At 41.9% G+C, this 44,058-nt stretch carries 46 protein-coding genes (1 of these 46 cut by a window edge); 44 read left to right on the top strand and 2 right to left on the bottom strand.

Annotation, left to right across the window (positions count from 1 at the left end; genetic code table 11):
* The 6 genes from BLR11_RS05835 to BLR11_RS05810 all read left to right on the top strand — a co-directional run.
* The coding region (locus tag BLR11_RS05835; RefSeq protein ID WP_143006408.1) for an IS66 family transposase at nt 1-578 on the top strand (578 nt) is incomplete at its 5' end.
* A 90-nt stretch (nt 579-668) separates the two neighbouring features.
* Nucleotides 669-2,804, top strand: coding sequence for a ComEC/Rec2 family competence protein (locus BLR11_RS05830; protein ID WP_091649321.1), 2,136 nt, complete (start codon nt 669-671; stop codon nt 2,802-2,804).
* Complete coding sequence (holA, locus tag BLR11_RS05825) at nt 2,801-3,832, top strand: DNA polymerase III subunit delta (RefSeq protein WP_091649319.1); 1,032 nt, start codon at nt 2,801-2,803, stop codon at nt 3,830-3,832. The genes BLR11_RS05830 and holA overlap by 4 nt, the downstream gene beginning before the upstream one ends.
* On the top strand, nt 3,832-5,310 hold the full coding sequence (locus BLR11_RS05820) for a VanW family protein (protein WP_245675097.1): 1,479 nt from the start codon (nt 3,832-3,834) through the stop codon (nt 5,308-5,310). Before holA ends, BLR11_RS05820 begins: the two co-directional genes overlap by 1 nt.
* 35 nt (nt 5,311-5,345) lie before the next feature.
* Nucleotides 5,346-9,068 (top strand): PolC-type DNA polymerase III, encoded by a 3,723-nt coding sequence (locus tag BLR11_RS05815; RefSeq protein WP_091649317.1) that lies wholly within the window; start codon nt 5,346-5,348, stop codon nt 9,066-9,068.
* Between the two features lie 94 nt (nt 9,069-9,162).
* Nucleotides 9,163-9,492, top strand: a complete 330-nt coding sequence (locus BLR11_RS05810; RefSeq protein ID WP_091649313.1) for a YerC/YecD family TrpR-related protein — start codon at nt 9,163-9,165, stop codon at nt 9,490-9,492.
* Between the two features lie 113 nt (nt 9,493-9,605).
* Here the strand turns inward: BLR11_RS05810 and BLR11_RS05805 are convergent, their stop codons facing one another.
* The gene (locus BLR11_RS05805) at nt 9,606-10,508 is read right to left on the bottom strand and encodes a fumarylacetoacetate hydrolase family protein (RefSeq protein ID WP_091649307.1); all 903 of its coding nucleotides are present in this window, start codon (nt 10,506-10,508) and stop codon (nt 9,606-9,608) included.
* Nucleotides 10,509-10,642: 134 nt separating this feature from the next.
* Here BLR11_RS05805 and BLR11_RS05800 point away from each other — a divergent pair, with 134 nt between their 5' ends.
* From BLR11_RS05800 to BLR11_RS05645, 32 genes are all read left to right on the top strand, one after another.
* Nucleotides 10,643-11,632: a 2-hydroxyacid dehydrogenase gene (locus tag BLR11_RS05800; protein ID WP_091649304.1), complete on the top strand. Its 990-nt coding sequence runs from the start codon at nt 10,643-10,645 to the stop codon at nt 11,630-11,632.
* A 72-nt stretch (nt 11,633-11,704) separates the two neighbouring features.
* Nucleotides 11,705-13,408 (top strand): glutamine--tRNA ligase/YqeY domain fusion protein, encoded by a 1,704-nt coding sequence (locus BLR11_RS05795; protein ID WP_091649301.1) that lies wholly within the window; start codon nt 11,705-11,707, stop codon nt 13,406-13,408.
* 179 nt (nt 13,409-13,587) lie between these two features.
* On the top strand, nt 13,588-13,851 hold the full coding sequence (locus BLR11_RS05790; RefSeq protein WP_091649330.1) for a DUF4321 domain-containing protein: 264 nt from the start codon (nt 13,588-13,590) through the stop codon (nt 13,849-13,851).
* Nucleotides 13,852-13,865: 14 nt separating this feature from the next.
* Nucleotides 13,866-14,423: a Maf family protein gene (locus BLR11_RS05785; protein ID WP_091649298.1), complete on the top strand. Its 558-nt coding sequence runs from the start codon at nt 13,866-13,868 to the stop codon at nt 14,421-14,423.
* 20 nt (nt 14,424-14,443) lie between these two features.
* Nucleotides 14,444-15,112 (top strand): RadC family protein, encoded by a 669-nt coding sequence (gene radC / locus BLR11_RS05780; RefSeq protein WP_245675096.1) that lies wholly within the window; start codon nt 14,444-14,446, stop codon nt 15,110-15,112.
* 149 nt (nt 15,113-15,261) lie between these two features.
* Nucleotides 15,262-15,930: an RsiV family protein gene (locus BLR11_RS05775; protein ID WP_091649292.1), complete on the top strand. Its 669-nt coding sequence runs from the start codon at nt 15,262-15,264 to the stop codon at nt 15,928-15,930.
* A 144-nt stretch (nt 15,931-16,074) separates the two neighbouring features.
* The gene (locus BLR11_RS05770) at nt 16,075-16,860 is read left to right on the top strand and encodes an electron transfer flavoprotein subunit beta/FixA family protein (RefSeq protein WP_091649286.1); all 786 of its coding nucleotides are present in this window, start codon (nt 16,075-16,077) and stop codon (nt 16,858-16,860) included.
* Nucleotides 16,861-16,873: 13 nt separating this feature from the next.
* Nucleotides 16,874-17,872, top strand: coding sequence for an electron transfer flavoprotein subunit alpha/FixB family protein (locus BLR11_RS05765; RefSeq protein ID WP_091649283.1), 999 nt, complete (start codon nt 16,874-16,876; stop codon nt 17,870-17,872).
* Between the two features lie 210 nt (nt 17,873-18,082).
* Nucleotides 18,083-19,237 (top strand): GspE/PulE family protein, encoded by a 1,155-nt coding sequence (locus BLR11_RS05760; RefSeq protein WP_091649281.1) that lies wholly within the window; start codon nt 18,083-18,085, stop codon nt 19,235-19,237.
* A 9-nt stretch (nt 19,238-19,246) separates the two neighbouring features.
* Nucleotides 19,247-20,209, top strand: a complete 963-nt coding sequence (locus BLR11_RS05755) for a type IV pilus twitching motility protein PilT (protein ID WP_091649279.1) — start codon at nt 19,247-19,249, stop codon at nt 20,207-20,209.
* Complete coding sequence (locus BLR11_RS05750; protein WP_091649276.1) at nt 20,206-21,405, top strand: type II secretion system F family protein; 1,200 nt, start codon at nt 20,206-20,208, stop codon at nt 21,403-21,405. The genes BLR11_RS05755 and BLR11_RS05750 overlap by 4 nt, the downstream gene beginning before the upstream one ends.
* Before the next feature lie 25 nt (nt 21,406-21,430).
* Entirely contained in the window at nt 21,431-21,829 is a 399-nt protein-coding gene (locus BLR11_RS05745; protein ID WP_091649273.1) for a competence type IV pilus major pilin ComGC, read from the top strand.
* 16 nt (nt 21,830-21,845) lie between these two features.
* Nucleotides 21,846-22,460, top strand: coding sequence for a prepilin peptidase (locus tag BLR11_RS05740; RefSeq protein WP_091649270.1), 615 nt, complete (start codon nt 21,846-21,848; stop codon nt 22,458-22,460).
* Nucleotides 22,442-22,897 carry a pilus assembly FimT family protein gene (locus tag BLR11_RS05735; protein ID WP_091649267.1) on the top strand — a complete coding sequence of 152 codons (456 nt, stop codon included), beginning with the start codon at nt 22,442-22,444 and terminating at the stop codon, nt 22,895-22,897. Before BLR11_RS05740 ends, BLR11_RS05735 begins: the two co-directional genes overlap by 19 nt.
* Nucleotides 22,890-23,246, top strand: a complete 357-nt coding sequence (locus tag BLR11_RS05730; protein ID WP_091649264.1) for a hypothetical protein — start codon at nt 22,890-22,892, stop codon at nt 23,244-23,246. The genes BLR11_RS05735 and BLR11_RS05730 overlap by 8 nt, the downstream gene beginning before the upstream one ends.
* A complete protein-coding gene (locus tag BLR11_RS05725) occupies nt 23,194-23,751 on the top strand; it encodes a pilus assembly FimT family protein (RefSeq protein WP_143006406.1) in 558 nt (185 codons plus the stop codon). Before BLR11_RS05730 ends, BLR11_RS05725 begins: the two co-directional genes overlap by 53 nt.
* Nucleotides 23,741-24,178: a hypothetical protein gene (locus BLR11_RS05720; RefSeq protein WP_091649258.1), complete on the top strand. Its 438-nt coding sequence runs from the start codon at nt 23,741-23,743 to the stop codon at nt 24,176-24,178. The genes BLR11_RS05725 and BLR11_RS05720 overlap by 11 nt, the downstream gene beginning before the upstream one ends.
* Before the next feature lie 111 nt (nt 24,179-24,289).
* Entirely contained in the window at nt 24,290-24,970 is a 681-nt protein-coding gene (locus tag BLR11_RS05715; protein WP_143006405.1) for a hypothetical protein, read from the top strand.
* Nucleotides 24,971-24,981: 11 nt separating this feature from the next.
* A complete protein-coding gene (locus tag BLR11_RS05710) occupies nt 24,982-25,527 on the top strand; it encodes a hypothetical protein (RefSeq protein WP_091649253.1) in 546 nt (181 codons plus the stop codon).
* Nucleotides 25,528-25,654: 127 nt separating this feature from the next.
* Nucleotides 25,655-25,963, top strand: coding sequence for a hypothetical protein (locus BLR11_RS05705; protein WP_143006404.1), 309 nt, complete (start codon nt 25,655-25,657; stop codon nt 25,961-25,963).
* A 185-nt stretch (nt 25,964-26,148) separates the two neighbouring features.
* The gene (locus BLR11_RS05700) at nt 26,149-26,697 is read left to right on the top strand and encodes a shikimate kinase (RefSeq protein WP_091649248.1); all 549 of its coding nucleotides are present in this window, start codon (nt 26,149-26,151) and stop codon (nt 26,695-26,697) included.
* A 4-nt stretch (nt 26,698-26,701) separates the two neighbouring features.
* Entirely contained in the window at nt 26,702-27,664 is a 963-nt protein-coding gene (gene pfkA / locus BLR11_RS05695; protein WP_091649245.1) for a 6-phosphofructokinase, read from the top strand.
* Between the two features lie 129 nt (nt 27,665-27,793).
* Nucleotides 27,794-28,459 carry an amino acid ABC transporter permease gene (locus BLR11_RS05690; protein WP_091649242.1) on the top strand — a complete coding sequence of 222 codons (666 nt, stop codon included), beginning with the start codon at nt 27,794-27,796 and terminating at the stop codon, nt 28,457-28,459.
* Nucleotides 28,446-29,165: an amino acid ABC transporter ATP-binding protein gene (locus BLR11_RS05685; protein ID WP_091649238.1), complete on the top strand. Its 720-nt coding sequence runs from the start codon at nt 28,446-28,448 to the stop codon at nt 29,163-29,165. Before BLR11_RS05690 ends, BLR11_RS05685 begins: the two co-directional genes overlap by 14 nt.
* 237 nt (nt 29,166-29,402) lie before the next feature.
* Nucleotides 29,403-29,897 carry a 5-(carboxyamino)imidazole ribonucleotide mutase gene (gene purE, locus BLR11_RS05680; protein WP_091649235.1) on the top strand — a complete coding sequence of 165 codons (495 nt, stop codon included), beginning with the start codon at nt 29,403-29,405 and terminating at the stop codon, nt 29,895-29,897.
* 15 nt (nt 29,898-29,912) lie between these two features.
* Complete coding sequence (gene purF, locus BLR11_RS05675) at nt 29,913-31,340, top strand: amidophosphoribosyltransferase (protein ID WP_091649232.1); 1,428 nt, start codon at nt 29,913-29,915, stop codon at nt 31,338-31,340.
* Nucleotides 31,318-32,394, top strand: coding sequence for a phosphoribosylformylglycinamidine cyclo-ligase (purM, locus tag BLR11_RS05670; protein ID WP_091649228.1), 1,077 nt, complete (start codon nt 31,318-31,320; stop codon nt 32,392-32,394). The genes purF and purM overlap by 23 nt, the downstream gene beginning before the upstream one ends.
* Nucleotides 32,387-32,992 (top strand): phosphoribosylglycinamide formyltransferase, encoded by a 606-nt coding sequence (gene purN / locus BLR11_RS05665; RefSeq protein ID WP_091649225.1) that lies wholly within the window; start codon nt 32,387-32,389, stop codon nt 32,990-32,992. The genes purM and purN overlap by 8 nt, the downstream gene beginning before the upstream one ends.
* 19 nt (nt 32,993-33,011) lie before the next feature.
* Entirely contained in the window at nt 33,012-33,614 is a 603-nt protein-coding gene (locus BLR11_RS05660; protein WP_091649223.1) for an IMP cyclohydrolase, read from the top strand.
* A 1-nt stretch (nt 33,615) separates the two neighbouring features.
* Nucleotides 33,616-34,890, top strand: coding sequence for a phosphoribosylamine--glycine ligase (purD, locus tag BLR11_RS05655; RefSeq protein ID WP_091649220.1), 1,275 nt, complete (start codon nt 33,616-33,618; stop codon nt 34,888-34,890).
* A gap of 68 nt (nt 34,891-34,958) precedes the next feature.
* On the top strand, nt 34,959-36,356 hold the full coding sequence (gene fumC, locus BLR11_RS05650) for a class II fumarate hydratase (protein ID WP_091649218.1): 1,398 nt from the start codon (nt 34,959-34,961) through the stop codon (nt 36,354-36,356).
* 45 nt (nt 36,357-36,401) lie between these two features.
* Nucleotides 36,402-37,277: a 5'-nucleotidase, lipoprotein e(P4) family gene (locus BLR11_RS05645; protein ID WP_091649215.1), complete on the top strand. Its 876-nt coding sequence runs from the start codon at nt 36,402-36,404 to the stop codon at nt 37,275-37,277.
* Nucleotides 37,278-37,325: 48 nt separating this feature from the next.
* Here BLR11_RS05645 and BLR11_RS05640 read toward each other — a convergent pair whose 3' ends face one another.
* A complete protein-coding gene (locus tag BLR11_RS05640) occupies nt 37,326-38,837 on the bottom strand; it encodes a dihydrolipoyl dehydrogenase family protein (protein ID WP_091649213.1) in 1,512 nt (503 codons plus the stop codon).
* Between the two features lie 283 nt (nt 38,838-39,120).
* On the opposite strand from BLR11_RS05640, the gene rpsO reads away from it, so the two are divergent.
* The 6 genes from rpsO to BLR11_RS05610 all read left to right on the top strand — a co-directional run.
* Nucleotides 39,121-39,387: a 30S ribosomal protein S15 gene (gene rpsO / locus BLR11_RS05635; protein ID WP_091649210.1), complete on the top strand. Its 267-nt coding sequence runs from the start codon at nt 39,121-39,123 to the stop codon at nt 39,385-39,387.
* Between the two features lie 171 nt (nt 39,388-39,558).
* Nucleotides 39,559-41,736, top strand: a complete 2,178-nt coding sequence (locus BLR11_RS05630) for a polyribonucleotide nucleotidyltransferase (protein WP_091649208.1) — start codon at nt 39,559-39,561, stop codon at nt 41,734-41,736.
* Nucleotides 41,737-41,746: 10 nt separating this feature from the next.
* The gene (dut, locus tag BLR11_RS05625) at nt 41,747-42,196 is read left to right on the top strand and encodes a dUTP diphosphatase (protein WP_091649206.1); all 450 of its coding nucleotides are present in this window, start codon (nt 41,747-41,749) and stop codon (nt 42,194-42,196) included.
* A gap of 12 nt (nt 42,197-42,208) precedes the next feature.
* Complete coding sequence (locus BLR11_RS05620) at nt 42,209-42,757, top strand: NUDIX hydrolase (RefSeq protein WP_091649203.1); 549 nt, start codon at nt 42,209-42,211, stop codon at nt 42,755-42,757.
* Between the two features lie 19 nt (nt 42,758-42,776).
* Nucleotides 42,777-43,952: a phosphopentomutase gene (locus BLR11_RS05615; protein ID WP_091649200.1), complete on the top strand. Its 1,176-nt coding sequence runs from the start codon at nt 42,777-42,779 to the stop codon at nt 43,950-43,952.
* 24 nt (nt 43,953-43,976) lie between these two features.
* Nucleotides 43,977-44,058 carry the 5' end (the start) of a thymidine phosphorylase gene (locus BLR11_RS05610; RefSeq protein WP_091649197.1) on the top strand. It continues 1,226 nt past the right edge of the window, so the window shows 82 of its 1,308 coding nt (coding positions 1-82); it begins with the start codon at nt 43,977-43,979; its stop codon lies beyond the right edge, outside the window.

The following is a 44,058-nucleotide window of genomic DNA, read 5'->3' as shown; positions in this document are numbered from 1 at the left end:
GGGCACATCTGCGAAGATATTTTGTAGAGGCTCTCCCGAAGGACACGAAAAGTCCGTCCGCCACCTTTGCTAGCCAAGGCATTACCTACTGCAACAAGCTATTCGAGATCGAAAGAACTCTTACGGATCTCCGCGGCGAAAAGCGAAAGATAGCGCGTCTGAAACAGGAAAAACCTGTTTTAGATGTCTTTTGGGCGTGGGTAGAATCTGCAAGAGACACCCTTCTGCCAAAATCAAAGTCAGCCGAAGCTGTACACTATGCCCTTAATCATAAAAAAGAGTTGATGAACTATCTTTTAGACGGAAATTGCGCTATCTCCAATAATCTCATCGAAAACAGCATACGTCCATTCACTGTAGGACGCCGGAATTGGTTGTTCAGTGGAAGTCCCAGAGGTGCAGCTGCAAGCGCAATTGTTTATAGCATTGTTGAAACAGCCAAGGTCAACGGCCTCAATCCCTATAAATACTTGAAATTCGTTTTTAGCGAATTACCTGGCGTACAGTTCGAACAACATCCTGAATTCCTTGAAGATTATCTTCCTTGGAACAACGAAGTTCAACAACTCTGCAAATAAGGCAGTGACTTGAGTATATCTCGGTCATTGCTTTTTTTCTATACACTCTGTTATTAACCGCTTACATAAGATCAAAGATAAGGTAACTGCATGATATACTTTAGTTTAGTATTAGCGACAGCTTGCTGCGGAGGTATTGCAACTGCGGAAATACTGCATCTGCAGCATGAATATTACATTGCAGGATTGGTTATCAACCTTATCGCGATGGGGGCAATGCATTATAGGAAAAAAATGTTTTTTTTATTTCTTATACCGCTTTTTTTCTTCTTAGGGGCATCACGGCTGCAATATGTATCTGAGGAATATCATAAACTTCCGGCATATTTGATTGGGCATGCTATTTACATGGAAGGTGTTATTGAAGAACAGAAAAATACATATGAATCGGATAAAGGAAAGGTGACCCGCTATGTTTTTTCTTTGACTCAATTTTCCTATAAAGGAGAAAACGTACGGCATGCTGCTTCCGGGCGGGTCTATATTACGCTGCCCGCATTACCGTCATGTCTTCCTTCTTCTCATATTGGAGTAACAGGAAGTATACATGCTGTAAAATATTATAAAAATACAGGAATGTATGATGCACTCCATCGGGATCGGGAACAATATATCATAGGAACCGTATATGTGGATACGCCCCAAGATATACGATATTTAAAAGAAGCATCGGGATGGCCGCTTTTTGCATGGAACATACGTGAAAATATGACACGTAATTTTATGACGATTCTCAGCAAAGAAAATTCATATCTTCTCAGTAGTTTACTTTTCGGAGGGCATTATGAAGACTTGCCTAAAATACTTATTAATAGTTTTAGTACGACAGGTCTTATACACATACTTTCTGTATCAGGTTCACATGTTTCTTTATTATTGAGCATTGTACAACTTATAGGAGGATTTTTCGGATTAAGAGAACGCAGATTATTTATTTTATCTGCCGTGCTGGTTGTTTTTTATGGTGCTTTGTCAAATTTTACAGCGCCTGTTATTCGTTCTGTTATTATGGGGCTTATTAGTGCGTATAGTTTGGTGGCCAGACGAGATTATACAAGTTGTCATGCTCTGGCAGCAGCCGTCATTGTGATGGTTCTTTACAGCCCATATCTTTTATATGATTTAAGTTTTCAATTGTCGTGCGGTGCTTCAGCGGGTATTGTTTTGCTCCAGCAGCCAGTTAGAAAAAAACTAACCAGCTTACCGAATTTTTTACAAGAAAGCCTGACGGTCTGCATAAGTGCTCAAATATTGCTGGTTCCTTTCTTGTTTGCCAATTTTTTTTCGTTCCCTTTGTATTCGTTCCTTGCGAATCTTATCATTGGACCTGTTTTAGACAGCACTATTGTTTTAGGACTTATTGCAGCTTTTTTGGGGATTTTTTTCACACCGGGAATGACCGTGTTATTATGGATAATAAATCCGCTCCTTACTTTGGCGGTAAATGGAAATTACTTCATTGCGGCTCTGCCGTATAGCAGAATATGGAGTGGAGCACTATCGCTATCTTCAATTGTTGCCTATTATATTTTTGTTGGAACATTATTTTTTCCGTTGCCGAAGAAAAAGAAATTAATACTATTTTCTGTGTTTTTAGTCAGCATCAATTTTTTATGGCGGCAATGGAACAGACCCGAAGCAGTTATCTATGTTTTCGACATGGGAAATGATAGAGCGACATGTAGTATACATAGTGATAGTTCTGTCCATGTGTGGTATAATAAAAGCCAATGGTCCAATCCGGAACAAATAGCCTGCGTCCTCACTCCGGCTTTGCGCCATAAAGGTATTTTTTCCCTTGATACAGCTTATATCAGCGGCTACGAGGCGAAACAAACGGCACAGCAATTAACAGAACAGTTTTCGATAGGACATCTTACCACGGTCCCTGCCGGTAAGGAATATAAGCAGTCGTACTATGAAGCTGTAGCAGGTAGGGTTCCTTATTATATTTACGATACGATTTCTCATGGTATTATACTTCCTACGGCTTGTATTGAAATACGATCATTGCGGCATGGAACAGAAAAGATACCCTTCCCTAAAGAAGCGGCTGCGTTAATATTATTTCGCAGCGGTAAAGGTGACATGGGCTGGGAAACTTGGCAGGAAGAGGCTGCCTATTATGGAATACCTTGTTTTTCTCCTTTTCGAACAGGTGAAATCATTGCCGTCTTTCGTAAAGGGAAGTGGAGATTTTCTTCTTATGGTGGTGATTCAGAATGAATTCTATAAAAATTATATATGGAACAGAAGAATATCTAATGGAAGAGGCGCGCAGAAAGTTTATTCTTTCTTGTCGAAAAACATTCGGCAGCGATATAGACATTCAAACGTTTTCCAAAGAAACACCGCCTGCTCGGGTGGTGGAGTCTTTTGAAGGAACCTCTCTGTTTGGCAGTGGGGGTATCTGTATATGGAATGAATCTCCCTATTTGCCTGTAAAACATGGCGGGCGGTCACGGAGCAAACTTTCTAAAGATGAAGAATGGTTTCTTGATAAGATCAGCCGTTTGCCGGATCAACAGGCCGTTCTTTTTTATACAAAAGGTATGGTGGATATGGGGAGCGTTTTTTATAAAAAACTGAAACCCTTAGCAGATACAGTACAATGTGAACCTGTTACAGATCGTAATGCTATGATGTATGTAACAGAATATTTAAAAGGAAAACAGAAAACGCTTACCGGTAAAGCGGAACAGTACCTTCATGCTTTATTTCAAACGTGGGAATCTATCTCACTCATGTATGTGTTTTCAGAACTGGAAAAACTTTGCATTATGCTTGATGAACATCAAACATGTATTGATGTTGCTGAACTAACGCATCTGTTTTCAGGTACTATGGAAAAAAATCTGTTTACTTTTATGGAGGCTTTTCTTCACCGAGATGGCCGTCATGCCATACCACTGTTGACGGGACTTTTTTCTCGTCAGGATGTGTTTCTTAAAAATACGGGGTATATGATGTCACGGCTGCGCCTGTTAAAAGCATACAAAGAACTAAAGCATAGTCAGGCCGGAGCTGTGCAATGTGAGTCCGTTTTAGCGCAAATCAATAAGGGGAGGAGCGTAAAATATGTTTTATTCAGTTTGAAAAAGGTAGAAACATATTGGACGGCGGCAGAATTAGATGAATTAATTAGTAATATATTTAAATTACAGCTCAATATTCGCAGGGGAATGGGGTCACACGAGGATATGGTACCTCTTGTCTGCTTGTATTGCTGCAGTGCAAAAGGAAGGCACCTATAGTGACAGAAGAAGAACAAGAACGAAAAGAACGGATGAGAGAATATCGTCGCAGATATCAGGAAAAACACGGTATTCGTCATCATCATATTCCATGGAAAAAAGGATTCATTGCATTTGGTATTATATGTGCTCTCAGTACCGGGGGATTTCTTTTTGCACAGAGTAAAACTATTGATTTCGTTACACTAGATGGACAACCTGTTGCAAATATGACCGAAGATGATATTCAACAATATCTTGATGAAAGAGAAAACGATTTACATAAGAAAACTCTTTCGCTTACGGCACAAGGAGTAGATGAAACGCTTTCTTTAAAAAAAATGAATGGTCATTACGATCGCCAGCGTATCAATGATGATATATTTCTTGTTGGACGCATCGGTACGCCTATACAACGTATCGCAGATGTATATACGACGCTGCGATATGGAAAGAATGTGCCGCTGGCCATCGAAGTAAATGATGATATGCTTACCGATTTTACGAATCACATTCACGATAAATATGATGTAGAAGAGAAAAATGCATATGCTGTTCCCAATGGCAGTTCTGTCGTTTTGCATAACGGGACGGATCGCATCGTGATTGATGCAGGGCAGCTGAAGAATCAGATTCTTGATGAACTGCATAAAGGAAATACAGGGGATATTGCAATAACGGTACAGGATCGCAAAGAACCAGCCATCAAGGAGAAGGACTTAAAAGGGATTGATACGGTGCTATCCTATTATACGACTCATTTTGATGCGTCAGCGGCAGATCGCGATGAAAATATAAAGATTTGCCAGAATCTTCTGACGCACGCATTGGTACCGGCAGGAAAAGCGTTTTCTTTTAATGATACCGTTGGCACGCGCACGCGTGATAAAGGATACAAGGATGCACCTGTTTACTTTGATAATAAGGTGGTCATGGATGCTGGCGGTGGTGTTTGTCAGGTAAGCACAACTCTTTTTAATGCGGCGCTGAGAGCCGGACTTATTATTGATCATCGGTCGCCTCACTTCGCTCCTGCCGAATATGTTCCAGTAGGGATGGATGCTACTGTGGCTGATGGGTCTTTGGATTTTGGCTTTACAAATCCGTTTAAACATCCTATATATATTTATACTGCAATGACAGGGAGTGCGCTGACTGTATATATTTTGGGAAATTCCGCAGATACGTGTGAGGTATCCTTTACGACGCTGTCTCAAAAGACGCTCCCGCATAAAGTTGTTTATAAGCACGATGATTCTGTCACGGACGATGTACGCGAACAAGAAGGATATGATGGACATGATGTAACTATCCGGCGTGATGTATCATACAAAGATGGAGATAAATATACGGATAAAATTGTATCCCATTATGATCCGAATACATTAATTATTCGTACGTCGGGTCCGTCGTCGGAACAAACGGTTCAAGACACAAATTTAGATGGGGAAACACCACAGGATGTTATTATTAACAAATTACATGACATGACAGATTAACAATGTTATAGTATTTTTTTGAGAGGAAAGAAGTTATGAAGGTCTATCATATTGTCCCTAAGGACGCAATGACAATACAATTAGACGATGTAAATCGCATAACTGTTGAAAAAGTATGTATGGCAGATGCCGGCAAGAAGTGGCATATATATACCCAGGGACAAGAATGCCGGAATCTAGAGGATTTGAAAAAAGCTGTTTGCCGACAATTATCTATCAACGGAGATGTCATACTTGATCATACTGTAAAAACGAATGTACCCAATATTGTTTCAACTCAGGCAGCGGTGGTGGATGCTGACGCTGATTTTGATTCCCTTTGTGAGACTGCCAATGGAGTCGATCTTTCTTGTGATGGCCGCCCTATGCCGGAAGAAGATACGGAGGAAATTATTGATACAGCAGATCGAGATGAGGAAAGCTATGCGATTCCGCATGAGGATATGTACGAAAATTTATATGAAGAATCTGATGATCTTTGTGATGATGCGTATATCAAAGCTTGTAAAGCTGTTGTCGAGGGGCCTAAAAAGACAACGCCGGGCGGCAATTCTGCCGGCAGCGCTCAGTCGACTTCTGGTGTCGACAGCCGCATATGGATGGGAAAAAGCTTTACTGGTGAAACAATAGCCATTAATGATGTTTCTGGAGAAGAAAGAAATGGAGTTATTTTTAAAGGAAAGATTGTTAAAGCGGAATTTCGTGAATTGAAATCAGGCAGGACGTTGTTGTCGTTTCAAATAGCAGATAAAACAAATGGTATATCAGCGAAAAAATTTATTGATGTATCAAAAGGGGCAGGGAATCCTAATGCGAAATATCGCCGTAAAGATTCCATGACGCCCGAAGGATTTGACGCCTTGCAGAAAAACCTCAAAGAAGGGGTTTTTGTTCGCGTGCATGGCGACGTAAAGTATGATAATTATCAAAATGATTATGTACTCAATGTATATGATATTATGCCGGCTGAAAGCAGTGCAGTCGAACGAGAAGATACAAATCCAACTCCGAGAGTGGAATTGCATCTGCATACTATCATGAGTGATATGGATGCCCTTATTACTGTTAAAGAACTTATTAAAACCATAAAAAAATGGAAGCATCCGGCGGTGGCTGTCACCGATCACGGAGTGGTCCAATCCTTTCCGCTTTTACAGGAAATTGCAACAAATCCTGTAAATAACGTCAAAATTATTTATGGCATGGAAGGGTATTTGTTTGATGAACATATTGATGAATCATATCATATTGTCATTTTGGCAAAAAATATAGTGGGGCTGCGCAATCTATACAAGCTTATCAGCATTTCCCATTTAAAATATATCTATCGCAGTCGTCCGCGGATTCCTCGGGCGGTACTCAATGAATATAGAGAAGGCCTTTTGTTGGGATCAGCTTGTGAAGCAGGCGAACTTGTGCGTTCTATGGTGCAGAAAAATTTGCCATACGAAAAACTGAAAGAAATTGCCTCCTATTATGATTATCTTGAAATTCAGCCGCTTACGAATAACCAATTTTTGGTACGTGAAGGATTGGTGGAAAACGAAGAAGGATTGCGTAATATTAATCGTACGATAGTTAAATTGGGTGATGAACTGGGCAAGATGACGGTGGCTACTTGTGATGCTCATTTTTTAAACCCCGAAGACAAAATATATCGTGAGATTTTAATGACTGGCAAGGGATTCAAGGATGCCGCTTTTCAACCTGATTTGTATTTGCGTACGACCGATGAAATGTTGGAGGAATTTTCTTATTTAGGAGAAGAACGAGCCAGAGAAGTTGTAATTACGAATCCAAATAAAATTAATGACATGATTGAAAAAGTACGACCTGTACCGAAGGAGACGTTGTATTTTCCGAAAATCGAAGGGTCATCAGAGGCATTGAAACAAATGTGTTATGATAAGGCACATGAAATTTATGGAGATCCTTTGCCGAAAATTGTGGAAGATCGATTGACAGAAGAATTTACATCTATTTTAGGTCATGGATTTGGTGTATTGTATTATATCGCACATAAACTTGTAAAGCACTCTAACGATGACGGATATCTAGTAGGTTCACGGGGGTCCGTTGGTTCTTCTTTTGTTGCGACGATGTCAGGAATTACAGAAGTAAACCCGTTGCCGCCTCATTATGTTTGTCCGTCCTGTAAGCACAGTGAATTTTTTGAAGATGGTTCTGTTGGCGGGGGATTTGATTTGCCTGATAAAAAATGTCCTGTATGCGGCGCACAATTGCAAAAAAATGGACATAATATTCCATTTGCTATTTTCTTGGGTTTCGATGGAGATAAAGTACCGGATATTGATTTGAATTTTTCCGGTGAATACCATCCAAAAGCCCATAAATATACAGAAGAATTGTTTGGCAAGGATAATGTTTTCCGTGCGGGTACTATTGGCGCGGTCAAGGATAAAACTGCATACGGTTATGTTATGAAATGGGCTGATTCCAAAGGCATTACGGTTAATGATGCTTTTGTCAATAGCCTTGTTTCCGGCTGTACCGGCGTTAAAAATACGACAGGACAGCATCCCGGCGGGGTTATGGTAATTCCACGTGATATGGATGTTCATCATTTTACACCGGTTCAATATCCCGCCAATAAAAAAGATTCAGGTATTATTACGACTCATTTTGACTATCATTCTATCGAAGGACGTCTGGTCAAGCTGGATATTCTGGGACATGATGATCCGACATTCATACGTATGCTCGAAGATTTGACAGGACTTGATGCGACGAAGGTACCTTTTGATGACCCGGCAACCATGAGTTTGTTCAGCTCTACCAAGGCACTGGATCTGGATCCACAGGAACTGGGAAGTGAAGTGGGCAGCCTGGGGATTCCTGAATTCGGGACTTCGTTTGTCCGGCAGATGTTGGTGGATACCAAACCTAAGACGTTTTCTGAATTGGTTCGAATTTCCGGCTTTTCTCATGGGACGGATGTCTGGCTCAATAATGCCAAGGATTTAATTACTTCTCATACTGTTCCTTTAAAAGAGGCCATTTCTACGCGTGATGATATTATGAACTATTTAATTGAGCATGGAGTAAAACCAAAGACCGGGTTTAAGGTCATGGAAAATGTCCGAAAAGGGAAAGGCATTGATAAGAAAAATAAACTCGGTCAAAAGACTACAGATTATGAAACAGAGCTTAAAGCAGCTCATATCCCCAATTGGTTTCTCGAATCATGTCACAAAATTGGGTATTTATTTCCGCGAGCCCATGCAGTGGCGTATGTAATGATGGCTTTTCGTATTGCTTGGTTTAAAATTAATCAGCCATTAGCTTATTATGCTGCTTTTTTTACCATCCGGGCAAAGGCCTTTAAACTATCGTGCATGGTCCCCGGATTAGAAGCACAACGGCGTGCTATGAAAGAAATTGCAGCGCAGGGGAAGGCGGCGTCTCCGCGGGATCAGGATCTTTATTCAGCACTGGAAATAGCGGTGGAGATGAGCTTGCGCGGATATTCTTTTTTAAATGTCGACATTAATTTATCGGCAGCAACGAAATTTACTATTTATGAAGGAAAATTACTACCCCCGTTTACGGCGGTGGAAGGACTGGGAGAAAATGTTGCTGAACAGATCGTTACATCTCGTGAGCAGCAGCGGTTCAGTTCTAAAGCGGATCTTAAAATGCGGGGCAAAGTTTCGCAGTCACTCATTGATCTAATGTCGGAACAAGGATGTTTGGGGGATTTGCCGGAGGACGAACAGATAGACTTGTTTGCCATGTAAATTACCTATCGACATTTATGCATTTCTGCTTTATAATAAATAAATGAATTTAATAGGATAAAGCGTAAAAGCAAAAGGCGAGAGAGGTGTCATTATGAGTGCCAATGAAAAATTGAAGGATCATCTTCATGATCAATTATTTGAATCTATTCTGGAATTAAAGGATTTGGATGAGTGCTACGAGTTTTTTGAAGATTTGTGTACAGTTCAAGAAATGAAAGCCATTTCTGCAAGACTTGAAGTTGCACGAATGCTCAAGGCCGGTGACATATATGAAGACATCGTCAAAAAAACCGGGGCTAGTACGGCGACGATTAGCCGCATTAAACGTTGTCTTATGTACGGCAGCGGCGGGTACGACAAAATTCTTGATCGTATGGCTCAGAAACATCCGGAAATGATTAAGCTGGAAAAAAAGAAATAGATAGGTGTACAATAAACTGCCCCTCATAAGCTAGATTTTTCAAGTCTAACTTATGAGGGGCAGTTCATTGTGAGGCGTTTTTTTGAATTAAATAATGATGTTCTTGATGCAGGTTATTTTACTTTATTTTTTAATGTTCCGATATCCGAGATTGAAATTTCTACACAATCGCCTGAATGCAGATAGCGAGGAGGATTAAACCCTACGCCAACACCTGAAGGTGTCCCGGTAGCAATGATATCACCGGCTTGTAACGTTGTGCCTTGTGAAATAGTTGTGATTAATTGAGGAATTGTAAATATGAATTCTCCTGTTGAACCGTCTTGACGAACTTCGTTATTTACTTTGGTTATCACATCAAAGTTATCTGGGGCAGCATCACGAAGCAATATATAAGGACCCATGGGACAAAATGTATCTAGACTTTTGCCATGAAACCACTGACTGTGATTACGTTGCAAATCACGAGCGGTAACGTCATTGAGAATAGTGAAACCATATACATAATCCATGGCTTCACTTATGGGAATATCAGAATCGCTTTTGCCGATGATAACAGCTAATTCTCCTTCGTAATCAAGTTCTGATGTTACATTTTTGTGTGGATTGATCAAGTCTTCCGGGCCAATAATGCTGGAGGTCGCTTTTGTAAAAATAATGGGGTATTTTGGGATATCAGGGGTGGTTGTTTTGTCAAATTCTACAATATGTTCAGTATAATTTTTGCCAATGCAGAAAATGTTGCGTTCTGCATGAGGAATGGGAGCAAGAATACGAATTGTATCGAGAGGTTTTGCTTCGATGGCACCTTCTTTTTCATTTTGTTCCAAGGCATCTGCAAGAGCTAACAGACCGTCATTCCCTTGTCGAATAAATTCCAGAAGTGTTTCTGGAAAGGGGGTAAAGAAAGCTTCTTCTAAAGCAATTGCACTGTATACGCCTGTTTCTTCTTCGTTAAGAACTCCCCATTGGACGAGTCCCATATCTTCGAAGGTTAATAGTTTTTTCATATTCATGGATTGGCCTCCTTGTGTTACTTTATATTTAATTATAATTTCTATTATACCATAGATGATATAGCAAATCATGGTGTCGAAACAAAGTAGATTGTGGTACAATACTTTCGTATGAACGAAAGGAGAGATTTTACATGGAGAAATATAAAGTTGTAATAGCTGTAAATTATATACATCCTCGTTTTTTAGAAATGATTGCGCCGTACTGTGAAATTATTCGGCAATGGAAATATCCTGAACAGATATCAGAAAATCTTTTGACTCAATGGATCAGCGGAGCAGAGGGACTTGTAGCCGGACAAGGATCCCCGGTAACGGCGAAAGTACTGGCCCAAGCAACCAATCTAAAAGTAATAACGCTTCCGCAAACCGGATATAATGAAGTAGATATTGCGGCGGCAACGGCTTATGGCATTCCCGTGGGACATACCCCCGGAGTTCTTACGGAAACAGTGGCCGAACTGGCTATGGCAATTACCTTATGTGCTGCCCGTGATCTTATCCCGGCACATCAATTTGTGCTGGAGGGTAAATGGATGGAAGGTACATATCCTGTTTTTGGCATGGACTTATCACGACGTACTATGGGAATTTTGGGAATGGGAGCCATCGGTATATCATTATCCCGACGGGCACGTGCCTGCGGAATGACGGTTATTTATCATAATCGACATCCTAGAACGGATGATACTGTCCGGTGTACGGAATATGTTACGGTTGATGAACTTTTGCGCCGCTCTGATGTGCTGGTTGCTGCAATGCCTCTTACTGATGAAACACGGCATATGATTGATATAAACTGGTTTAAGAAAATGAAAAAAACAGCTATTTTTGTTAATATTGCACGAGGGGGTGTTGTGAATACATCGGACTTAATAACTGCGTTGCAAACCGGACAAATTGCAAAAGCGGCTCTTGATGTATCTGAACCGGAACCGTTGCCAGTGGATCATCCGTTGCTGGCTTTGCCGAATGCATTGGTATTCCCGCATATTGGCAGCCTTACGGAACGGACACGAAGGGATATGGCCGAATTGGCGGCACGTAATTTATTGAAGGGCCTTGCGGGAAACGCACTGGAGACATGTGTGAATGAGAAAGTAAATTATAGTTCTAATTCTTAAGTAGTTACTAGTTTGACCGTCGTATTTATGCTACAATAGAATATCATAGTAAGAAAGAGGAGAGGGCGTTCCATGGACAACGAAATCACAAAAAACTTTATCGAAAATTTTATTGACGAAGATAATGAGGCAAATACGTATGATAAGAGGGTACATACGCGTTTTCCGCCGGAACCGAACGGATATCTGCATATAGGGCATGCAAAATCAATATGCCTTAATTTTGGGATAGCAAAAAAATACGGCGGTCTAACAAATCTTCGTTTCGATGATACTAATCCGGCCAGGGAAGACATAGAATACGTTGATTCTATTAAAGAAGATGTAAAATGGCTGGGGTTTACTTGGGATGATCGCATGTTTTATGCCTCCGATTATTTTGATAAGCTGTATGCGTATGCTGTAAAACTTATTAAATTGGGAAAAGCTTATGTAGATGATTTAACAGGGGAACAAATCCATGAATATCGCGGTACTTTTTCTAAGTCTGGCAAGGAAAGTCCGTATCGGGACCGCAGTGTGGAAGAAAATATAAAATTATTTGAAGAGATGAAGGCTGGAAAGTACGCTGACGGAGAAAAAGTACTACGTGCAAAAATTGACATGGCCAGTCCTAATATTAATCTCCGTGATCCGGTCATTTACCGAATTGTGCATGCAGAACATCACCGCACCGGCAATGCGTGGTGCATTTATCCTATGTATGATTTTGCGCATCCCGTATCGGATGCGATAGAACGTATTACACATTCTATCTGCACACTTGAATTTGAGGATCATCGTCCTTTATATAATTGGGTGCTGGAAGATTGGGATGATCCGGAAGGCCAGAAACCTCGCCAAATCGAGTTTGCCAGACTCAATGTAACAAAGATGATTACAAGCAAACGCAAGTTGCGCACACTTGTGGAAAAAGGAATTGTCAGCGGCTGGGATGACCCTCGTATGCCGACCATTTCGGGAATACGCCGCCGTGGCTACACTCCGGAAGCAATTCGTGATTTTTGTGAACGCATTGGCGTAGCCAAAGCAGATAGTATGGTAGATATCTCTCTTTTGGAATATTGTATTCGTGAAGATTTAAAACTTAAGGCACCGCGCATTATGACCGTTATAGATCCTATTAAAGTGGTTATTACAAATTATCCAGATGAGTTGGTAGAAGAACTGACGGCTGAAAATAATCAGGAAAATGAAGAAATGGGACTGCGTACTATCCATTTCAGCAAAGAGCTGTATATTGAACGGCAGGATTTTATGGAAGAACCGATAAGAAAATTTTTCCGTCTTGCCCCGGGTAAGGAAGTGCGTTTAAAATATGCGTATATCATTAAATGTGAGGAAGTTATTAAAGACGCGGCGGGAAATATACTGGAACTCCATTGTACGTATGACCCGGAAAGTAAGAGCGGCAGCGGTATAAATGCTAATCGTAAGGTAAAAGGAACGCTGCACTGGGTATCGGCTGCCGATGCTGTTGATGTAGAAACACGATTGTATGACTATCTCTTGGCTGATGAAACTCCTGAAAACGACGAAGATGACAGTATATCGGATAATAAAGATTTTCTTTCTAAAATTAATCCGCACAGTTTGGATGTATATCATAGTAAAGCGGAAGCGTGTATTAAAGAGGCTGCAATAGGGGATCATTTTCAATTTCTGAGACAGGGATATTTTGTCATTGATCCGGACACGACAGCAACGCATATTGTCGTTAATCGTATTGTAGGTTTGCGGGATACCTGGGCGAAAATGCAGAAAAAAGAAGGATAGATAAGAAGGACATAAAGATTTGATTAAACTGATATTAAAGAAATGGACCGGCTAAGAAAATTCTTGGAATTTTATTAGAAAACCGGTTCTTTTTCGTCTTTCAGTTGCGGCTATTATGACTAAACTGTATAATGATAGAGTACACAAAGTACCTGTAAGAGGGGATGATTTTTTTGAAAATGATTGGAGCTCATGGCGTAGGAATGTTTATTTTGTTTCTGGTCATTGGAGGTATCCTGGGAGGTATTCTGGGTGAATTATTATCTCAGATCAGTTTTGGCAGCCTTATGCCCATGTTATCACAACACTATGAAATTTTTAATATTCAAAATGTAGACTTGAATCTCTATGTACTGGAACTCAAATTTGGCATTCGTTTTGCACCTAACATACTAAGCTTGTTAGGCATACTGCTTGCTGTATTTATCTTCCGACGTCTTTGATGGGAGTGATTGACGTGTTGATTTTAGCATCTGGTTCACCTAGGCGCCGTGAATTATTGGCACAGATTGGAATTGCATATATGGTGAATCCCAGCTCATACAATGAGCAGCTTCCTAAAAAGAAAGATCCTGAAAAATATGTATTGGCACAAGCTGCTGGCAAAGCACGGGATGTTGCCGGAAAATTTCCCGGACAGTGGGTGTTAGGCGCTGATACGGTGGTAGCTGTTGACGGAACTATATTAGGAAAACCGCGGAATGATAAAGAAGCGATCCGCATGCTGCATGAATTGTCTGGGAAAAAACATTCTGTATATACGGGAGTAACACTGGCTTGCAGTGATAAAGAGTATACGCAGGTCGTAGAAACAAAGGTCTGGTTTCGTAAGTTAGGGGATAAAGAAATAGAACGGTACGTTGCAACGGGAGAACCGATGGATAAGGCGGGAGCTTATGGTATACAAGGAAAAGCGGCAGTCTTTGTTGACAAAATAAATGGTTCCTATACAAATGTTGTAGGTCTCCCCTTGTCACAAGTCTACAAAATGCTTAAGAAGGCAAAGGTGACTTAATGACCGTAGAGGTAAGACATATGGCTCTATGTGAAAAACCACGGGAAAAATTTATGAGGCAAGGTCCCAAATCGCTAACCGATCAAGATTTATTGGCAATCTTATTGCGGACAGGCATAAAAGGACATTCCGTATTAGATATTTCACGTGAAGTTTTGCGTTCGCTTCCCAATGAAAATGTATATTACTTGGGAGAAACGAGTATTAGTGATTTATGTGCCATTCGTGGATTGGGAGTTGATAAAGCGGTTACTGTTTGTGCGGCTATTGAATTAGGGAAACGGATTTCCCGGCAGCGTGTCAAACAAAGTTCTCCTGATTTCAGCTCTCCGCAAGCTATTGCTGATTATGTCATGGAGGATATGAGGGTTTTGCCGCAAGAACAGTTTGCGGCAGCCTATTTATCTACAAAAAATCAGCTTATATCATTTCAAACACTGACGGTTGGTACGATTAATGCGTCTTTGGCTAAATCCAGAGATGTGTTTCGATATGCAATACGATATAATGCAGCAGCGATTATTCTGCTGCATAATCATCCATCCGGTGATCCGGAACCAAGCCGTGAAGATGTTACCGTGACACAGCGCATCGCAGAAGCAGGAAGAGTTATGGAAATTCCTGTTCTCGATCATATCATTATTGGTGATGGGACTTTTGTTAGTCTTTGTGAACGAGGATATATATAAAATTGTTAAACAGCACTCGGCTTTTTGGGTGCTGTTTTTTTAATGCAGTGCAGATTCCATCTTTTATAGAATATCAATTTTGCATTTTTTTTATATCTATTGCTATAATAGAAAAAATAAGATATTTGTTTGCAGAGGAGGCGTTAAGCATGATAAAAATCAAATTTTTACTATCTGTTTGTGTTTGCATCATGACGGTTGGCTTTGCTGCGGCCCGAGGAACTCCAGCTGATGTAATCACAGTCAATCAAAAAACGACGATGGAAACTTCCAGCGGCATAAGTGTGTATACTTTACAATATCCTATTATAAAAACGGTGGATAATGTTTTTGCAGGACAAAAAATTTCATATTATTTTTCCCGTAATGTAAATCGATATATCAAAGCATTTACAACAGGTGAAGACAGTCAAGTGAAACGTACAATGGATAGAAAATTTGAAGTTAAGCTTAATGATGGAGAATATATATCTATTCTGGAGCAAACATATGTGTACTTTGATCGGGCAGCGCATCCTTCCAGCGGATCTTTTGGTGCGACTTTTGATTTGCAAACAGGGAAAAAGCTGTATTGGCAGCAAATAGTCAGGCCGGAGGATGAAAAATATTTCACATTGGAAGCAATCAATGCTAAGCTTTTATCTAGTGAGTATGGGCAGAAACATTATTTTTATAATGATTTTAAAGGGTTGAAAAAACTTCCCAATAACTACTATTTAGATGGGGAAAGGCATATTCATTTTGTTTTTCAACAATATGAAATAGCACCGTATGCTGTGGGAATTATTGATATGAATATGGAAAAAGCAGCAAGATAAATGATAAAGCGAAAATAAAACATATAAAATAAAATTTTTTAATAAATAATAAGTATTATTAGTTGATAAATAAATTAATATGTGGCATAATAGGTACATAAGTTAAATAAGCCATAAAGGAAAGATGCAAAGGAGGTTTGAAATATGAATATTGTTGTATTAGTAAAACAGGTACCGGCTATTTCTGATATCAAAATTGATGCTAAGGATAACAATTTGGTCCGTGTCGGAGCGCCGTCTATGTTGAATCCGGTTGATATTCATGCTATTGAAGCGGCTTTAACTGTCAAAGAGGCTGTGGGTGGCACTATTACCCTTATTACAATGGGAACTGCCTTGGCAGGCGAAGGTATGCGTGATGGAATTGCCATGGGGGCAAATGCGGGTATTCTTGTATCAGATGAACGCATGGCCGGTTCAGATACATTGGCAACCGGAAAAATATTGGCAAAAGCTATTGAAAAAATTGGTAATGTAGATTTGGTTTTTACAGGCAAACATTCTACCGATGGCGATACGGGGCAAATACCACCGGCAGTTGCACAACGTCTGGGAATGTCTCTTATTACATATGCTGAATCGGTTGCTGTGGAAGGCAATGTTCTTAAAGCAACACGAAAAAATAATGATGGTCTTGAAACTGTAGAAGCACAGCTGCCGGCAGTTTGTTCTGTTACGGAAACTGCAAACACACCTCGCTCGGCGAACATCCGGGGGAAAATGATGGCTAAAAAAGCTGTTTTTGAAGTATGGAGATTGGAAGATCTGGGACTAAGTCCCGAAGAAGCGGGTACTGCCGGTTCGGCTACGGAGGTTACAGAATTGTTTGCACCAGAACCGCATGCGGCGGGGATTATGATCAGCGGGGATGACGAAGCGCAGGCAATACATAAACTTATAGCAATACTGGCTTCAGAAAAAGCAATATAAGGAGGTGTGTTCTATGGAAATGAAAAATAGCGTGTGGGTATATATTGAACTTAGTAATGGAAAACCAAGTCAGGTAAGTCAGGAGTTACTTGGAAAGGGAAGAGAACTTGCCGATAGCCGGAAAGTTCCTTTGACAGCAGTTCTTATCGGAGATGGCATTGAAAGTGCTTCAAAATGCGTTATTGGGTATGGAGCTGATGTTGCTATTATTGTAGAAAATCCATCTTTAAAGGATTTTAATGCTGATTTTTATGCCGAAGCTATGGCTGGCATCATACAAAAATATGAACCCAATGTAATTCTTATAGGAGCTTCGCATAATGGGCGCGATATAGGCGGGCGGTTGTCTGCTATGCTAAATTTAGGCCTTGTAGCGGATTGTATTGATGCCCGCTATGAAGGAGACGGAGACGCTGTCACTTGGATTCGTCCAGCTTACACAGGAAAACTTTTTGTTAAGATTCTTACAACAACGCGTCCTCAGTTGGCGACTATCAGCGATAAGATTTTTCACGGCAATTCGTTTGATGGACAACGCCCCGGAGAAATTATAAAGGAAACTGTTGATTTGTCGAATCGACAGATTATGCAAAAAGTTACCGATTTTGTGCTGACCCCTTTGGAAGAAAAAGCATTGACTCTTGAAACGGCAGATATTGTGGTAGGTGCTGGCCGGGGGGTAGGAGATGAAGCAGGTTTGAAAAAAGTGACAGAATTTGCTGCTTCTATCGGGGCTGCATTAGGTGTATCCAAACCGCTTGTTGATAACGGCTGGGCACCTTACGAATTGCAGGTTGGTATTACGGGCAAGAAAATTGCTCCTAAAATATACATCGCACTTGGTATTTCAGGTGCTATTCAACATCAGCTGGGTATTAAAGAGGCAGGTCTTATCATTGCCGTTAATAAGGATCCGGATGCACCCATTTTTAAATTTGCTCATTACGGGATTGTAGGAGATTTATTCAATGCGATGCCGATTATTAAAGAAGAGTTGGAAAAATTAAAATAAAAATGGAAAAAAGATGTCCCAGATAGTATTCTGAGACATCTTTTTTTGTTTCCTGCATCAATATCTTTATTAAAGCATAATTAGAAAATGCTTAAGACAAGCTTATAACTGCGGAGTTTGAGATTAAAGTATAATTATATTACTCACAGTAAGGCGCTTCATATGCTATGATTTGTCTTGTAGTACTGGAATATGCTTGGAGGTGACGAGATGGAGGAAGTTCATTGGCAGCTGCCCCTTTCTTCGAAAACGAATGCACAAGATATAGTGGATTCTATATTAAGTCATGCTGTTCAGGCTGGTGTAAGCGATATTCATATTGAACCTATGGATCATTGTGTACGTATTCGGTTTCGGTTTGATGGAGTATTATTTCAAGCAGGAGAACTGCCGATACATATGCTTGAAAAAATAACTGCCCGTGTAAAAATTATGAGTTCCTTGGATATCGCTAATAAACGGCTTCCGCAGGATGGCAGGATGATTTGGCAGACTAATGGCCGATCCATTGACCTGCGTGTCAGTACGATGCCTACTGTCCGCGGCGAAAAAACGGTGATCCGTCTGCTGGATGCCAATCGTGTCCATTTGGACTTGGATGCATTGGGATTAGGAGAAAGAGTAGTGCCTATGCTGCGGCAATTATCTCGTAACAGTAAAGGATTGCTGTTGATTAGTGGACCAACCAATAGTGGGAAAACAACGACTTTGTATGCTATGCTGAGAGAATTATTAAGTCCGGCAGTCAGTATTGCAACCATGGAAGATCCTGTCGAATATCAATTACAGGGAGTGAGTCAAAGTCAAATTAATCCGAAAGGAGGTCTTTTGTTTCACAATGGATTGCGTGCACTTTTGCGCCAAGATCCGGATATTCTCGTTATTGGTGAGATACGGGACCGGGAAACTGCAGAAATTGCAGTTCGGGCAGCACTGACCGGTCATCTTGTGTTTTCCACTCTGCATACTTCCAGTGCCGTAGAAGCACCGATACGCCTGGCCGATATGGGTATTGAAAAATACTTATTAAGTGAAGCCTTGGTGGGTATCATTTCACAGCGGTTGGTGCGTAAGCTTTGCCGTTACTGCCGTGTGCCTGCCGCTGAAGAACAGATGCAAGGGCGATATCGATATGTGGGATGTACCAAGTGTCTTCATACCGGGTATATTGGACGTATTTGTCTTTGTGAAGTTGTACCGGTGGGCAGGCATATGCGAAAGCAGATCCGTAATTCTGATAATGCAGATGTTCTGCGGGATGCGGCGAAGGCCGATGGTGCTTGGTTTATGAAACAGTCTATCGAAGAAGCGCTTGCAAAAGGAATGACCGATTGGGCAGAAATTCAACGTATGTATGACAAATGAGGATTTTTAATGGATATCACGGCCATTATTTCAACAGCGATTGAAAGAAAAGCTACAGATATACACTTACAAGAGCATAGATTGCCTTTATTACGTACAGGCATGGAACTTTTCCCGCTGGAAGGTGCCGTTGTAAAATCATGTGATATTTCTTCCTGGCTGCATGTATATGACTGTAAATTACCAAGGTGTGGTGAACTCTCTCTGGCCGTTGATTTGCAGGAGGGTATTCGGTGTCGTATCAATATTTTTCCTGAATATGCAGGGTATCATGCTGCACTTCGTTTGCTGTACCCTTTGCATTGGCTGCCGACTGATGAAGATGCAGTTATTCTGGAACGTCTCAGTCAGATGAAACATGGGTTGGTTCTTATTACGGGACCTACAGCGAGTGGGAAGACTACTACGTTATGGCGTATCATGGAATATTTGAACAATAGCAGACGATGTCATCTTATTACGCTGGAAGATCCTATAGAATATATTCTGCCGGGGAAGAAAGCGTTGATTTCACAGCGTGAATTGGGAAAACACTTTTCAACCTTTCAAGACGGTGTTCGGCAAGCCTTAAGGCAAGACCCGGATGTGATTCTTGTTGGAGAAATGCGAGACGGATTTACGATGGAAGCAGCTCTTACAGCGGCAGAAACAGGGCATCTTGTGTTTTCTACTCTTCATACAACCTCGGCAGCACAAACGATATCCAGAGTGGTAGGTGCGGTTCCTGCTGTCAGACAGGAAGAACTGCGATGTCGGTTGTCAATGGTGCTGCAGGCGGTATTGGCACAACAACGTTTTTGTGATGATGCGGGAACTCATGTAGCGCGGGAAGTGTTATTTCGGACAACGGCAGTTGCTCAACTTATTCGAACAGGACGTGAATACCAATTAGAATCTATTCTTCAGACAGGCGCTGCTTATGGCATGCGTACAATGGAACAAGCACTGGCCTTTTACGGTAAAAAACTATGAAAAAGTTTATTGTTAGTGTTATTGATTCATCGGGACGGCAATTAGAGAGAACTCTATATGCTGTTTCAGAACAGGAAGCACGCAGAATCGCAGCTCGTCAATCCTTGTACATTTTGGAATTTAAAGCAAAAAGCTCTGTTTTTACCCTCTTACAGAAACAAGAGCGGCTTTCGTCATCTAAATTGGCAGTATTGTTTCAACAATTATCTGTCATGACAGCAACTGGGATTACTTTTGTACAAGGATGGCGACTGATTCAGCGTGATATGCCGAAAAAACATGCAGCAAAGATGGAAATGGCTGCACAGTTAATGGAAACGGGAATGAATCCTTCCGCTGCGATGGAAAAGTCTGGATTGTTTCCTGTACTCGCATGCAATATCGTCAAAGCAGGGGAGAATTCCGGCAATTTGGATAAAATGCTGAGTCTCCTGGGGGAATATTATGAGAAGGCAGGAAAACAAAAACAAGGGTTGATCAATATTTTGGTATATCCGGTATTTCTCATTAGTTGTACAGTACTCATGCTGTTTTGTGCGATGTTTTATATTTTTCCTGTATTTGAAATGATGTTTCGGCAAATGAATGTTCCCTTGCCGGTACCGGCTCAAATCATGCTGTCATTGCAGCATCAGCTGCGCGATTATCCGGAACGATCTTTCTTAACCGTGATTGTTTTTGTGGTGGGTAGTATTGTTGGGGTACGGCAGCAGCGGTATCGTGTAATTTTAGAAGAATATATGATGCAGATCGGTATCCTTCGCCGAATTTGCATTGTGGGATGCTGGGCGCGGTTTAGCCGTATTTTAGCAATACAGCTTGCCGGAGGAATGCCGCTGTTGTCGGCACTTTATGACGCGGCTGCGGTCATACCTGTAATATGGTTTAAGAAAAAGATAAGCAGTATCATACGGTATTTGGAAAGCGGAATGTCATTCAGTCGAGCTGTACAGAACAGCAAATCAGGCACGGCATATATTGAAACGATGCTGCTTGTGGGAGAGTCGACAGGTAACTATGAAGAAGTTCTGCAAACGATTTCCGGGTATTATGAATGGCGGCTGAATATTATTTTAAAGCGTGGTAAAAAACTTTTGGAGCCCACTATTCTTTTAATTACAGGCATTGTTGTCGGTGGAATTATACTATGTCTTTTACTGCCGCTTTTGGATGCAGTTACTTTTATGGTAAAGTGAGCAACGTTTGAAGGGAGATACGCGTATGCTGGTATTAATTTCAACAAAATTCAGGCAGAAAAAACCTTTGAAAAATGGGTTTTCACTCTTAGAGCTTTTGATTTGCATATCTATTATGCTAGTGTTGGCAACCGTGGCTGTACCGAAATTTACCTCTGCAGGAAAAACAGCTAAAATTGCAAAAATTCAGACAGATATTCGTACTATCAGTAATACAGCGGCCTTATATGAAGCGGAAAACGGAAAATTTCCTGAAACAGTGGAAATACTTGCTGTCAAAACAAATGGCAAAACATATCTGCAATTTTTGCCCAAGGTTCCGGATGGTACGGCCTATTTAATAGATGAAGAAGGAGTAGTATCAGCTGTATATGAAGGAACTTCCTATGATTCAAAATCCAATGCGGAAGCTGTTAAAAGCTGATAGGTGATATGAAGTTATGTGGAGCTGCAGCATTGCTGGAATAATAGGCTGTCTGATATATATTCCTATTTATTACGTACTTATTCATTATCTGCCGGAGGAATGCCGGCAGAGCAAAATTTTTTACGGAATATTGGCGGGTATGGTTATCCTTTTTTTTATGACCACACCGCTGTGGTGTTATTCTTGGCCGTCTTTTTTAGCGGCTGCCGGTTTTTCTATCAGTGCTTCTGTTATTATTGCAACAGATTGGAGCTGTTGCTGGATTCCTGATGAACCGATTATACTGCTGCTCATTATTGATGGATTCATGCTGGCAGGGCAATATATAATCATAGACAGTATGGTTTGTACTGTCAGCTTGTTTTTCTACGTAGGGCTATATTTGCTTTTTCCGAAAGGAATAGGAAGCGGTGATATAAAATTGGCGGCCGCACTTTGCTTGGGCTGTCCAGGTCAATCGGCTTATATTATGACTGCAGCGGCTTTTTTTTCGGCTGCAGCAGGTGCCTTTATTTATCAGCGGTTTCATCGAACCAGCAAGATTCCATTTGGACCGTATCTGCTGTTGGGATGGTGGTGTGCTGCTGTGATAGGCGGAGAATGTATAGAATGGCTTCTTTTCATATAAAAAATAATGGATACCTGCTTTTAGAATTGCTTATTGCCATAAGTATTCTTATGACGTTGCTGTTTATGGGAACACCCGGTTTATCCTGGCATCGGCAATATTATGCTGTAGATGCTATGACGCGGGAAATAATTATGGATTTGCACCAACTTCGACAACAGGCGGTAGGAAATGGTTTGGGAGGAATGGATGATTGGTGCTTATCAGTACGCAATCAAGAGTATCGCATTGTGCAAAATGGATATATTGTTTATAAAAAGCGATCTTTTTCGAATATAGTAGATATTCCTATCGAAGAGTCAAGAAAGGATTTTCGATTTGATGAACAGGGGAAACCTAAAGGGAAAAATATGCGGCTCACAGTTCGGTCAACAGATGGTCGATATGAAAGACGGATTATTATTGCTGCTCAGACCGGACGAATACGTGTTGAATAAAAAAAACGGGTATATTCTTTCTGATTGTCTTATTGCGGCAGTACTGGGCATGATTTTGTTTTTACCTGCGTTGTCACTTCTTTCTGAAACGCTTACTACATACCGAACCGCACGAGGCATACAGACAATGGCTATGTATGGTCGTCTTGGCATGGAAGAAACTCGAAGTCTGAAAGACGGTGGGCACTTTTTCGAAAAAAGTTTTAAACAAAGTGGGAATATCTACGATGTAAAATGGTACTGCCGTATTATTGATAATAATTACTGTCTGCATGAAATATGGGTGAGATGTCCGAATGAACAAGAATATTGTTTCAAGAGACTGGAACGCAGGAAAAATACAAACTAATGGATTCATTATGCTGGAATTAATGATTGCTGTTCTTTTGACTTCGATCATATTGACCGTTTTTTTAACTGCGTCAGCGCAAATGTTTCGCAGCTACTATCTGCAAGCTGTTTATGAGGAATTATATCACCAAGGCAGCAGCATTGACGAAACACTCTATGTGGGACTTCGGTTTGCCAGAGATGTTACCGTTACGAATAACACTGTGCGCTTTACAAGTCCTACGGGCTTGGCGACAGGATTTACCGTACAGAACGGAATACTATTTCGTATTCTTGAAGATAATACACGACAGCCTCTTACCGGAAATAGTGGGATGGGGCAATGGCAGGATGTTTATATAGTTTCGTCACAGCAAACCCCCTTTTTTTCTTTACAGGGACAAACAGTACAAGTAGCATTGCTTTTGCGTCATCGCAAAAGTAATCAGGAATGGCCTTGTTTTATATCTGTTGTTCCTTTGACAGCACAGTATGAGAAAGGTGCAAAGAACGATGCAGAATAAAAATGGTTTTATTACATTTTTTATCCTGTGGTTAGGACTGATTGCTGTATTTCTTGCTATCACTACTTCTTATCTGTCTCATTTATATTTGCAGCAAGCTTGCCGATATCGAGATATGGTGACTGCAGCGTATTTGGCAGAGTCGGCACTTGTACAGAGCTGGGAGAAATTACAATTGATGGATTGGCAAGATATTCCTAACAGACGGGAACAAACCTGGGAGGATTCATATCATCTTACCGATGAAGGACAAGTGATCAAAGTCCGTTATGTAACAGAGAAAAGGCAAAAACCATATCGGGGAACCATTATAGCTATTGGTACGATAAAAAAAACAATGGTAAGCAGAACTTGTTCTTTAACGTATGATGTTGAAGTAATGGAAAACGATCGCCCCGTATTAACTATACGCAATATATCATATTAAGGAAGTGAGAAAATTGTGATATTGTCTCATAGAAGAAAAATTATTATTATGCCAGCTGAAAATTCGATTTATATGATATCGTATTATAAAAATTGGTATAGACGATGCAGTATGACAGAAGTACACATGTTTTCGTGCAATAATCCGGACTGGTTTAAAAGCAGTGAAAAAATTATGGTAGTAATTTCTCAATTATGTAAATCATATAAAGTACAACACTGCTGTGTTACGATTATTCTGGGAGGAGAAAAATTATTGCTGAAACGTATGCAGCTTCCTTCGAAGAAATATGCGGCAGCTTTCTCTGCCATGGAATGGGATGAAATTGTCAATGATAATGGGAAAAAGCTATTTGATGTTGCTTATATCGGGCCTGCAGCAGATGGAATGAATCATGATTGGATGGCAGCCGTTTATCCGTATGATTTAATAATGGCTTTTTGCACGGCATTTAGACAGGAAGAAAATATAGTTGATATAATAGATACACTGCCAAGTCTTTTAAGCCGATTTTATAATGATTTGTCGGGTACCCTGTATTGTCAAACTGAAACGGGTACTCATATTTGTGTATATGATCAAGGAATACTTAATGCGTATCAGTGGTGTGATGGTATTCCTAAAGAGTTTTTGCGATGGATTGAAAATAATGAAAAAAAAGATATGCTGTACCGACCTTTGATGAAAATGAAAGAAAAATGGATCTTGCCTTGTATACAAAAAGACTGTCAAAAAAAGCTATCTAATTATCATTGGCAGTATCCAGCGGCGTTTTTCTTACCATTGCTGTAGGAGAGAGTGATATGCATTTTAATTTACTTCCGCAAGAAGAACGCTGCTGTCGCTGGAAACAGATAAAATACAATGCGTTTTTTTTAATAATTAGTATGATGGCTATGTCAGCCTTTTGTTTTGCTATTGTCGGTACTATATTTTCGGCACAAGTGGATAGACAGAAAATGTATTATACAGATCAGCTGCAGCCTGTTCAAACTTGGATTATACAGAATAATCAGGTTTGTGAGCAAATTACACGGGAGGCTTCCGGCATACAAAAAAATAACGCTGCCATATCTTCTTGGCCCGCTGTACTGGTTTGCCTGGCGGATACTAAACCGAACGATGTAGAGGTCCGTTCCTTACAAATTCGCCAAAAAAAGGTTTGTGTTAATGCTGTTACGTTGCAGGTGCCGCAAGTACAAGGGTGGCAGAAAAAACTTCAGAAGACAGCATTATTTACGACTGTTTCTGTTACCAGAATAAATCATCAAGAACCTAAGTCCATTGCTTTTGATTTGGAAATGGAGATAGCTGATGCTGCACTTAAGTCTGAAAATAACAAAACCTAAATATATAACGGCCTTCTGTTTTGTTTTATTTTTAACGAATATAGTATTTATGTGGCGTTGTTTTTATTGGTATAACACAAGCTGCTTATGGAAAAAAACGATACAAAGTTTGGAGGATTCAGCCAGCATGATGTCCTATGCGGAGGTAAAAGATGCAGCGTGGACAAGTAATTATACTGTCCCCAAAGAGATGCCGCTGACCATTTTACAGAGAGAAGCCGAAAAAAATGGTCTTTATCTGGAAACTATTCATATAAAAGAAGACCGTTCATATTTTTATGATATAGTATTAGAGGGAACTTATTATAGCCTTATATATTTTTTAAATGCAGTAGAAAAAGAGGCTCCTTGTATTAGAATAGAACTTCAATCCGTAGAAACAGGACAGGAAAATTTAAAAATAAAAATGACCGCATATATTTTAAGCGGGTTATAAAGAGATAAATACATGACGCTTTTTTCTGCTTTCGTTTAACCTTATTATAGGGAAGCAGAAAAAAGCGTTTTAATGATGTAATTATAAGAGAAAATTTGCTATAATTATAATATTAAGTATAAAAGCAAGTATAGAGACAAAAGTAAATTCAAGAAAGTAACGTTAGATGTGAAGGAGGGACGGCAGTGAAACGGAATATAGTCCTTGTGGGAATGATGGGGAGCGGCAAGAGCCATATAGGCCGCAAGCTTGCAGCGCGTCTCCAGTGGCAGTTTGTAGATACGGATCGCCGTATTGAACGATTTGTCGGAAAAAGCATTGCCGAATTTTATGCAGAACAAGGTGAGGCGGCTTTTCGTGAACGCGAATTAAATGTATTGCAGCAAGTAAGCCGTTATCATGAAGCAATTATATCTTTTGGCGGTAATTTTCCTATGAGTTTGGAATTGTACCGTGTTTTGCATCGTTTTGGATATATAGTGGCTTTACAGTCCGAACCATTTCGTGTGGAAGAGCGAGTGGGGCGTCATGTTGGCAAACGCCCGACAGTAGATTATGATAATCTGCATGAATTTGTCATGAAGATGATGGGAGAATGGCGGGAAATTTATCCGTATTGCGATTTTGTAGTGGATACAACGACTTTCAGTGCAGGACAGATTGTCGATAAAATTATTGAAAAAATAGAAGCGGATGAAATTGTGTTTGCATCCCGTGCACCGAAGGAGGAATGAAGTGATGATTACTAAATTAGGAATATTGACAAGCGGTGGTGATGCCCCCGGCATGAATCCGGCGATTCGTGGGGTCACTCGGTATGCATTAGATAAAGGGATTGCTGTCGAAGGTATTCTGCGCGGGTATGAAGGGCTGCTTCGCCAAGAAAGTATTTTATTGGACCAGCGTTCTGTTGGAGAAATCATTCATCGGGGAGGTACTATGCTGCGGACTGCACGCTGTGAAGCTTTTATTCATGAAGATGCTCAGCGTCAGGCAGTTGATTTTCTCCGCTCAAAAGAAATAGAAGCTCTTATTGTCGTTGGCGGCGACGGATCTATGAAAGGTGCACAATGTTTGAGCCGGCTGGGTATGCCTACTATTACGATTCCCGGCACAATTGATAACGACATGCCTGGCACAGAATATACATTGGGATTTGATACAGCTGTAAATACGGTACTGCAGTCTGTTAATAAAATCAGAGACACTGCTTATTCTCACGAACGCGTGGCAGTCGTGGAGGTCATGGGACGTCATGCCGGATTTATTGCCCTTCATGCCGGCATGGCTTCTGGGGCAGAAGCCGTTCTTGTACCGGAACATGATGTATCGTTAGAGGAACTTTGCAATCGGCTGTATGAATCGCATCAGCATAGAAAACTCAGCAGCATTGTTATTGTTGCGGAAGGTGCTATGAGTGGTTCCGATGTGGTATCTTATATCAAGGAACACACGTATTTAGAACCGAGTTTAACCGTTCTTGGATATGTGCAGCGCGGCGGGGCTCCGACGGCATTAGATGCCATATTGGCAGGCCTTTTTGCACAAAAAGCCGTAGACTGTTTGTGCCAAGGTACAGTCAATGTAGTTATCGGACTTTTACAGAATCGGCTGGTAGCGACACCTTACACGGAAACAGACAGAATGCATTTTTCAATTGATGATAATATGTATAACTTACTGCATCAACTGGGAAAATAACTATATAAATGTGTATATCCGGCAGCGTGGACTAGTAATGTAAATATATTAATTGACATTGTATAATAATGTATTTATAATAGAAATGTTGTTTGTTGGACTTTTTCATTTATATGAGGAGTGTTGTTCATGAGCTTTGATTTTAATCTAATTGTGCAATCTCTGCCGCTTTTGCTGGAAGGTGCTCTTGTCACAATTGAGATTACGGCTATTGCCGTAAGTATCGGCTTTCTGCTTGGTTTGTTTGTTAGTATCTGCAGGTTATCAGGGGTGAAAATTGTTCAATTTATCGCTGTATCCTACGTCAATATTATTCGCGGCACACCTATGCTGGTTCAGATTTTTCTGATTTACTTTGCACTTCCTATGATTGTCGGGCAGCGTATTGATCCTTTCGTTGCTGCCGTTGCTGCTTGTTCTATCAACAGCGGGGCTTACGTTTCAGAAATTTTTCGTGCAGGTATTCAATCGGTTGATAAAGGACAAATGGAAGCTGGACGGTCTCTGGGATTATCTTGGGGACAGACGATGCAGTATGTTATTCTGCCGCAGGCTTTCAAGCACGTTATTCCACCGTTGGGAAATGAATTTATTTCTATGACGAAGGAAACCTCGCTGGTATCGGTAATTGGTTTCGAAGAATTGACGCGCCGCGGGCAGCTTATTATTGCCAAAACATACGGATCCTTTGAAATATGGATCACTGTTGCTGCAATATATCTTGTTATGACCTTTGGTATTGCCCGTTTAGTGAGTTATTTGGAACGGAGGTTTGCAACCGATGATAGAAATTAAGGATTTGAGAAAAAACTTTGGTTCTCTCCAGGTTCTCAAGGGCATCAATCTGACGATTCACGATAAAGAAGTAGTTGTTATTATTGGTCCTTCCGGGTCGGGGAAAAGTACGATACTTCGCTGTATAAATTATTTGGAACCACCGACTTCCGGAGAGATTTCTGTTGATGGTCTCAGTATGAATGATACAAAGAGTATTAATGCCATACGTATGGAAGTGGGAATGGTGTTCCAGCGGTTTAATTTGTTCCCGCATATGACGGTTCTTAATAATATTACACTGTCTCCTATCAAGACTCGCCATATTTCGCGGAAAGAAGCGGAAGAATCAGCGATTCAGCTGTTGCAGAAAGTAGGTCTTGAAGATAAAAAGGATGCATATCCTGAAATGTTGTCCGGTGGACAGCAGCAGCGTGTGGCGATTGCCAGAGCGCTGGCCATGAAACCTAAATTTATGTTGTTTGATGAACCGACATCTGCCTTGGATCCGGAAATGGTCCGTGAAGTTCTTGATGTTATTAAAGATCTGGCTAAAGAAGGCATGGCGATGGCTATTGTGACACATGAAATGGGATTTGCCAGAGAAGTGGCAGATCGTGTTTTATTTATTGATGAAGGCGTTATTATGGAAGAAGGAAAACCGGACGATTTATTCTTTCATCCACAGGAAGAACGGACAAAATTATTTTTGTCAAAAATATTGTGAGTCTATTGGCACCCTTTTGGGTGCCTTTTACATTGACACTGCTTATTGTTTTTGATACAATTTATATGTATTCAATGAATTAATACATCAACGGGGAGATGCAGGCATGAATATATGTTTATGGACTGGAGATATGCGGTTTATAAATTCATGCACTGGCAGTCTATCTAGATGAATACGTTCCCAAGGGTGATTTGTGTCACTTTTGGGTTTTTTATTTTCTAAGGAGGGATTGTTTTGAAAGTCGGATTGGTTATGGGAAGCGATTCAGATTTTCCTATTATGAAAAAAGCCTTGGATGTATTCAAGGAATTTGATGTTGCATGTGAAGTACTGTTAGCTTCGGCGCATCGTACACCGGCGGTAGTTAAAGACTTTGCAGCAGATGCAAGAGACCGCGGGCTCAGCTGTATTATAGCCGGAGCAGGTGCTGCTGCGCATTTGCCGGGAGTAATTGCCAGTTTTACGACCTTACCTGTTATTGGAGTACCTATTGATGCAACGAGCTTGAAAGGAATGGACGCATTGCTGGCTATTGTGCAAATGCCATCTGGTATGCCTGTGGCTACTATGGCTATTAACGGTGCAAAAAACGCAGCATTATTCGCTATTCAGATTGGAGCTGCCAATGATCCGGCCTTAGCTGCAAAATATAAGACATATCGTGAAGATATGGCGGCACAGGTTATTGCTAAAAATAAAAAATTACAAGAATCTTTAGAAAATAATTAATAACAGGAGGGGCACATGTTATACGATCCGATTTGGGACAAACGGCATGAAGAATGTGGTGTATTGGGGATTTTAGATAAAAGCATGGATATTCCTCGGTATGTATACTGGGGTTTATTTGCTTTACAGCATCGCGGACAGGAAAGCGGTGGTATTGCTGTTTCCACGGATGACGGCATCAAAACATTTCGCGGTATGGGATTGGTAAGTAATATTTTTGCTGATGGAGTACCCGAGGTTGAAGGACATATCGGTATCGGACATGTCCGCTATTCGACAACGGGATCTAATAATCCGGCAAATATCCAGCCGCTCACGGTCTATACCTCTAAGGGGCAAGTTGCGCTGGCGCATAATGGAAATTTGACGAATACGCGTACCTTGCGTACGGAATTAGATGATGGGGGCGCTACTTTTCAAACGACAATGGATAGTGAAATTATTGTTAATTTGATTAGCCGCAGCCGTAAGGATACAGTAGAAGAACAAATCATGGAAAGTATGAACCGTATTCAAGGTGCATATGCACTTGTTATTATGACAAAGGATAAATTATTTGGCGTTCGTGACCCTTATGGATTCCGTCCACTCTGCATAGGCCGGACAACTAACGGAGGCTGGGTGCTTTCGTCGGAAACTTGTGGTCTTGATGCCATTGGTGCTTCTTTTGTACGGGATGTGCAGCCGGGAGAAATGGTATCCATTACAGAAAGTGGTATTACCTCTACGTTTTTTGCCAAAGCGGATCGCAAACAAATTTGTTCTTTTGAATACATTTACTTTGCTCGTCCCGACAGTGTTATTGATGGACAAGATGTATATCAAGCACGTCTTGCTATGGGACGTGAAATGGCTAAAGAAACACAGTATGATGCGGATCTTGTCATTTCTGTTCCGGACAGCGGAAATACAGCAGCCATTGGATATGCCATGGAATCGGGCATTCCTTTTAATCACGGACTTATCAAAAATCGATATATGGGGCGTACCTTTATAAAACCGAATCAAAAGCAGCGGGAACTCGCGGTACGGATGAAATTAAATGTCGTTAAATCGGTTGTAAAGGGAAAACGCATCGTAATGGTGGATGATTCTATTGTTCGCGGTACGACCAGCGGCATTATCTGTAAATTGCTGCGTGAAGCAGGGGCGAAAGAAGTAAATATGTGCGTATCTGCACCGCCTATCATGTATCCCTGTTTCTATGGCATCGATACATCGGTACGCAAAGAACTTATTGCGGCGACACTTAGTGTGGAAGAAATACGTAAGTTTATAGGTGTTGACCAACTCCATTTTATTTCTATAGATGGGCTTTGCCGCGCAATTCCTAATATTCCGCGGGAGGATATGTGTCTGGCTTGCTTTAATAATGACTATCCGACGGATATTCCGGCGGCGAACGAGAAAGGAGAAAAATATGCTCTCGAAGTCAACAAATGATAAAGGTTTGACCTATGCTGATGCTGGTGTAGATATTGATGCCGGAAATAAGGCTGTAGAATTGATGAAGGACTCAGTAAAAGCAACATATCGCCCGGAGGTTCTGGGTGATCTTGGTGGATTTGGTGGACTTTTTTCTCTATGCGAATCCGGACTGCAGCATCCTATTCTCGTAAGCGGCACAGATGGTGTAGGAACTAAGCTTCGTCTGGCCATTATGATGAATAAGCATGATACGGTAGGACAGGACTGTGTAGCCATGTCTATTAACGACGTGCTTGTACAAGGTGCGGAACCTCTATTCTTTCTTGACTACATTGCTGTCGGTAAGCTTGATCCTATTCAGGTAGCGACTATTGTCAAGGGAGTTGCACATGCATGTGAGGAATCGGGCTGTGCACTTTTGGGCGGTGAAACTGCTGAAATGGCTGGCTTTTATGCCAAAGATGACTATGATTTAGCTGGGTTTGGCGTCGGTATTGTCGATCGCAGCAAACTTATTACCGGTGAAAAGCTGACAGCAGGTGATGTTCTTATCGGACTTCCTTCGACGGGTATTCATTCCAATGGATTCTCCCTGGTTCGTAAAATTGTTTTTGAACGCCAAAAATTAGATTTGCAGGAATATATGGAGGAACTTCATATGTCTCTTGGAGAATGCCTGCTTACACCTACCCGGTTATATCCGAAACCGTGTTTGCCGATTATTCGCAATTTCGATGTAAAAGGTATGGTGCATATTACTGGCGGCGGTTTTTATGAAAATATTCCCCGCGTTTTCCCTAAGGGGAAAAAATTAGGGGTGGAAATTGATGTGACCGCTTGGCCTCAGCTTCCTATTTTTGAACTGCTTCAAAAGTGGGGCGGTGTTGATGACCGTGAAATGTATCGCACCTTTAACATGGGTATCGGCATGATCATGATGGTTGCCAAGGAAGAGGCAGATGCGGTAATGGCCGATTTGGCAAAACGTAATGAAAAGGCGTATTATATCGGCACTGTTGTGGAATCCGACGTGCCGGTTACTTTGCGGGGAGGCGCTTTCGATGACTAAGCGTATGGCTATTTTTGCTTCCGGCCGCGGGTCAAATGCTGAAGCGCTTTATGATGCGATCAAAGCTGGTAAAATTAATGCTGAAATTGTTGTTCTTGTCAGTGACATTCCTGATGCACCTGTGTTGGAAAAAGCTGAAAAATGGAATATTCCTGCAATTATTGCCGATCGCAAACAATTTTCATCTAAAGAGAAATTTGAAGATTTTATACTAGACCAAATAAAGCCGTATCAGCCTGATTTGATAGCACTGGCTGGTTTTATGCGTCTTTTGAGCGGACGTTTTATTTCTCATTATGAAAGTCGCATTATTAATATTCATCCGGCACTGCTTCCGTCTTTCAAAGGACTTCATGCACAACGTCAAGCTGTAGAAGCCGGGGTGAAAGTGGCAGGATGCACGGTGCACTTTGTAGAGGCGGATATGGATGCTGGTCCCATCATTGCGCAGACCGTTGTTCCTGTTATGGAGGATGATACGGAAGATACATTGGCGGCGCGTATACTTACAGTGGAACATCCTACTTTTGTGAAGGCCGTAGCGCTGTTTTGTGAAGACAAGCTCGAAATTAACGGGCGGGTAGTACGTGGAGCATAGATAAAGGAGAGATAGGGCAATGAAGGTAAAACGCGCGCTTGTAAGCGTATCAGATAAAACAGGAGTTGTTGCATTAGGCAAAGCTTTGACCGATATGGGAATTGAAATCATTTCTACAGGGGGGACCATGCATGCTCTTAAAGAAGCAGGTATCCCAGTTATGGCGGTTCAGGACGTTACGGGGTTTCCGGAAATGATGGGTGGCCGTGTTAAAACGCTGCATCCTAAAATTCATGGCGGTATTTTGGCAATCCGTGATAATCCGGACCACGTACAGGCTATGAAGGAACATGGCATTGTTGGTATTGATCTTGTTGTTGTCAATTTATATCCCTTTCAGCAGACGATTGCTAAGCCAGGAGTTACGCTTCCTGAAGCGATTGAAAATATTGATATAGGTGGCCCCTGCATGGTTCGTGCTTCAGCCAAAAATAATAAATATGTAGCTATTGTTACGAATCCGGCAAAATATGATGAAATTATTGCCATCCTTAAAAAAGATGGAGAATTTACAGATGAATATCGGCTGGAACTGGCACAAGAAGCATTTCATCATACGGCGGTTTATGACACCGCAATCGCTGCATATCTTGCCAAGCAGATTGGCAAGAAGGAGGTCTAATATGAAGGTAGCGGTTATTGGCAGCGGGGGGCGTGAACATACACTGGTATGGAAATTGGCACAAAGTCCTAAGGTAGAAGAATTATATGTTATTCCCGGCAGTGCTGCCATGGAGGATATGGCTATTTGCGTACCTATTCAAATATCAGATTTGAATGGGATTACAGACTATTGTAAAATGCAGCATATTGATATGGTGGTGGTGGGCCCTGAAGTTCCTTTGACGCAGGGATTGACAGATATTTGTGAACAAGCGGGGATTGCTGTGTTCGGACCTAATAAGGATGCGGCCCAATTGGAAGGTTCTAAGGTATTTGCTAAAAATCTTATGAAAAAATACCATGTTCCGACAGCCTCGTATGCTTCTTTTGAACAGGGCGAAGATGCTAAGGAATATATTCGCGGGCAAGGTGCTCCGATTGTTGTTAAAGCCGATGGACTGGCTGCCGGCAAAGGAGTAGTAGTTGCATCAACCGTAAAAGAAGCAGTGGATGCTGTTAATGCGATTATGGAAGATAGAGTTTTTGGCGAAGCCGGCGGAAAAATTGTTATTGAAGAATGCATGGTAGGTGAGGAAGCCAGTCTTCTTGCCTTTGTTGACGGAAAAACGATCGTACCTATGATTGCCGCACAAGACCATAAACGTATTTTTGATAAGGACAAGGGGCCTAATACGGGTGGCATGGGAGCATATGCTCCGGCACCGGTATTGACACCGGAATTGCAAAAAGAAGTGGAGCAAAAAATCCTGAATCCCGTGGTACAGGGATTGGCGCAGGAAGGTATTACGTATAAGGGGTGCTTATATGCCGGCCTTATGATGACGGCAGAAGGGCCTAAGGTTGTTGAATTCAACTGTCGTTTTGGTGATCCGGAAACGCAGGCTGTATTGCCGCTGCTGGATAGTGATTTAGCAGATATTATGTATGCTTGCGCAAAGGGGAAACTCGAACCGTCCATGGTAAAATGGAAAAATGCATTTTCTTGCTGCGTTATCATGGCATCCAAAGGATATCCAGCCTCTTCTCATAGAGGGGATATCATTTCCGGTCTTGAAAATGTAGAAAAAGAAAATGTTGTTGTATTCCATTCCGGAACAGTAAAACGGGATGCTGCATTTCAAACAAATGGTGGTCGTGTTTTGGGGGTAACAGCAGTAGCTGAAACCTTGCCAATGGCTATTCGGAAAGCGTATGAAAATGTGGAACATATTTCTTTTCCCGGTATGCAATATAGAAAAGATATAGGGGCTAAAGGGCTGCGGCACTTAAAGTAAATACGATCATAAGCTATGAAAGCTGCCTTTTATTATATGAGGCAGCTTTTATTACAGGAGGGATATGCATGGAATATCGGATCGAAAAAGATTCAATGGGTGAAATTAAAGTACCGTCGGATAAATTGTGGGGAGCGCAGACACAGCGCAGTTTTGAAAACTTTCGTATTGGTACGGAAAAAATACCATTGGAAATGGTAGGTGTTTTCGGCTATTTAAAAAAAGCAGCAGCTATGGTTAATGAAGCATTAGGAGAGATTGATGCGGATCGGGCGAATGCCATTATTGCTGCTTGTGATGAAGTACTGCGGCATAAATTAGATGATAATTTTCCGCTTTCCGTATGGATGACAGGCAGTGGAACACAATTTAATATGAATGTAAATGAAGTAGTAGCACATCGTGCGATGCAGCTGCTGCAGTCGGAAGGAAAAGAAATTAAAATTCATCCCAATGACCATGTTAATCATTCCCAAAGTTCCAATGATATTTTTCCTACAGCGCTTCATGTAGCCGGTGTATTGCTGGTCAAACAACAACTGTTTCCTGCGATGGAAGAACTGTATGCAACATTGCAGGCTAAATCGGTAGAATACAAAGATATTGTAAAAATAGGCCGCACACATCTGCAAGATGCAACTCCGCTGACATTGGGACAAGAAATTTCCGGCTGGGCCCGCATGATTTCAAGAAATAAGGAAATGATTACATTGGGAATTGATTTCCTGCGTGATCTAGGTATGGGAGGAACGGCTGTCGGGACGGGCATTAATTGTCCGGAAGGGTTCGACTGCAAAGTAGCGGAACAAATCAGTTGTCTTACAGGAGAAGAGTTTCACACGGCACCTAATAAATTTCATTCTCTTACGAGCAAAGATGAACTTGTTGTGGTACATGGGATGCTTAAAGCGTTAGCAGCAGATCTAATGAAAATTGCCAATGATATCCGATGGCTGGCCAGTGGTCCGCGCTGCGGCATTGGGGAACTCACAATTCCTGAAAATGAACCGGGAAGTTCTATTATGCCGTCCAAAGTCAATCCGACACAGTGTGAAGCTGTGACGATGGCAGCGGTCCAGGTAATGGGAAATGATGCGGCTATGGGAATTGCTGCCAGTCAAGGGAATTTCCAGCTTAATGTATTTATGCCGGTTATAGCCTATAATATGATCCAATCGATTCGGCTTTTAAGTGACTGCATGCATTCTTTTAACGATCATTGTGTAAAGGGAATACAACCGAATTATAAAAAAATTGATTATAATCTGCATCAATCGTTGATATTAGTTACGGGACTCGTTCCGCTTGTCGGATATGATAAAGCCTGCTCTATTGCAAAAAAAGCAGCAAAAGAAGGATTGACACTGCGTGAATCGGCAGTTGCCACCGGCTGGGTTACACAAGCGGAATTTGATACACATATGAATCCATCACAATTGGCAGGCATTAAAAAAGACAATCAATAAAGGAAAAAATATGTTCCTTTATTATTTTAATAGGAAGTGAACAATATGTTTTATAGTAAAAAAATGACAGTGGTTGCGGCGGCTTGTTTTATCATGAGTGTTTCCGGTACTGTTCTGGCAGCCCCGGCGGCATCTCCGGAATCGGTCAAAGGGAGTCAACGAACAGAAATACAGGCAACACAGCAGGAGATTGCCAAAGAAGAAATGATGAGTCTTCTTTGGATGCGTTCGGCAGCGGAGTACAGAGCGCTTTGCTATCAAGGCTATAATACAGCTATGGCACAGGTTGATACGGCATTGGCCGATCCCAGCCGCAAAGGAAAACCGTTAGCGATTGTCCTTGATTGTGATGAAACCGTGGTGGATAATATCGGCGGCATGAGTGAAAGTGCTTCGGCAGGAAATGGTTTGTATACCAGCGCCTGGTGGCGGGATTGGATTCATGAGGCGCGTTCCGGCGCTATGCCGGGAGCGGCAAACTTTCTTAATGAAGTACATCGGAAGGGCGTTTCTATTTTTTATGTATCGAATCGATTTGCCCATATCAATTATGCGGCAACTGTGAAAAATTTGAAAGAATTGAATTTTCCATCGGTAGATAAAGAGCATTTGTTGTTAATGACGAATACAACAGATAAACAACCACGGTTTGATTCGGTAGCGGCTAAATATGATGTGATTGTCTATATGGGAGATAATGCCGGTGATTTGCCGTTGCATACCGATGGTACATCGATGGTGCAGCGCAATAGGATTATTGATGAACATCAGGCTGATTTTGGCATAAAATATATCGTATTTCCCAATCCGGCTTACGGCAGCTGGGTCGGCGCTATGGCTAAAGGGTATTTTTCTCTGACACCGCAGGAACGGGAACAGGTGAACCGTTCTATTCTGCTTAAAAAAACAACGATAAATTAATCTGCAGCATAAAAAACAGGCCGTATTACAGGCCTGTTTTTTATGCTGTTATTTTCCTTCGTAGTAATACCGCGTCCACATAGTAACTTCTGAAAGAGAAGGGTGGGGCGTCATCGATTCTCCCATCGTTATAACCGAATGAGGGTCCAGATTTCTTGTCAATTTTTTATGACGCAGCATTTTCACGGCAGGGGAAGCGATTTCTTCATGTAACACTTCCACAGTAAGCTGTCCGCAGCTGAGAAGATTGATGAAAGGCTGGAGAAGTATAGAGGCTTGCGGCCCGATGATGTGAACTCCTAATATGTTTTTCGTTTTTTTGTCGATCACAAGCTTAACGAAGCCATCATTGGAGTCGCCTGGTTCGTAACCCATAGCGTATCCCTTGGCAGAAGCTGAAAAATGATTAATGGCAATGTCGATCTCATAATTTGCGTTACGTGCCTGTTTTTCCGTCAGTCCTACGTGAGCAGCTTCCGGGTAGGTATAGGTTACAGCCGGAACTGTTTCGTACTGAGCCCAGCGCCAGGTATCCGGTTCGTTTCCCGAAAAAATATTGTGCGCAATAATTTCTGCTTCGTAATTGGCTTTGTGACGGAAGGGGGCCAGACCGTTTACATCGCCAAGCGCCCAAATATCTTCGGCACTCGTTTCAAGGAATTCATTGGTGTTTATATATCCGCGCTTATCCAGTGAGATATCCGTATGTTCCAGGTGAAGCAGATCGGTCATAGGCACAATGCCGGGAGCAATAAGAATTTCCTGAGCCGATACTTCTTGTTCTTCTCCGGTAGTACGATTGCGGAAGGAGAGAACTTTTTTATCTTTTTCCATATGTACAGACACCGTATCTTGATTGAGAAAGACTTGAATTCCATAACGATGAAAAGCATCCAGGACATATTGCGATATAGATTCATCTTCTTTTGGCAACAGGCGGACATTGTGCTGCACGATAGTTACTTTTGTTCCGGCAGCATCAAATACATGAGCAAATTCACAGCCGATAGGGCCGCCCCCTACGATGATAAGGCTTTTATAAGGCTGCGGTGGATAGTTGGTGCCGAATAAGGATTCGGATGTAATGTAACCTGTTTCCTCTAAGCCGGGAAGAGCCGGTACGTTGGTGCGGGCACCAATGCCGAGAATGATTTTGCTGCCGCTGATTTCAGCTGCTGAACCATCATTCATTTCAATATGGAGAGACTTTTTATCAATAAAAGAAGCCGTTCCTTCATAAATATCGATGGTAGGCATAGCTGCATAATACTCTTTGACGGCATGACTTTCGTCTACCTTTTTCCATAAACGTTTGGAAACAACCTGCCAGTCCATACGGACATGCTCAGAAAGAACGCCGATTTGCGAAGCTTCGCGAAATTCTCGTATATAATTAGCCGCTGTTACCATGATTTTTGTGGGAATGCAGCCGCGGTTGAGACAGGTACCGCCGAAGCGTCCTCTTTCAATGATTGCGATTTTTAAGCCTTGGCGGGCGGCAGCATCAGCGACGATGTTGGCAGCCCCTGTGCCGATGATGATGACATCATAATTTTTCATAGTGATTCTCCTTTCCATACGATTTTAGTATACCTTAATGGGGGGAGATTTTACAAGGCATCCATAGCGATTTATTATACTCTTTTAGCAAGGAACAGGAACGATGGACCTGCTTTTTTGACATATAAAGTGAATTATATAGGGACGCAGCTGCCGGACCGGAGTGCTTTACATCAGCAGCGGGATAGTGTATAATACATATGTCGTACGGGTGCCAGGTGTGTCGAAGACTCCGACGCTCACTTAGCATTTTGCGAATACTATTTTATTGGAGGAAACAACTATGTTAAATGTAGAAGAAAAGAAAGAACTTATTGCCAAATACGGCGCAAATGAAAATGATACGGGATCTCCGGAAGTGCAGGTAGCTCTTTTGACCAGCCGCATTATCTATTTAACGGAACATCTTCGCAGCCACAAAAAGGATCATGCATCCCGCCGCGGTTTGCTGAAGCTTGTAGGTCAGCGCCGCAACTTGCTGGAATACTTGAAAAAGCATGATTTGAACCGGTATCGTGCAATTATCGAAAAACTGAACTTGCGTAAATAATCTTGCCCATTTAAGGCCGATGCGTATGCATCGGCCTTTTTCGCTGATAAAAAAAATTTTATTACCGGAGAAAAGATAAAAGGCCTATAATTTACTTTCATATAAACTTATTTAATGGTAAAATTATAATGTTAAGATTAAAATTTTGAATGGATTAGAGGAGGAATTGGAATGGAAAAAGTATTCCAAATGGATTTCGCCGGCCGCCCGCTGATTATTGAAACGGGTAAGTTGGCAAAGCAGGCCAGCGGTGCTGCATTGGTACGATATGGTGATACAGCAGTACTTGTTACGGCTACTGGCTCAAAGGATGCAAGACCGGATGCGGATTTTTTCCCGTTAACCGTTGATTATGAAGAAAAAATGTATTCCGTAGGGAAAATTCCCGGCGGTTTTATTAAACGAGAAGGGAAACCACCTGAATCGGCTACATTATTTGCTCGTCTTATTGATCGTCCGATTCGCCCGCTGTTCCCTAAAACGTATCGTCATGATGTCCATGTAGTTGCTTATGATATGTGTGTAGACCCGGACAATGCGCCGGAAGTAGCCGCCATGATCGGGGCTTCCGTATCATTGGCGATGTCCCAGTTGCCTTGGGCTGGTCCGATTGCCGGCGTCCGTGTAGGCCGTGTGGATGGTCAGTTTGTAGCCAATCCGACAGTGGCACAGAATGAAGTCAGTGATATGGATATTGTGGTAGCCGGTACAAAAGATGCTATCCTTATGGTAGAAGGGGGAGCCAAACAAGTTCCGGAAGCCGATATTCTGGATGCTATCATGTTTGCTCATGAAGAAATCAAAAAGGTTGTTGAATTCCAAAATAGTTTTCTTGATGAAATCAGCGTGCCTAAGCAGGAATTTGTGGAAGCAGAACCGGATGCAGATATTGTAGAAGCTGTCCATGCATATGGTGAAGCGGCTATGAAGGAAGCTATCTGTGATGCTGATAAAATGGCTCGTGAAGAAAAAATGAATGCTGTAGAAGCTGATATTTATGAACACTTTGCAGATATCTATCCGGATAATGAAAAGGAAGTTGCTGAAATTACCCAGAAAATGATCAAGGAAATCGTTCGTCATATGATTGCTGTAGATAAGATTCGTCCGGATGGCCGGCGTGTCGATGAAGTTCGTCCTGTCAGTTGCGAAGTGGGTCTTTTCAAACGGACTCATGGTACGGGATTGTTTACGCGCGGACAGACACAGGTATTGAGTATTGCTACGGTGGCACCGCTGTCCGAAGCACAGCACATCGATGGAGTGGGTACGGAAACAGAACGCCGTTATATGCATCATTATAATTTTCCGTCGTTCTGCGTGGGAGAAACCAAATCCTCCCGTGGACCGGGACGCCGGGAAATCGGTCATGGCAAATTAGCTGAACGGGCACTGACACAGGTTATGCCAACAGAAGAAGAATTTCCGTATGCTATCCGCGTTGTATCGGAAGTTCTTGAATCGAATGGTTCCAGTTCGATGGGCAGTGTGTGCGGCAGTACGCTGGCACTGATGGATGCAGGAGTGCCTATTCAAGCTCCCGTTGCCGGTGTAGCTATGGGGCTTGTTACCAAGGGAAATGACTTTACTATCCTGACGGATATTCAAGGGATGGAAGATGCACTGGGCGATATGGACTTTAAAGTAGCGGGGACCCTGCAAGGTGTTACCGCGATTCAGATGGATATCAAAATCAAAGGTCTCAGCCGTGAAATATTGCAGCAGGCATTAAAACAGGCTCATGAAGGCCGTATCTTTATTATGGGAAAAATGCTTGAAGCGATTCCGGAATCAAGAAAAGAAATGTCACCGTATGCACCGCGTATTATCACCATGCATATTAATCCGGATAAAATCCGCGATGTCATTGGACCTGGCGGCAAGATCATTAAAAAGATCACCGAGGAAACAGGTGCTAAGATTGACATTGATGATACGGGCGTTATATATATCGCATCAGTCGATGCAGAAGGCGGTTTAAAGGCACAGGATTGGGTGAAACGTCTGACCCAGGATGTCGAAGTAGGCAAAACATATGTAGGGAAAGTAACTCGAATCATGGCTTTTGGTGCTTTTGTTGAAGTACTGCCGGGAAAAGAAGGGTTAGTCCATATCTCCCAGCTTGCCAAAGAACGGGTAGAAAAAGTTGAAGATGTAGTAAATATCGGTGATGAAATCATGGTCAAATGTGTGGAAATTGATGGACAGGGCCGTATCAATTTGTCGCGCAAGGCATTGCTGCCGGGATGTGAAAATGAAGATACTTCTTCTTTTCACCGTGATCGCGACCGCGGTCCCCGCAGTAATCATAGTCCCCGCGGCAATCGGGAATACCGTGACAGAAAGTAAGGTGTGAGTTATGGAAGGAAGAGGCTTTGAAATTGTAACGACATATGCCGGGAAACATATTCATCTGCCTGTCCGCAAGACAGCGGCAAGTGCGGGCTACGATATAGAAGCAGCGGAGGATACGGTCCTTGCTCCGCAGGCTGTAACTATTGTGCCGACAGGATTGAAAGCCTACATGGAAGCCGATGAATATTTGGCAATTCATATCCGCTCGGGTATTTCTATTAAGAACGGACTGATGCTTGTCAACAGCGTGGGTGTCATCGACAGCGACTATTACAATAATCCCGATAATGAAGGTCATATTATGATCGCCTATTACAATACCCAGTCTGAACCCTTTTCTATTGCAAAGGGCGAACGTATTGGACAGGGAATATTTGTAAAATATTTGATTACGCGCGATGATCAGGCACAAGGCAGCCGTATTGGCGGTTTTGGCAGTACTGGATTGCGGTAAGGAGCAAATAGCATGAGTATCAGTGTTGAAAAAATGATTGACCGCAAAGAAATTATGACTGGCCGCGTCCTTCATGTAACCGTGGACACGGTCCGGATCAACGACAGTGATATTACCTCTACGCGGGAAGCGGTCTGGCATCATGGTGCCAGCGCTATCCTGCCGCTTACCGATGATGGCAGGATCATCCTTGTTCGACAGTATCGGTATGCGGCTTCGCAGCCGATGCTTGAAGTTCCGGCCGGGAAAATCGAGATGGATGGTGAAAATCCTGATATTTGTGCGTCCCGTGAATTGGAAGAAGAGGCCGGCGTCACATGCGATGAACTGATTTCTTTGGGGTTTGTATATACATCACCGGGGTTTTGTGATGAAAAGATTTATTTATATCTGGCAAGGCAATTAAAGCAAAGCAAACAGCATCTCGATGAGGATGAGTTTGTAAATCTGGAACGGTATACGCCAAAAGAAATGGAACAGCTTATTCTTGACGGCGGCATTATTGATGCTAAAACGATTGCTTGTTTTGCAAAAGCTCGGCCCTATCTGCGGGGAGTATGATTTCCAGGAGGCGATTCTGATGAACTTCAAACGGATGATTGTTATTGTTATGGACAGTGTGGGAGCAGGCCATGCTCCGGATGCGGCAGCTTTCGGCGACGAAGGAGCGAATACGTTGGAACATATCGATGCAGCCGTAGAAGGAATGCATATACCGAATCTACTTCGCCTGGGTCTGGGAAATATAGTGAAATTACAGCAACATACGGATCATGTGGTCGGTTCTTACGGTGTAATGAGGGAAATCTCTGCCGGTAAGGATACGACCAGTGGTCATTGGGAAATGATGGGGAATCCGGTCGAAAGACCATTCCCCGTTTTTTATCATGCATTTCCTGCGGAGTTGCTGCAGACTTTTACGGAAAAGACCGGACATTCTTATATCGGGAATGAAATAGCGTCAGGAACAGAAATTATTGAACGACTGGGACCGGAACATTTTCGTACCAAGGCCCCCATCGTGTATACATCAGCGGATAGTGTATTCCAAATAGCGGCACACACAGATGTCATACCGCTGGAGGAACTCTACCGTATTTGTGAAATTACTCGCAGGCAGGTGTGTGTAGGTCCGTATGAATGCGGACGAATTATTGCACGGCCTTTTATTGGCGTTCAGGGAAATTTTATTCGGACGGGAGACCGCCGCGATTACAGTCGTATGCCTGAACGAAAAATGGTGTTTTCTTATGCCTCCGAAGCGGGCCTTATGGCCGTTGGTATTGGGAAAATCGGTGATATTTATGCCCATATAGGACTTACGGAATCGTATCATACGGCTGACAACAAGGAAGGAATGCAGATTTTGAGTCAACAGCTGCAAAGACACCATAGGGATGCAGGAATCATTATGGTAAACTTGGTTGATTTTGACAGTATGTACGGACATCGACGCAATCCGGCAGGCTACGGGCGGTGTATTGAGGAATTTGACCAAGCATTAGGTGCTTTGCTGCCGCAGTTAAATGAGGAAGATGTCGTATTGATTACAGCAGATCATGGAAATGATCCTACGTGGACGGGAACGGACCATACAAGAGAACAAGTTCCGCTGCTCGTATACAGCCCGGCATTACAGCAGACGGCAGACCTGGGAGTACGTACTACGTATGCGGATTTGGGACAAACGATCATGGAAAATTTCAAATTGCAAAAATTAACCTTCGGGACAAGTTTCCTGCAGCACCTGAAATAATTGTTTCATAGTGAGGTGAATACGGTGTGGCCTATTGATTGTATTGAACATAAACGAGATGGATTAGTACTGACAGCATCAGAAATTGATCGCTTTATTCATGACT

The sequence above is a fragment of the Megasphaera paucivorans genome, from assembly GCF_900103535.1.
GTDB lineage: Bacteria > Bacillota > Negativicutes > Veillonellales > Megasphaeraceae > Megasphaera_A > Megasphaera_A paucivorans.
This window is presented reverse-complemented; position numbering and strand designations above follow the sequence as displayed.

What these genes read in the sequence shown, in the direction of transcription:
- purM (WP_091649228.1), top strand. Translation starts at nt 31,318, where the DNA reads ATGCTCTCGAAGTCAACAAATGATAAAGGTTTGACCTATGCTGATGCT.
- BLR11_RS05630 (WP_091649208.1), top strand. Translation starts at nt 39,559, where the DNA reads ATGGAAAAAGTATTCCAAATGGATTTCGCCGGCCGCCCGCTGATTATT.
- BLR11_RS05640 (WP_091649213.1), bottom strand. Translation starts at nt 38,837, where the DNA reads ATGAAAAATTATGATGTCATCATCATCGGCACAGGGGCTGCCAACATC.
- BLR11_RS05775 (WP_091649292.1), top strand. Translation starts at nt 15,262, where the DNA reads ATGATAAAAATCAAATTTTTACTATCTGTTTGTGTTTGCATCATGACG.
- BLR11_RS05710 (WP_091649253.1), top strand. Translation starts at nt 24,982, where the DNA reads ATGCATTTTAATTTACTTCCGCAAGAAGAACGCTGCTGTCGCTGGAAA.
- BLR11_RS05830 (WP_091649321.1), top strand. Translation starts at nt 669, where the DNA reads ATGATATACTTTAGTTTAGTATTAGCGACAGCTTGCTGCGGAGGTATT.
- BLR11_RS05720 (WP_091649258.1), top strand. Translation starts at nt 23,741, where the DNA reads ATGCAGAATAAAAATGGTTTTATTACATTTTTTATCCTGTGGTTAGGA.
- BLR11_RS05715 (WP_143006405.1), top strand. Translation starts at nt 24,290, where the DNA reads ATGACAGAAGTACACATGTTTTCGTGCAATAATCCGGACTGGTTTAAA.
- BLR11_RS05645 (WP_091649215.1), top strand. Translation starts at nt 36,402, where the DNA reads ATGTTTTATAGTAAAAAAATGACAGTGGTTGCGGCGGCTTGTTTTATC.
- BLR11_RS05800 (WP_091649304.1), top strand. Translation starts at nt 10,643, where the DNA reads ATGGAGAAATATAAAGTTGTAATAGCTGTAAATTATATACATCCTCGT.
- BLR11_RS05690 (WP_091649242.1), top strand. Translation starts at nt 27,794, where the DNA reads ATGAGCTTTGATTTTAATCTAATTGTGCAATCTCTGCCGCTTTTGCTG.
- BLR11_RS05755 (WP_091649279.1), top strand. Translation starts at nt 19,247, where the DNA reads ATGGATATCACGGCCATTATTTCAACAGCGATTGAAAGAAAAGCTACA.
- BLR11_RS05735 (WP_091649267.1), top strand. Translation starts at nt 22,442, where the DNA reads ATGGCTTCTTTTCATATAAAAAATAATGGATACCTGCTTTTAGAATTG.
- BLR11_RS05725 (WP_143006406.1), top strand. Translation starts at nt 23,194, where the DNA reads ATGAACAAGAATATTGTTTCAAGAGACTGGAACGCAGGAAAAATACAA.
- purN (WP_091649225.1), top strand. Translation starts at nt 32,387, where the DNA reads ATGACTAAGCGTATGGCTATTTTTGCTTCCGGCCGCGGGTCAAATGCT.
- BLR11_RS05615 (WP_091649200.1), top strand. Translation starts at nt 42,777, where the DNA reads ATGAACTTCAAACGGATGATTGTTATTGTTATGGACAGTGTGGGAGCA.
- BLR11_RS05760 (WP_091649281.1), top strand. Translation starts at nt 18,083, where the DNA reads ATGGAGGAAGTTCATTGGCAGCTGCCCCTTTCTTCGAAAACGAATGCA.
- rpsO (WP_091649210.1), top strand. Translation starts at nt 39,121, where the DNA reads ATGTTAAATGTAGAAGAAAAGAAAGAACTTATTGCCAAATACGGCGCA.
- BLR11_RS05765 (WP_091649283.1), top strand. Translation starts at nt 16,874, where the DNA reads ATGGAAATGAAAAATAGCGTGTGGGTATATATTGAACTTAGTAATGGA.
- BLR11_RS05705 (WP_143006404.1), top strand. Translation starts at nt 25,655, where the DNA reads ATGATGTCCTATGCGGAGGTAAAAGATGCAGCGTGGACAAGTAATTAT.
- BLR11_RS05810 (WP_091649313.1), top strand. Translation starts at nt 9,163, where the DNA reads ATGAGTGCCAATGAAAAATTGAAGGATCATCTTCATGATCAATTATTT.
- pfkA (WP_091649245.1), top strand. Translation starts at nt 26,702, where the DNA reads ATGATTACTAAATTAGGAATATTGACAAGCGGTGGTGATGCCCCCGGC.
- BLR11_RS05740 (WP_091649270.1), top strand. Translation starts at nt 21,846, where the DNA reads ATGTGGAGCTGCAGCATTGCTGGAATAATAGGCTGTCTGATATATATT.
- BLR11_RS05795 (WP_091649301.1), top strand. Translation starts at nt 11,705, where the DNA reads ATGGACAACGAAATCACAAAAAACTTTATCGAAAATTTTATTGACGAA.
- BLR11_RS05750 (WP_091649276.1), top strand. Translation starts at nt 20,206, where the DNA reads ATGAAAAAGTTTATTGTTAGTGTTATTGATTCATCGGGACGGCAATTA.
- BLR11_RS05790 (WP_091649330.1), top strand. Translation starts at nt 13,588, where the DNA reads ATGATTGGAGCTCATGGCGTAGGAATGTTTATTTTGTTTCTGGTCATT.
- BLR11_RS05805 (WP_091649307.1), bottom strand. Translation starts at nt 10,508, where the DNA reads ATGAATATGAAAAAACTATTAACCTTCGAAGATATGGGACTCGTCCAA.
- BLR11_RS05815 (WP_091649317.1), top strand. Translation starts at nt 5,346, where the DNA reads ATGAAGGTCTATCATATTGTCCCTAAGGACGCAATGACAATACAATTA.
- BLR11_RS05685 (WP_091649238.1), top strand. Translation starts at nt 28,446, where the DNA reads ATGATAGAAATTAAGGATTTGAGAAAAAACTTTGGTTCTCTCCAGGTT.
- BLR11_RS05770 (WP_091649286.1), top strand. Translation starts at nt 16,075, where the DNA reads ATGAATATTGTTGTATTAGTAAAACAGGTACCGGCTATTTCTGATATC.
- BLR11_RS05620 (WP_091649203.1), top strand. Translation starts at nt 42,209, where the DNA reads ATGAGTATCAGTGTTGAAAAAATGATTGACCGCAAAGAAATTATGACT.
- fumC (WP_091649218.1), top strand. Translation starts at nt 34,959, where the DNA reads ATGGAATATCGGATCGAAAAAGATTCAATGGGTGAAATTAAAGTACCG.
- radC (WP_245675096.1), top strand. Translation starts at nt 14,444, where the DNA reads ATGGCTCTATGTGAAAAACCACGGGAAAAATTTATGAGGCAAGGTCCC.
- BLR11_RS05745 (WP_091649273.1), top strand. Translation starts at nt 21,431, where the DNA reads ATGCTGGTATTAATTTCAACAAAATTCAGGCAGAAAAAACCTTTGAAA.
- purD (WP_091649220.1), top strand. Translation starts at nt 33,616, where the DNA reads ATGAAGGTAGCGGTTATTGGCAGCGGGGGGCGTGAACATACACTGGTA.
- purF (WP_091649232.1), top strand. Translation starts at nt 29,913, where the DNA reads ATGTTATACGATCCGATTTGGGACAAACGGCATGAAGAATGTGGTGTA.
- holA (WP_091649319.1), top strand. Translation starts at nt 2,801, where the DNA reads ATGAATTCTATAAAAATTATATATGGAACAGAAGAATATCTAATGGAA.
- BLR11_RS05660 (WP_091649223.1), top strand. Translation starts at nt 33,012, where the DNA reads ATGAAGGTAAAACGCGCGCTTGTAAGCGTATCAGATAAAACAGGAGTT.
- dut (WP_091649206.1), top strand. Translation starts at nt 41,747, where the DNA reads ATGGAAGGAAGAGGCTTTGAAATTGTAACGACATATGCCGGGAAACAT.